This window comes from Streptomyces sp. JH34 (assembly GCF_029428875.1).
In the GTDB taxonomy this organism is placed as follows: domain Bacteria; phylum Actinomycetota; class Actinomycetes; order Streptomycetales; family Streptomycetaceae; genus Streptomyces.
The window spans coordinates 2169164-2226834 of record NZ_JAJSOO010000001.1 but is presented as its reverse complement, the minus strand read 5'-3'; the positions used below and the strand labels follow the sequence as shown (position 1 = coordinate 2226834).

At 71.1% G+C, this 57671-nt stretch carries 50 protein-coding genes and 1 riboswitch; of the genes, 33 read left to right on the top strand and 17 right to left on the bottom strand.

Going from position 1 to position 57671, the window contains the following annotated elements; translation table 11 throughout:
• Positions 1–43 precede the first annotated feature (43 nt).
• Entirely contained in the window at positions 44–1852 is a 1809-nt protein-coding gene (locus LWJ43_RS09565; protein ID WP_277335848.1) for a SpoIIE family protein phosphatase, read from the top strand.
• A 118-nt stretch (positions 1853–1970) separates the two neighbouring features.
• Here LWJ43_RS09565 and LWJ43_RS09560 read toward each other — a convergent pair whose 3' ends face one another.
• The 3 genes from LWJ43_RS09560 to LWJ43_RS09550 form a co-directional block, all read right to left on the bottom strand.
• The gene (locus LWJ43_RS09560) at positions 1971–4013 is read right to left on the bottom strand and encodes a M4 family metallopeptidase (protein ID WP_277331863.1); all 2043 of its coding nucleotides are present in this window, start codon (positions 4011–4013) and stop codon (positions 1971–1973) included.
• Positions 4014–4497: 484 nt separating this feature from the next.
• Complete coding sequence (locus LWJ43_RS09555; protein WP_277331862.1) at positions 4498–6369, bottom strand: ABC transporter ATP-binding protein; 1872 nt, start codon at positions 6367–6369, stop codon at positions 4498–4500.
• Positions 6366–8174: an ABC transporter ATP-binding protein gene (locus LWJ43_RS09550; protein ID WP_277331861.1), complete on the bottom strand. Its 1809-nt coding sequence runs from the start codon at positions 8172–8174 to the stop codon at positions 6366–6368. Before LWJ43_RS09550 ends, LWJ43_RS09555 begins: the two co-directional genes overlap by 4 nt.
• Before the next feature lie 153 nt (positions 8175–8327).
• On the opposite strand from LWJ43_RS09550, the gene LWJ43_RS09545 reads away from it, so the two are divergent.
• From LWJ43_RS09545 to LWJ43_RS09530, 4 genes are read left to right on the top strand one after another with little or no spacing between them, the layout of a single operon-like run.
• Entirely contained in the window at positions 8328–9236 is a 909-nt protein-coding gene (locus tag LWJ43_RS09545; RefSeq protein WP_277331860.1) for an ABC transporter ATP-binding protein, read from the top strand.
• Positions 9233–10006: an ABC transporter permease gene (locus LWJ43_RS09540; protein ID WP_277331859.1), complete on the top strand. Its 774-nt coding sequence runs from the start codon at positions 9233–9235 to the stop codon at positions 10004–10006. Before LWJ43_RS09545 ends, LWJ43_RS09540 begins: the two co-directional genes overlap by 4 nt.
• Before the next feature lie 55 nt (positions 10007–10061).
• Positions 10062–11315 (top strand): sensor histidine kinase, encoded by a 1254-nt coding sequence (locus tag LWJ43_RS09535; protein WP_277331858.1) that lies wholly within the window; start codon positions 10062–10064, stop codon positions 11313–11315.
• A 23-nt stretch (positions 11316–11338) separates the two neighbouring features.
• Complete coding sequence (locus tag LWJ43_RS09530; RefSeq protein ID WP_277331857.1) at positions 11339–11995, top strand: response regulator; 657 nt, start codon at positions 11339–11341, stop codon at positions 11993–11995.
• Between the two features lie 9 nt (positions 11996–12004).
• Here LWJ43_RS09530 and glgX read toward each other — a convergent pair whose 3' ends face one another.
• The gene (gene glgX / locus LWJ43_RS09525) at positions 12005–14125 is read right to left on the bottom strand and encodes a glycogen debranching protein GlgX (RefSeq protein WP_277331856.1); all 2121 of its coding nucleotides are present in this window, start codon (positions 14123–14125) and stop codon (positions 12005–12007) included.
• A gap of 269 nt (positions 14126–14394) precedes the next feature.
• Between glgX and LWJ43_RS09520 the strand changes: the two genes are divergently transcribed.
• From LWJ43_RS09520 to LWJ43_RS09490, 7 genes are all read left to right on the top strand, one after another.
• Positions 14395–15615 (top strand): L,D-transpeptidase, encoded by a 1221-nt coding sequence (locus LWJ43_RS09520; RefSeq protein ID WP_277331855.1) that lies wholly within the window; start codon positions 14395–14397, stop codon positions 15613–15615.
• A gap of 201 nt (positions 15616–15816) precedes the next feature.
• Entirely contained in the window at positions 15817–17067 is a 1251-nt protein-coding gene (locus LWJ43_RS09515; protein WP_277331854.1) for a L,D-transpeptidase, read from the top strand.
• An 88-nt stretch (positions 17068–17155) separates the two neighbouring features.
• Entirely contained in the window at positions 17156–17923 is a 768-nt protein-coding gene (locus LWJ43_RS09510; RefSeq protein ID WP_277331853.1) for an enoyl-CoA hydratase/isomerase family protein, read from the top strand.
• 251 nt (positions 17924–18174) lie between these two features.
• Entirely contained in the window at positions 18175–18690 is a 516-nt protein-coding gene (locus LWJ43_RS09505) for an ATP-binding protein (protein WP_277331852.1), read from the top strand.
• 387 nt (positions 18691–19077) lie between these two features.
• The gene (locus LWJ43_RS09500) at positions 19078–19893 is read left to right on the top strand and encodes a polysaccharide deacetylase family protein (RefSeq protein ID WP_277331851.1); all 816 of its coding nucleotides are present in this window, start codon (positions 19078–19080) and stop codon (positions 19891–19893) included.
• Positions 19893–21065, top strand: a complete 1173-nt coding sequence (locus tag LWJ43_RS09495) for a YVTN family beta-propeller repeat protein (protein ID WP_277331850.1) — start codon at positions 19893–19895, stop codon at positions 21063–21065. The genes LWJ43_RS09500 and LWJ43_RS09495 overlap by 1 nt, the downstream gene beginning before the upstream one ends.
• 103 nt (positions 21066–21168) lie before the next feature.
• Positions 21169–21384, top strand: a complete 216-nt coding sequence (locus LWJ43_RS09490; RefSeq protein ID WP_277331849.1) for an EF-hand domain-containing protein — start codon at positions 21169–21171, stop codon at positions 21382–21384.
• A gap of 47 nt (positions 21385–21431) precedes the next feature.
• Here the strand turns inward: LWJ43_RS09490 and LWJ43_RS09485 are convergent, their stop codons facing one another.
• The 3 genes from LWJ43_RS09485 to LWJ43_RS09475 form a co-directional block, all read right to left on the bottom strand.
• The gene (locus LWJ43_RS09485; RefSeq protein WP_277331848.1) at positions 21432–23735 is read right to left on the bottom strand and encodes an N-acetylmuramoyl-L-alanine amidase; all 2304 of its coding nucleotides are present in this window, start codon (positions 23733–23735) and stop codon (positions 21432–21434) included.
• Between the two features lie 258 nt (positions 23736–23993).
• Entirely contained in the window at positions 23994–25670 is a 1677-nt protein-coding gene (locus LWJ43_RS09480; protein WP_277331847.1) for a PP2C family protein-serine/threonine phosphatase, read from the bottom strand.
• 201 nt (positions 25671–25871) lie between these two features.
• Positions 25872–27080, bottom strand: coding sequence for a PP2C family protein-serine/threonine phosphatase (locus LWJ43_RS09475; RefSeq protein WP_277331846.1), 1209 nt, complete (start codon positions 27078–27080; stop codon positions 25872–25874).
• A gap of 109 nt (positions 27081–27189) precedes the next feature.
• On the opposite strand from LWJ43_RS09475, the gene LWJ43_RS09470 reads away from it, so the two are divergent.
• The gene (locus tag LWJ43_RS09470; RefSeq protein ID WP_277331845.1) at positions 27190–27684 is read left to right on the top strand and encodes a MarR family winged helix-turn-helix transcriptional regulator; all 495 of its coding nucleotides are present in this window, start codon (positions 27190–27192) and stop codon (positions 27682–27684) included.
• 86 nt (positions 27685–27770) lie between these two features.
• Here LWJ43_RS09470 and LWJ43_RS09465 read toward each other — a convergent pair whose 3' ends face one another.
• The 4 genes from LWJ43_RS09465 to gcvT all read right to left on the bottom strand — a co-directional run bounded on the left by LWJ43_RS09465 (position 27771) and on the right by gcvT (position 32187).
• Positions 27771–29156 carry an L-serine ammonia-lyase gene (locus LWJ43_RS09465; RefSeq protein ID WP_277331844.1) on the bottom strand — a complete coding sequence of 462 codons (1386 nt, stop codon included), beginning with the start codon at positions 29154–29156 and terminating at the stop codon, positions 27771–27773.
• 157 nt (positions 29157–29313) lie between these two features.
• Entirely contained in the window at positions 29314–30573 is a 1260-nt protein-coding gene (gene glyA, locus LWJ43_RS09460; protein WP_277331843.1) for a serine hydroxymethyltransferase, read from the bottom strand.
• 18 nt (positions 30574–30591) lie between these two features.
• On the bottom strand, positions 30592–30969 hold the full coding sequence (gene gcvH, locus LWJ43_RS09455) for a glycine cleavage system protein GcvH (RefSeq protein ID WP_277331842.1): 378 nt from the start codon (positions 30967–30969) through the stop codon (positions 30592–30594).
• 102 nt (positions 30970–31071) lie between these two features.
• Positions 31072–32187, bottom strand: a complete 1116-nt coding sequence (gcvT, locus tag LWJ43_RS09450; RefSeq protein ID WP_277331841.1) for a glycine cleavage system aminomethyltransferase GcvT — start codon at positions 32185–32187, stop codon at positions 31072–31074.
• Positions 32188–32354: 167 nt separating this feature from the next.
• Positions 32355–32452: riboswitch (glycine riboswitch) on the bottom strand.
• A gap of 173 nt (positions 32453–32625) precedes the next feature.
• On the opposite strand from gcvT, the gene LWJ43_RS09445 reads away from it, so the two are divergent.
• From LWJ43_RS09445 to LWJ43_RS09395, 11 genes are all read left to right on the top strand, one after another.
• On the top strand, positions 32626–33315 hold the full coding sequence (locus LWJ43_RS09445) for an AAA family ATPase (RefSeq protein WP_277331840.1): 690 nt from the start codon (positions 32626–32628) through the stop codon (positions 33313–33315).
• A 203-nt stretch (positions 33316–33518) separates the two neighbouring features.
• On the top strand, positions 33519–34295 hold the full coding sequence (locus LWJ43_RS09440) for an enhanced serine sensitivity protein SseB (RefSeq protein WP_277331839.1): 777 nt from the start codon (positions 33519–33521) through the stop codon (positions 34293–34295).
• Between the two features lie 168 nt (positions 34296–34463).
• Positions 34464–35318 carry an enhanced serine sensitivity protein SseB C-terminal domain-containing protein gene (locus LWJ43_RS09435; protein WP_277331838.1) on the top strand — a complete coding sequence of 285 codons (855 nt, stop codon included), beginning with the start codon at positions 34464–34466 and terminating at the stop codon, positions 35316–35318.
• Between the two features lie 355 nt (positions 35319–35673).
• Positions 35674–36666, top strand: a complete 993-nt coding sequence (locus LWJ43_RS09430) for an ABC transporter permease (RefSeq protein WP_277331837.1) — start codon at positions 35674–35676, stop codon at positions 36664–36666.
• A 44-nt stretch (positions 36667–36710) separates the two neighbouring features.
• Positions 36711–38471, top strand: a complete 1761-nt coding sequence (locus LWJ43_RS09425; protein ID WP_277331836.1) for an ABC transporter substrate-binding protein — start codon at positions 36711–36713, stop codon at positions 38469–38471.
• Between the two features lie 90 nt (positions 38472–38561).
• Complete coding sequence (locus LWJ43_RS09420) at positions 38562–39551, top strand: ABC transporter permease (protein WP_277331835.1); 990 nt, start codon at positions 38562–38564, stop codon at positions 39549–39551.
• Positions 39548–40636, top strand: coding sequence for an ABC transporter ATP-binding protein (locus LWJ43_RS09415; protein ID WP_277331834.1), 1089 nt, complete (start codon positions 39548–39550; stop codon positions 40634–40636). Before LWJ43_RS09420 ends, LWJ43_RS09415 begins: the two co-directional genes overlap by 4 nt.
• Positions 40633–42156 carry an ABC transporter ATP-binding protein gene (locus tag LWJ43_RS09410; protein ID WP_462100871.1) on the top strand — a complete coding sequence of 508 codons (1524 nt, stop codon included), beginning with the start codon at positions 40633–40635 and terminating at the stop codon, positions 42154–42156. The genes LWJ43_RS09415 and LWJ43_RS09410 overlap by 4 nt, the downstream gene beginning before the upstream one ends.
• 18 nt (positions 42157–42174) lie before the next feature.
• Positions 42175–42846, top strand: coding sequence for a trimeric intracellular cation channel family protein (locus LWJ43_RS09405; protein WP_277331832.1), 672 nt, complete (start codon positions 42175–42177; stop codon positions 42844–42846).
• A 51-nt stretch (positions 42847–42897) separates the two neighbouring features.
• On the top strand, positions 42898–43764 hold the full coding sequence (locus tag LWJ43_RS09400) for a thioesterase family protein (RefSeq protein WP_277331831.1): 867 nt from the start codon (positions 42898–42900) through the stop codon (positions 43762–43764).
• Between the two features lie 20 nt (positions 43765–43784).
• Entirely contained in the window at positions 43785–43976 is a 192-nt protein-coding gene (locus LWJ43_RS09395) for a hypothetical protein (protein WP_462100870.1), read from the top strand.
• Here the strand turns inward: LWJ43_RS09395 and LWJ43_RS09390 are convergent.
• On the bottom strand, positions 43948–44781 hold the full coding sequence (locus tag LWJ43_RS09390; RefSeq protein WP_277331830.1) for an alpha/beta fold hydrolase: 834 nt from the start codon (positions 44779–44781) through the stop codon (positions 43948–43950). The two genes, LWJ43_RS09395 and LWJ43_RS09390, sit on opposite strands and share 29 nt — an antisense overlap.
• A 10-nt stretch (positions 44782–44791) precedes the next feature.
• Positions 44792–45415, bottom strand: coding sequence for a TetR family transcriptional regulator (locus tag LWJ43_RS09385; RefSeq protein WP_277331829.1), 624 nt, complete (start codon positions 45413–45415; stop codon positions 44792–44794).
• A 104-nt stretch (positions 45416–45519) separates the two neighbouring features.
• On the opposite strand from LWJ43_RS09385, the gene LWJ43_RS09380 reads away from it, so the two are divergent.
• Both LWJ43_RS09380 and LWJ43_RS09375 read left to right on the top strand, forming a co-directional pair.
• Positions 45520–45675: a hypothetical protein gene (locus LWJ43_RS09380; protein ID WP_277331828.1), complete on the top strand. Its 156-nt coding sequence runs from the start codon at positions 45520–45522 to the stop codon at positions 45673–45675.
• Positions 45676–45694: 19 nt separating this feature from the next.
• Positions 45695–46024 carry a DUF4190 domain-containing protein gene (locus LWJ43_RS09375; protein WP_277331827.1) on the top strand — a complete coding sequence of 110 codons (330 nt, stop codon included), beginning with the start codon at positions 45695–45697 and terminating at the stop codon, positions 46022–46024.
• A 65-nt stretch (positions 46025–46089) separates the two neighbouring features.
• On the opposite strand, the gene LWJ43_RS09370 is transcribed toward LWJ43_RS09375, so the two are convergent.
• Positions 46090–46683, bottom strand: coding sequence for a TetR/AcrR family transcriptional regulator (locus tag LWJ43_RS09370; protein WP_277331826.1), 594 nt, complete (start codon positions 46681–46683; stop codon positions 46090–46092).
• Between the two features lie 148 nt (positions 46684–46831).
• Between LWJ43_RS09370 and LWJ43_RS09365 the strand changes: the two genes are divergently transcribed.
• On the top strand, positions 46832–48601 hold the full coding sequence (locus tag LWJ43_RS09365; RefSeq protein ID WP_277335847.1) for a serine/threonine-protein kinase: 1770 nt from the start codon (positions 46832–46834) through the stop codon (positions 48599–48601).
• Positions 48602–48718: 117 nt separating this feature from the next.
• The gene (locus LWJ43_RS09360) at positions 48719–49888 is read left to right on the top strand and encodes a cysteine desulfurase family protein (RefSeq protein ID WP_277331825.1); all 1170 of its coding nucleotides are present in this window, start codon (positions 48719–48721) and stop codon (positions 49886–49888) included.
• Here LWJ43_RS09360 and LWJ43_RS09355 read toward each other — a convergent pair.
• On the bottom strand, positions 49881–50570 hold the full coding sequence (locus tag LWJ43_RS09355) for an N-acetylmuramoyl-L-alanine amidase (RefSeq protein ID WP_277331824.1): 690 nt from the start codon (positions 50568–50570) through the stop codon (positions 49881–49883). The genes LWJ43_RS09360 and LWJ43_RS09355 overlap by 8 nt on opposite strands.
• Positions 50571–50631: 61 nt before the next feature.
• On the opposite strand from LWJ43_RS09355, the gene mnmA reads away from it, so the two are divergent.
• On the top strand, positions 50632–51765 hold the full coding sequence (gene mnmA / locus LWJ43_RS09350; RefSeq protein WP_277331823.1) for a tRNA 2-thiouridine(34) synthase MnmA: 1134 nt from the start codon (positions 50632–50634) through the stop codon (positions 51763–51765).
• A 53-nt stretch (positions 51766–51818) separates the two neighbouring features.
• On the opposite strand, the gene LWJ43_RS09345 is transcribed toward mnmA, so the two are convergent.
• On the bottom strand, positions 51819–52619 hold the full coding sequence (locus LWJ43_RS09345) for an alpha/beta fold hydrolase (protein WP_277331822.1): 801 nt from the start codon (positions 52617–52619) through the stop codon (positions 51819–51821).
• Between the two features lie 62 nt (positions 52620–52681).
• Positions 52682–53017, bottom strand: a complete 336-nt coding sequence (locus LWJ43_RS09340) for a DUF427 domain-containing protein (protein WP_277331821.1) — start codon at positions 53015–53017, stop codon at positions 52682–52684.
• 65 nt (positions 53018–53082) lie between these two features.
• Between LWJ43_RS09340 and LWJ43_RS09335 the strand changes: the two genes are divergently transcribed.
• The 4 genes from LWJ43_RS09335 to ligA are packed head-to-tail and all read left to right on the top strand — an operon-like array spanning position 53083 to position 57639.
• Entirely contained in the window at positions 53083–53622 is a 540-nt protein-coding gene (locus tag LWJ43_RS09335; protein WP_277331820.1) for an LOG family protein, read from the top strand.
• Between the two features lie 31 nt (positions 53623–53653).
• Positions 53654–54343 carry an SDR family oxidoreductase gene (locus tag LWJ43_RS09330; RefSeq protein ID WP_205022959.1) on the top strand — a complete coding sequence of 230 codons (690 nt, stop codon included), beginning with the start codon at positions 53654–53656 and terminating at the stop codon, positions 54341–54343.
• Positions 54344–54376: 33 nt separating this feature from the next.
• On the top strand, positions 54377–55402 hold the full coding sequence (locus LWJ43_RS09325; protein WP_277331819.1) for a methionine synthase: 1026 nt from the start codon (positions 54377–54379) through the stop codon (positions 55400–55402).
• Positions 55403–55443: 41 nt separating this feature from the next.
• A complete protein-coding gene (ligA, locus tag LWJ43_RS09320) occupies positions 55444–57639 on the top strand; it encodes an NAD-dependent DNA ligase LigA (RefSeq protein WP_277331818.1) in 2196 nt (731 codons plus the stop codon).
• The last annotated feature ends 32 nt before the right edge of the window (positions 57640–57671 follow it).

Below are 57671 nucleotides of genomic sequence, written 5' to 3'. Positions count from 1 at the left end.
GACGAGCGAGGCGTCCGGCAGGACGCGAGTGGAGGTCAGCACGGTGAACGGCGGCGGAGGCCGAGCGAGACGCCTGACCCGTCGGCTGGCCGTGCGGAGCGGCAGCTCCCGCCGACTGCGCAGCCGCCGGACGGAACCCGCACCGCCCCGGGGTGACCGCTTCACCACAGCGTCCCGGATGCGCTGGCTCAACGAGGCGAGCACCCGTATCGGCACGACGCTGGACCTGGAGCGCACGGCCGAGGAACTGGCGGCGTTCAGCGTCCCGAGGCTGGCCGACGCCGCCGCCGTCGACCTGCTGGAGTCCGTACTCCACGGCGAGGAGGGCGAGCGCGTCACCGGCGCCGCCGTGCCCGTCACCCGTGCCATGGCGGTCCGGGCCATCGACGCCCTCGGAGAGCTCGAACCCGCCCCGGTGGGCGAGGTGGTGAACCGGTCGGAGCGCCGCGAGACGCTGCTGACCACCGAGTGCCTCCGCAACGCCAGGCCCGTACTGGTCGGCCGGATGACACCCGGGGACTACAGACGCGTCGCGCCGACGGACAGCGCGGAAGCGGCGATGCGGCGCCAGGGCGTGCACAGCTACATGGCGGTGCCGCTGATCGCCCGCGGTGTCCTGCTGGGCTCCGCGGACTTCGTACGCGCCGGTGACAGCCCGCCCTTCAACCGTGCCGACCTGGAGCTGGCGGGGCAGCTCGCCTCCATGGCCGCCGTGTTCATGGACAACGCCCGGCTCTACGGACGCGAACGCGAGCATGTCGTCTCGCTCCAGCGCTCGCTGCTCCCGCGCGCCACACCGCACACGCCCGGCCTGCGGGTGCACGCCCACTACGCGCCGGCCGTCGACGCGCACGGGGTGGGCGGTGACTGGTACGACGTCGTGGCGCTCCCCAGCGGGCGTACGGCGCTGGTCGTCGGCGACGTCACCGGTCACGGTCTGCCCGCCGCCGCCACGATGGGCCGGCTGCGGACCGTCGCCCGGACGCTCATGATGCTGGACATCGCCCCCGACCGGCTGCTCGCCCGGCTCGACCTGGCCACCCGCGACCTGGAGGACGACCAGGTCGCCACCTGCCTGTGCGCCGTGTACGACCCGGCGGACTCCAGCTACACGATCGCCAGCGCGGGGCACCCGCCGCCGCTGCTGGTGGACGAGGGCGGGACCGCCCGCTATCTCGACGTGCCGGTCGGGGCGCCGCTGGGCGCCGGGGTGATCCCGTACGACCCGCTGCGGGTGCGCGGCCCGGTGGGCGGGCGGCTCGTGCTCTACACCGACGGCCTGATCAAGACGCGCACCGACGACGTGGACGTGCAGCTGGAAGTCCTGCGCGCGTCCGTGGCCGCGATGGCACCCGAGCAGCTGGACAGCGGCGGCCCGCTCACCTCGCCCAGGCGTGACGACGGCCGGTTCGACGAGGCGGTGCTGCTGGTCGCGGGGGGCCACGAGCTGACCCCCGGCGTGCTGTTGCGGGAGTGGGACCTGCCCACGGAGGGCAACCCCGCCTCCACCGCACGCAAACTGGTCACCGAGCAGCTCGCCCGCTGGGAGCTGGCCGAACTGGCCGACGTGACGGAACTGGTGGTCAGCGAGCTGGTCGGCAACGCCCTGCGCTACGGCGGCGGTCCCGGCCGGCTCCGGCTGCTGCTGGACGAGCGCCTCCAGGTCGAACTGGCCGACACCGGGCCGGACCTGCCCCAGATCCAGCACGCCGACGTCAGTGACGAGGGTGGCCGGGGGCTCCAGCTCATCAACCTGCTGTGCCGCAGGTGGGGTTCGTGCCGTACGGAGAACGGGAAGATCGTCTGGGCCGAGCAGAACGTACCCGGCCGGGCCGGGGGCCTGTCCTCCTGACGGCCTTCCTCCGGACACGGGCGCACGGAACGGCCCCGGGGAGCATGCTCCCCGGGGCCGTCCCGTCGTGCCGGTGCGCGATGCGGGCCGACGCCCGTTCAGCGTTGCCGGAGACCGCTCAGAAGGTGAGCTTGACGCTGTTGAAGGTGCCGGTGTCGCCCGAGTAGACGTCCTGGACCTTCAGGTTCCAGGTGCCGTTGGCCACCTCGGACGAGGCGTTGACCGTGTAGGTCGCCACCACGTTGTCCGCGGAGTCGCTCGACGAGGAGTTCTTCAGCCGGTACGCCGTACCGTCCGGGGCGACCAGGTCGAGGACGAGGTCACCGCGGTAGGTGTGCGTGATGTTCACCGCGACCGACAGGGTGCTGGGCGCGTTGCCGGTGACGCCGCTGACGACGACCGGGAAGTTGCTGGTGCTGTTGTCGGCGATCGCCTTGACGGTCGTGTTCTGGAAGACCTTGCCGCCCGGGTCGGTGCCGCCGCCGGGGCGGGAGCCCACGGCGATGGCTGCCCAGGCGTTGGCGACGCCGGCGTACTCGGCGCTCGACGTGCCGTACAGCTCACCGGCCACGGCCAGGGTGCCGGTGCGGGCCGCGGCGTAGTTCGTGGTGGAGGTGAACTTCGTGGTGAGCGCCTTGAACCAGATCTGCAGCGCCTTGTCCCGGCCGATGCCGGTCACCGGAAGGCCGTCGGACGTCGGGGAGTTGTAGGACACCCCGTTGACGGTCTTGGCCCCGCTGCCCTCCGACAGGAGGTAGAAGAAGTGGTTGGCCGGGCCCGAGGAGTAGTGGACGTCGACCGAGCCGAGGCCCGAGTACCACGAGTCCTTGGACGCGCCGTCCTTGCTCGGCTTGTCCATGTAACGGAGCGGGGTGCCGTCGCCGTTGATGTCGATCTTCTCGCCGACGAGGTAGTCGCCCGGGTCGGTGGTGGTGTTGGAGTAGAACTCCACGCCCGCCGCGAAGATGTCCGAGGTGGCCTCGTTGAGACCGCCCGACTCGCCGCTGTAGTTGAGACCGGCCGTGTTGGAGGTGACGCCGTGCGTCATCTCGTGGGCCGCCACGTCGAGCGAGGTGAGGGGCGCGAGGTTGCCGCTGCCGTCGCCGTACGTCATGCAGAAGCAGCTGTCCGACCAGAAGGCGTTGACGTAGCTGTTGCCGTAGTGGACGCGGGAGTACGCTCCGGCCCCGTCACCCTTGATGCCGGTGCGGCCCATGACGTTCTTGTAGAAGTCCCAGGTCTCCGCGGCGCCGTAGTGGGCGTCGGCCGCGGCGGTCTCGGTGTTCGACGCGCTGCCGTTGCCCCAGACGTCGTCGGTGCCGGAGAACAGGGTTCCGGTGCCGGACGTACCGCGGTTCAGGTTGTACGTCTTGTGGTTGCCGCGCGCGGTGTCGGTCAGGTTGTACGAGCTGCCGGAGCCCGAGGTCCCCAGCGTCACCGTGCCGCTGTACTGGGTGTTGCCGGTGCCGGTCTCGATGGCCTGCCACTCGAAGAGCTTGGCGCCGGAGGAGGCGTCCGTGATGACGTGCAGCTCGTTCGGGGTGCCGTCGTGCTGGAGGCCGCCGACCACGGTCTCGTAGGCGAGCTGCGGGGTCCCGTTCGCCGCCCACACGACCTTGCGCGGTGCCTTGCTCGCCTCGGTGCTCTTCGAGCCGTCCGCCTTCGCCGCGGTGAGCGCCTGCTTCTCGGCCGCGGCCGGCGCGACGTCCGCCTTCGTGCCGACGGCCTTCAGCTGGGCGCCGGTCGCCTTCGACGCCTTGGTGACGCCCTGCGTCGCCCCGGACTTCGAGGCGGCCACGACCAGATCGCCGCCGAGGACGGGGAGACCGTCGAGCGTGCGCTCGTAGCGGGTGTGGGTGGTGCCGTCGACGTCCTTGACGACATCGCGGACCACCAGCTCCTCCGTGGCGCCGAGCCCGAGCTCCTCGGCGGTGGCCGCCTTGGTGGAGTTGGCCTCGCGGAGCAGTTCGGCACGCTGGGCGGGGGAGAGCTTCGCGGGGAGCGCGCCGGGATCGGCGCCCTTCACCGCGGCGGCGGGGGCCGCCGTCGCGCCTTCGGGCGCGGCCGATGCGGCGCCGCCCTGCATTCCGACGGCGAGGAGTGCTGCTGTGGCTATCAGAGCGCCGGTCGCGGTGGCACGACGGCTGTGCGTGAATCTCACGCGGACTCCTTCTGCGAAGGGGGCTACGGCCGACTGGGTGAGTCGGCCGGGCAGAGCAGGCGATGCGTGGAACGGGGGAAGAGTGCCAGCCGGAGCGTGCGCATGTCAGGACCGCGTCAACATATTGGCCGGAAGTCGTCCGTTGCCGGAAATGCCGTGTTCGTTAACCGGACGTTTCGCCGTGTGTCGGCCGGGTGCCGTAGTGGGGGTGCGGAGGGCCTGAAAGGCCTTATGTCCCAGGGTGAGTTGAGATTCCGTTCGAATGCGCGATGTTCGAACGGGAAGGCGGGCCGCGCGTGGTGCCCACGTGCTGAGACGGCGCGGAACTGTGGCCAGTTCCGCGCCGTCCCGTGCGACCCGCCGGCTCCTTCCCGGATCAGGGTGATGTGGAGCCGGCCGACGAGGACGCCGATGACCGGTGGTGGGCGCGCGGCGAGTCCCCCGCCGGTGATCGGGTGGAGGGCTTGTCCGAGGGCCGCCGTCCTCAGGCCAGGCTCTCCCGCCACGCCTTGTGCAGCCCCGCGAACCTGCCCGTACCACCGATGAGGTCGGCCGGGGTGCCGTCCTCCACGATCCGGCCGTGCTCCATCACCAGCACCCGGTCAGCGATCTCCACCGTCGACAGACGGTGCGCGATCACCACCGCCGTCCGGCCGTGCAGCACCGTGTCCATCGCCCGCTGCACCGCCCGCTCGCCGGGCACGTCCAGTGAACTCGTGGCCTCGTCGAGGATCAGCACGGCGGGATCCGCGAGCAAGGCCCGTGCGAACGCCACGAGTTGCCGCTGCCCGGCGGAGATACGGCCACCGCGCTTCCGGACGTCCGTGTCGTACCCGTCGGGCAGGGAGCTGATGAAGTCGTGCGCCCCGATCGCCTTCGCCGCGTGCTCGATCTCCTCGGGCGTCGCCTCCGGACGCCCGATCGCGATGTTCTCGGCGATCGTCCCGGAGAACAGGAACGCCTCCTGGGTCACCATCACCACGCCCCGCCGCAATTCGGCCGTCGCCAGGTCGCGCAGATCGGTGCCGTCCAGCAGGACCCGGCCCTCGGTCGGGTCGTAGAAGCGCGCCAGCAGCTTGGCCAGCGTCGACTTGCCCGCACCCGTCGAACCGACCACGGCCACGGTCTGGCCGGCCGGGATCGTCAGGCCGAAGCGGGGCAGGACCTCGCCCCCCGTGCGGTACGCGAACCGCACTCCGTCGAACGTGACCTCGCGGCCGGGGTGCTCACCGGCGACGGACGGCAGCACCTTCGGCGCCGCGGGCTCGGGGACCGCGGGCTCCTGAGCCAGCAGGCCCGCGATCTTCTCCAGCGAAGCGGCGGCCGACTGGTAGGAGTTGAGGAACATCGCGAGCCGGTCGATCGGGTCGTACAGCCGCCGCAGATACAGCACCGCCGCCGCCAGCACACCGAGCGCCAGCGTGTCCGACGCCACCCGGTAGGCACCCCAGAGGACCATCGCCGCCACCGCCGTGTTCGCGACCAGCCGGGAGCCGACGACGTAGCGGGCCATCTCCAGCAGGGCGTCGCCGTTCCTCCGCTCGTGGTCGTGGTTGGACACGGCGAAGTCCTTCTCGTTGGCCCGTTCCCTGCGGAAGGCCTGCACGGGACGGATCCCGTTCATCGTCTCGGCGAACTTCACGATGACCGCGGCGATCGCCGTCGAGCGTGCCGTGTACGCCTTGGCCGCCCGCTGCCGGTATCCACGCACCAGCAGATACAGGGGGACGAAGGAGGCCACCGCGATGGCCCCGATGCCGAGGTCCAGCCAGAGCAGCATCAGGGAGATCGAGACGAACGACAGGATCACCCCGACGAGTTCCTGGAGCCCCTCGCTCAGCAGTTCGCGCAGGGACTCGACATCGGTGGTCGACCGGGAGATCAGCCGGCCCGAGGTGTAGCGCTCGTGGAAGTCGACGCTCAGCGCCTGCGCGTGGCGGAAGATCCGTCCCCGCAGATCGAGCAGCACGTCCTGGTTGATCCGGGCGGCCGCCCGGATGAAGGCGTACTGGAGCACTCCCGCACCCACCGAGCAGACGGCGTACCCGATGCCCACGGCCGCCAGCGGACCGTAGTCGTGGTCCCGGAACGCGGGCACCCCGCTGTCGATGGCGTACGCGACCAGCAGCGGCCCCGCCTGCACGGCGGCCTGCTGGAGGAGCAGCAGCAGGGACGTCACGACGACCCTGGCGCGCAGCGGCGTCAGCAGGGAGACCAGCAGCTCCCGGGTGGCACCCCGGGGAGCGGGCAGCGTGTCCGCGCCGAACGGGTCGCCTTCCTCCCGGGCCGGACCGGAGCCCTTCCCGGGCAGGTCCTCGTCGGCGACCGCGGGCCCGTCGGCAGTCGTACTGGTCATCGGGAGCTGCCCTCCTCGGGGACGAGGACACCGGTGGCGGTGTCATGGGCGCCGGACATCAGCCAGGCGTACTCGGGGCTGGTGCGCAGGAGTTCCTGATGGGTGCCGACCGCGCTGATCCGCCCGTCGGACAACAGGGCCACCCGGTCCGCCAGCATCACCGTCGACGGCCGGTGGGCGACGACCACGGCCGTCGTCCCCTCCAGCACGCGCCGCAGCGCGGCCTCCACCAGTGCCTCGGTGTGCACGTCCAGGGCGGAGAGCGGGTCGTCGAGCACCAGGAACCGCGGGCCACCGACGACGGCGCGGGCCAGTGCGAGGCGCTGCCGCTGTCCGCCGGAGAGGCTCAGTCCCTGCTCCCCGACCTGGGTGCCGATGCCCTGCGGCAGGTCGTGCACGAAGTCGGCCTGGGCGACGGACAGGGCCTGGCGCAACTCCTGTTCGCCGGCCCCCTCCGCCCCCATCAGCACGTTCTCCCCGACGGTCGCCGAGAAGAGGGTGGGTTCCTCGAAGGCGACGGAGACGAGCTCGCGCAGCCGCGGCCGGGCCATGGTGGCGATGTCCTCGCCGTCCAGCAGGATCCGGCCGGACGTGACGTCGTGCAGCCGGGGCACGAGAGCCGTCAGCGTCGTCTTGCCGGAACCCGTGGCGCCCACCAGCGCCATCGTCTCGCCGGGCCGGATCCGCAGGTCGATCCGGCCGAGGACGGGCGGTGAGCCCGGTTCGGCGTCGGGATACCTGAACTCCACCCCTTCGAAGACGATGCCCCGTTCCGGTGTCCCGGCGGTCACTCCCGGCGCCTCGGGCTCCGGCTCCTCCTCGACGTCCATCACCTCGAAGAAGCGGTCGGCGGCCGTCGCCGCCTCCTGGCTCATCGCGAGCAGGAAGCCGATCGAGTCGACCGGCCAGCGCAACGCCAGCGCCGTCGAGAGGAACGCCACGAGCGTGCCCGCCGACAGGGTGCCGTCCGCGACCTCGATCGTGCCGAGCACCAACGCGGCCCCGATCGCCAGCTCCGGGATGGCGGTGACCAGCGCCCAGATCCCCGCGAGCAGCCGGGCCTTGCCCAGCTCCGTTCCGCGCAGCCGCTGCGCGAGTGCCCGGAAGGCGAGCGCCTGGCTGCGGTTGCGGCCGAATCCCTTGACGACACGGATGCCCAGCACGCTCTCCTCGACGACCGTCGTCAGATCGCCGACCTGGTCCTGGGCCCTGCGCGCCACCAGCGAGTACTTCGTCTCGAAGAGGGAGCACAGGACCATCAGCGGGACGGCGGGTGCGAGCAGCACCAGTCCCAGTGACCACTCCTGCGCGAACAGGATGACGAAGCCGACCAGAATCGTCGTGCCGTTGACCAGCAGGAACGTCAGCGGGAAGGCGAGGAACATCCGCAGCAGCATCAGATCCGTGGTACCGCGAGAGAGCAACTGCCCCGAGGGCCAGCGGTCGTGGAAGGCCACCGGCAGCCGCTGCAGATGGCGGTAGAGGTCGGCGCGCATCGACGCCTCCACACCCGCCAGCGGCCGGGCCACCAGCCATCGGCGCAGGCCGAACAGCCCGGCCTCGGCGATCCCCAGCAACAGCAGCCAGAGCGCACCCAGCCACACCCCGCCCGGATCGCGGTCCGCCACGGGGCCGTCGACCATCCACTTCAGTACCAGCGGGATCACCAGGGCGAGGCTGGACGCGAGAACCGCCACGAGGGCGGCGCTGATCCAGCGCGCACGCACCGGTCTGACATAGGGCCACAGACGCAGGAGGGAGCGCACGGCGGACCGGTCCGTGGGCTCTGCAGGTTTTTCGGGCATCAGGACCGAGCCTATGGTTCACCACTGACATCGCTCATGTGGTTTTCCGGGCACACCCCGTGGGTCGCACAGCCCTGTCAACCGATCGGACGATGCCGGTCCGAGCGGGACGGCGGATACCGGAGCCCGCCCCGGGGCGGAATCCTCGAAGGCATGGCAATCATCGAAGTACGCGGGGTGCGCAAGGCCTACGGCGGCCGCCCCGCGGTCGACGGGGTGAGCTTCACCGTCGACGAGGGGGAGATCTTCGGAATCCTCGGCCCCAACGGAGCCGGCAAGACCACCACCGTCGAATGCGTCGAAGGGCTGCGGATCCCCGACGCCGGCACCGTCCGGGTCGCCGGGCTCGATCCCGCCGCCGACCGCCACCAGGTCACGCAACTCCTGGGTGCCCAGCTCCAGGAGAGCGAGCTCCAGCCCAAGCTGACCGTGCGCGAGGCACTGGAGCTCTACAGCGCCTTCTACCCACACCCCGCCGACCGGTGTGCGCTCGCCGAACGGCTCGGGCTGGACGGTCACCTCGACCGCCGCTTCGCCCAGCTGTCCGGCGGCCAGAAGCAGCGCCTCTTCATCGCGCTCGCGCTGATCGGCAATCCGCGAGTGGTCGTGCTGGACGAACTCACCACCGGTCTCGACCCGCGGGCCCGCCGCGACACCTGGCGGCTCATCGAGGAGATCCGGGACAGCGGGGTGACCGTCCTGCTGGTCACCCACTTCATGGAGGAGGCCCAGCGGCTCTGCGACCGGATCGCGGTGATCGACAAGGGCCGGATCGTCGCACTCGACACCCCCGGCGGACTGATCGGCGGGGCGCCGGGACCGACGGCCATCTCCTTCACCCCCTCCGAGCCGCTCGCGCACGCGGAACTCGGTGCACTGCCCGGCGCGGTCTCCGTCGAGGTGGGCGGACCCGGCGGCCGGGTGGTCATCCAGGGCACCGACGAGACCGCGAACGCCGTGATCACACTCCTCGCCCGCCACCACATCACCGCCCGGCAGCTGCGCGTCACCGAGGCCGGCCTGGACGACGTCTTCCTCGATCTCACGGAGCAGACCTCATGACCACGACCACCACCACGGCCCCGTCCCGGCCGGCTCCGCTCGCCGCCGTCCTCAGGACGGAGACCCGGCTGTTCCTGAGGGAACCCGGCAGCCTGTTCTGGGTCCTCGTCTTCCCGACCGCCCTGATGACGATCCTCGGTCTGATCCCGTCCTTCCGGAAGGCCGACGACGCCCTCGGCGGCCGCAGCGTCATCGACCTGTACGTCCCGGTGGCCGTCCTGCTGGCCATGATCATGGCCGGGCTCCAGGCCATGCCGCCGGTCCTCACCGGGTACCGCGAACGCGGCATCCTGCGCCGGATGTCGGCTACGCCGGTGCGTCCCTCGGCCCTGCTCGCCGCGCAGATCGTGCTGCACGGCGCGGCCTCCCTGGGATCCGCGGTACTCGTCGTCGCGATCGGCAGGGCCGCCTTCGGCGTGCGGCTGCCGGAACAGGCCGCCGGGTACCTGCTGGCCCTCCTCCTCGCCATGGCCTGCGTCCTCGCCCTCGGCGCCACCATCTGCGCCCTGTCCCGGACGTCCAAGGTCGCGACCGCCCTCGGATCGGTGGCGTACCTCCTGATGATGTTCACCGCCGGCGTCTGGGTGCCCGTCCAGACCATGCCCGGCCTGCTCCGCCGTATCGTCGAGTTCACCCCCTTCGGCGCGGCCTCCCAGGCCCTCGACCAGGCGGCCTCGGGCCACTGGCCGGGCGCCGCGCACCTCGCGGTCGTGCTGGTGTGGACCGCCGTGCTGGGGACTGCCTCGACCCGGCTCTTCCGCTGGGAGTGACCCGCGCGCCACGCCGGGGGAGACTGGAGCACGGGCGGAGCGGGGGAGCGGCGGCATGAGCAGCGGTATGACGGTGGAGCAGCGCTGGGCACAGTTCTTCCGGTACGGCCCGTACACGCTGCTCGGCATCGCCGTCCTGATGGCGGCGCTGTCCTCGGGCGTCATCGGGATGTCCCGCGGCGAGACGTACGTGACGGGGCTCCTGGTCCTCGCGGCCCTCGCGCTCCAGCTGTGGTGGGGCCGGAGAGAGCCCGGCGCCCCCGCGGGATCGCGCCCGGCCCAGGGCTACTACGTCCTGCGGACGCTGATCGCCTTCGCCCTCTGCTGGTACAACCCGTTCTTTTCCGTCTACGCCATCGTGGGCTACTTCGACGTCGGACACCTGCTCCCTCGACGACTCGTGCGCCCCGGCCTGCTGTGCACCGCTGTGATCATGGCCGGTTCGCAGAGCGGCAGCGGGATGCCGCCCGCCTCTCCCGCCAACTGGGTGGCCTTCGGAGCGCTGTTCCTCCTGCACGCCTTCCTCACCCTCCTCTTCGGCAGCCTCAGCGCCCGCGAGGAGGAGAGGACGCGACGGCAGACCGAGACCATCTCCGAGCTGGAACTCGCCAACTCCCGTCTGGAACAGGCCCTGGCCGAGAACGCCACCCTGCACGCCCAGCTGCTCCTCCACGCCCGGGAGGCCGGGATCGCCGACGAGCGCCGCCGGCTGGCCGCCGAGATCCACGACACCATCGCCCAGGGCCTGACCGGGATCATCGCCCAGCTCCAGGCCGCCACCTCGACCGCCGACCCGGCGCTGGCCCGTGAGCACCTCGACCGCGCGGCGGGGCTGGCCCGGCACAGTCTGGGCGAGGCGCGCCGGTCGGTGCGCAACCTGGTGCCCGCCGCCCTGGAACACGACGACCTGCCCGGGGCGCTCGGCAAGACGGTCACCGGCTGGGCGGAACGCACCGGCGTACGCGCGGACCTCACCGTGACCGGGACGGTCGAACCGCTCCACGACGAGGTCGGGGCCACGCTGCTCCGGATCGCCGAGGAGTCCCTGTCCAACGCGGCCCGGCACGCCGGCGCGAGCCGGGCGGGCGTCACGCTCTCCTACATGGGCGACGAGATCACCCTGGACGTACGTGACGACGGCTGCGGCTTCGACCCGGCCGGGCTCCCGCCGTACAGCGGCAGGGGCGGCTTCGGACTGGGCGGGATGCGGGCACGCGCGGAACGGATCGCCGGTACGGTCACCGTGGAGACGGGCCCGGGACTGGGCACCGCGGTCTCGGCCCGGGTACCCCTGGTCCGCCTCGGATGACGGACGCTAGCGTGAGGCACGACATGACCCATGCACCGGACGCCGCGCGCGTCATCACCCTCGTCCTCGTCGACGACCATCCCGTCGTACGCGACGGTCTGCGCGGCATGTTCGCCTCGGCGCCCGGCTTCATGGTGCTCGGGGAGGCGGCGGACGGGGTGGCCGCCGTGGAGCTGACGGCCGATCTGGACCCCGACGTCGTCCTGATGGACCTTCGCATGCCCGGCGGCGGGGGCGTGGCCGCGATCGCCGAACTGACCCGGCGCGGCTCCCGCTCCCAGGTGCTGGTCCTCACCACCTACGACACCGACTCCGACACCCTGCCCGCAATCGAGGCGGGCGCGACGGGCTATCTGCTCAAGGACGCGCCGCGCGACGAGCTCTTCACCGCCGTGCGCGCCGCCGCCGACGGACGGACCGTGCTGTCGCCCGCCGTCGCCTCCCGTCTCGTCTCCCGGGTACGCACCCCGGCCGCACCCGGCCACGAGTCGCTGTCCGCCCGCGAGTGCGAGGTGCTCCGGCTCGTCGCCCGCGGCACGTCGAACCGTGAGATCGCCGCCGAGCTGTTCATCAGCGAGGCGACCGTGAAGACGCACCTCACCCATGTCTTCGCCAAGCTGGGTGCGAAGGACCGCGCCGCGGCCGTCGCCGTCGCCTACGAGCGCGGCATCCTCGGCTGAGCCGGTCCCTCACTCCGCCACGCGCAGCAGCAGCACCGCCCTGCCCTCCACGGTCAGTGCCGTGCCGCCCCGGTGGAGGGAGCCGGGAGCCGTCGACTGGTCCTCGCGCGAGGTGTCCAGCACCAGTTCGTAGGACCGGGCCCAGGGCGGGCCCGGGAGCCGGAAGTCGCAGGACCGGTGGTCCGCGTGCAGGACCGCGAGGAAGCTGTCGTCGGTGATCTGCCCGCCCCGCGCGTCCCTGCCGGGGATGTCGCGCCCGGACAGGTAGAGACCGAGCGTCGCCGCCGGCGCGTACCAGTCGCCCTCCGTCATCTCCGTACCCTGCGCGGTGAACCACGCCAGGTCCCGCAGGCCGTCCGGGGCCTGCGGCGTCCCGGCGAAGAAGGCGCGGCGGCGCAGCACCGGGTGACGGTGGCGCAGGGCCAGCACCCGGGCGGTCAGCTCCGTCAGTTCCCGCCACCCGGGATCCTCCAGCAGCGACCAGTCCAGCCAGCTGACCTCGTTGTCCTGGCAGTACGCGTTGTTGTTGCCGCCCTGCGTGCGCCCCATCTCGTCGCCCGCCACCAGCATCGGCACCCCCGTCGACAGGAGCAGGGTGGTCAGCAGGTTGCGCAGCTGCCTGCGGCGCAGGGCGTTGACGTCCGGATCGTCGGTCTCGCCCTCGGCGCCGCCGTTCCAGGCGCGGTTGTCGTTCGTGCCGTCACGGTTGCCCTCACCGTTGGCCTCGTTGTGCTTGTTCTCGTAGCTCACCAGGTCGCGCAGGGTGAAACCGTCGTGCGCGGTGACGAAGTTGACCGACGCGTACGGCCGCCGGCCACCCCAGGCGTACAGGTCGCTCGACCCGGTGAGCCGGTAGCCGATGTCGCGTACGTCGGGCAGGGCGCCGCGCCAGAAGTCGCGTACGGCGTCCCGGTAGCGGTCGTTCCACTCGGTCCACAGCGGCGGGAACGCGCCGACCTGGTAACCGCCGTTGCCGACGTCCCACGGTTCGGCGATCAGCTTCACGCGGCGCAGTACGGGGTCCTGGGCGATCACCGCGAGGAAGGGGGAGAGCATGTCCACGTCGTGCATCGACCGGGCGAGCGCCGCCGCCAGGTCGAAACGGAAGCCGTCGACCCCCATCTCCGTCACCCAGTAGCGCAGGGAGTCCGTGATCAGCCGCAGGACCTGCGGCTGCACCACGTGCAGGGTGTTGCCGCAGCCGGTGTAGTCCGCGTAACGGCGCGCGTCCTGCTGCAGCCGGTAGTACCCCCGGTTGTCGATGCCGCGCAGGGACAGCATCGGGCCGAGCTCGCCGGCCTCCGCCGTGTGGTTGTAGACCACGTCGAGGATGACCTCGATCCCGGCGTCGTGCAGGGCGCGCACCATCTGCTTGAACTCGCCGACCTGCCCGCCGGCCGTGCCGCTCGCCGCGTAGTCCGCGTGCGGGGCGAAGTAACCGATCGAGTTGTAGCCCCAGTAGTTGTGCAGCCCGCGCCGCAGCAGATGGTCCTCGTGGGCGAACTGGTGGACCGGGAGCAGCTCGACGGCGGTCACGCCGAGACGGCGGAGGTGGCCGATCGCGGCGGGGTGGGCGAGTCCGGCGTAGGTGCCGCGCAGCTCGGGCGGGATGTCCGGGTGGAGCTTGGTGAAGCCGCGCACGTGCAGTTCGTAGATGACCGAGTCCGCCCACGGGGTCTTGGGCCTGCGGTCCTCCGCCCAGTCGTCGTCGTCGTGCACGACGACCGCCTTGGGGACGTACGGCGCCGAGTCCCGGTCGTCCCGCACGGTGTCGGCGACGTGCTGCTCGGGCCAGTCCCTCACATGGCCGTACACCTCGGGCGGCAGGGTGAAGGAGCCGTCCACCGCACGGGCGTAGGGGTCGAGGAGCAGCTTCGCGGAGTTCCAGCGGGCGCCGGTCCAGGGGTCCCAGCGGCCGTGCACGCGGTAGCCGTAGCGCTGCCCCGCCCCCACCCCGGGGACGAAGCCGTGCCAGATCTCATGGGTCAGCTCGGTCAGCGGGAGCTGGGTCTCGGCACCCCGCTCGTCGAAGAGGCAGAGCTCGACGGCCTCGGCCCCGCCCGCCCAGAGGGCGAAGTTGGTGCCCGCCACACCGTCCGGTCCGACCCGGAAGCGGGCTCCCAACGGCATCGGGGCACCCGGCCATACGGGTGGTCTGTCCGCTTCGGTCCCGGGGACCGCTCGGACCTTCGCCACCCTCCCCGTCGTGGGCGGCGTTTCCTCCTGCTCGGCTGTGCTCGACACCTCTCAGCCTCCTGCGGCTCGTAGGAGCGGCCACCCGCAGAAGGAGTGCGCGGCGTCCCGGCCGCGCCCTTCCTGGCGGTGTCCTCCCCTCTGTTCTGCCCACCGGCGGCCCCGCACTCACGTTTCCCCCGGGCGGCGGCGTCGTTGGGGGGAGCGTGAACCACGTAGCGAAGAGAGCACGCGCCGGTTCGACCGCCGTGCTGACATGGGCAGGACTGTTCACCGTGCTGGCCGTACTGACGGGCTGCAGCGGCGGGACGCCGTTCTTCGGGGACGACCGCTCGCCCGGGGACGCGATCCGGATCGTTCCCAGGGACGGGGCCGAGGACGTCGGCGCGGACAGCCGGCTCGAGGTGACCGTCCCCGACGGGCGGCTCGAGCGGGTGAAGGTGATCAGGACTCAGGACGCGGAACACCGGGAGGTGCCGGGCCGGATCGCCGAGGACGGCCGTTCGTGGGCACCCCGGGAGGAGGGATACCGGCTCGGGCTGGCCGGCAAGTACACCGTGGACGCCGTCGCGGTCGACGGTGACGGCCACCGCTCCGCACGCAGCACCTCGTTCACCACCCTGGTCCCCGAGGACCGCTTCATCGGCTACTTCAAACCGGAGAACCGGTCCACCGTCGGCACCGGGATGATCGTCTCCTTCGACTTCAACCGGCCCGTCACCCATCGCGCGGCGGTGGAGAAGGCCATCAGGATCACCACGGACCCCGAGGTCGAGGTGGCCGGTCACTGGTTCGGCAAGGACCGGCTCGACTTCCGGCCCGCCTCCTACTGGGAGCCGGGCACCCGGGTCACGGTCGACGTGGGCCTGCGTGACGTGGAGGGCGCGCCGGGGGTGTACGGCAGCCAGCGGAAGAAGGTGACCTTCACGGTCGGCCGCTCCCAGACGTCCGTCGTGGACGCCCGGGAGCACACCATGGAGGTACGCCGCGACGGCGAGGTCGTCAGCACGGTGCCGATCACCGCGGGCGCCGCGAGGACGACCTCCTACAACGGGAAGATGGTGGTGTCCGAGCTGCACGAGGTGACCCGGATGAACGGCGACACGGTCGGATTCGGCGGTGAGTACGACATCAAGGACGTGCCCCACGCCATCCGGCTGACCAAGTCGGGCACCTTCCTGCACGGCAACTACTGGGAGGACCCGGAGATCTTCGGCTCCGAGAACACCAGCCACGGCTGCATCGGGCTGCGCGACGTGAAGGGCGGCAGCTCGGACACCCCGGCCGGCTGGTTCTTCGAGCGGACGCTCGTGGGTGACGTGGTCGAGGTGGTCAACTCCACCGACCGGACCGTCGCCCCCGACAACGGCCTCGGCGGATGGAACCTCGGCTGGCCCCGGTGGAAGGCGGGCTCGGCCCTGCGTTGACCCCCGTGTGACCTGGGAAGGCCCCGGAAGCATGTGCTCCGGGGCCACTCGGCGGGCACGCGGGGCGAGTTGGGACGGAACGGTGACATTCCGGGGAAGTTCTCCCCACGCGCGGTGTGATTGTCTTGCGCCGAGCGTGCATGTACGGCGCGGGGGTGCGGGCCATGGCGGGGCCAGGCCGTGCGAGGGGAGACGACCACTTTGAACGGGCAGCCGATATCGGGGGCATTGGCCGGAGCGGGCGGGGAACGGCGTGGGCGGGGAGCCCATGGCCTCCTCGCACTCGTACTGGGCGCGCTGCTGTTGCTGGTGACCGCCTGCGGCGGTAGCGGAGCCGCCGCCGAGAAGGACGGGAAGCAGGCGGACGCGAAGGCCGACGACACCACCGCCTCGCAGGCGGTGGTGACCATCGCGCCCAAGGACGGCGCCGACGACGTCGCGACCAGCGGGGCGCTGAAGGTCTCGGCGGCCCAGGGCAAGCTGAGCACGGTGAAGGTCGCCGACCCCAAGGGCAAGGAGGTCGAGGGCAAGATAGCCGGGGACGGCCTCAGCTGGGTCCCGGACCGGCACCTGGCCGCCGCGACCAAGTACGCCGTCCACGCGGTCGCCAAGGACGCCGAGGGCCGCGAGTCCGCGAAGGACACCACCTTCACGACGCTGGTCCCGGAGAACACCTTCATCGGCCAGTACACGCCCGAGGACGGTTCGACCGTCGGCGTGGGCATGCCGGTGTCGATCCACTTCACCCGGGGCATCACCGACCCGGGCGCCGTGGAGAAGGCGATCAGCGTGACGGCGGAGCCCGCCGTGCGGATCGAGCCCCACTGGTTCGGCAACGACCGCCTCGACTTCCGCCCCGAGGACTACTGGGCCGCGGGCACGAAGGTGACCCTGCGCCTCGACCTCGACGGTGTCGAGGGGCGGCCCGGGGTCTACGGCAAGCAGGCCAAGACCGTGAAGTTCACCATCGGCCGCAGCCAGGTCTCCACCGTCGACGCGAGCTCCCACCGGATGAAGGTGGTCCGGGACGGCAAGCAGATCAAGGACATACCGATCTCCGCGGGCGCCCCGGCCACGACCACGTACAACGGCAAGATGGTCATCAGCGAGAAGCTCAAGGTGACCCGGATGAACGGCGACACGGTCGGTTTCGGCGGTGAGTACGACATCAAGGACGTGCCGCACGCGATGCGCCTGTCCACCTCGGGCACCTTCATCCACGGCAACTACTGGGGCGGCTCGGGCATCTTCGGCACGACCAACACCAGCCACGGCTGCGTCGGCCTGCGGGACGTGCGCGGCGGCTGGGACGGCAAGACGCCCGCCGCCTGGCTCTTCGACAACTCGCTGATCGGCGACGTCGTCGTCGTGAAGAACTCCAAGGACAAGGTGATCCAGCCGGACAACGGCCTCAACGGCTGGAACATGGACTGGTCGGAGTGGACCGCCTGAGGTCCCCGTCCGCAGGTGTCGCGCGGGCCCGGTGCTGTGACCAACGGCACCGGGCCCGCCCGCGTTAGCGGCGGTTAACCTGCTCCCCATGACCGTAACCCTCGAAGTAAGCGACAACGTCGGCACGATCCGGCTGGACCGCCCGCCGATGAACGCCCTGGACGTCGCGGTCCAGGACCGGCTGCGCGAGCTCGCCGAGGAGGCGGGCCGGCGCGACGACGTGCGGGCGGTGATCCTCTACGGCGGCGAGAAGGTGTTCGCCGCCGGCGCGGACATCAAGGAGATGCAGGCCATGGATCACACGGCGATGGTCGTGCGTTCCAGGGCCCTGCAGGAGTCCTTCACCGCGGTGGCGCGCATCCCCAAGCCCGTGGTCGCCGCCGTCACCGGCTACGCCCTGGGCGGCGGCTGCGAACTGGCGCTCTGCGCCGACTTCAGGATCGCCGCCGACAACGCGAAGCTCGGCCAGCCGGAGATCCTGCTGGGCCTGATCCCCGGCGCCGGCGGCACCCAGCGACTCGCCAGGCTGGTGGGCCCGTCCAGGGCCAAGGACCTGATCTTCACGGGCCGTCAGGTGAAGGCCGAGGAGGCCCTGGCGATCGGACTCGTGGACCGTGTGGTGCCCGCCGCCGAGGTGTACGAGCAGGCACACGCCTGGGCCGCCCGGCTGGCCCGGGGCCCGGCACTGGCGCTGCGGGCCGCCAAGGAGTCGGTGGACGCGGGGCTGGAGACGGACATCGACACCGGGCTCACGATCGAGCGGAACTGGTTCGCGGGCCTGTTCGCCACCGAGGACCGCGAGCGCGGCATGCGCAGCTTCGTGGAGGAGGGCCCCGGAAAGGCCGAATTCCTCTGACCGAGGGTGAGTTGCGTACACAGACACGCGTGTTCATCCGTGCGGGCGGATCCGCCGGACCTTAAGAGAACCTTAAGGTCCGGCGTCCGCCATGCCCGTGCAATTACCCGGACCTTCCACGTCGCCGCAGGTGGGCATGGCTGAAGGACCCTCCGTTCTGCCTCTGGCATATGCCGGAGAACCGGCGCGGAATGACTGGTTCCGGGGGAGGGATTCTGCTGGAACGGTCACGGAGCGCGTTCTGTGCGGCCATGATGGGGGGCATGGCGGGCCTGGAGGGTGTGGAACAGCCGCGACCGCGCAGCACTGCTGCCGCGGCACGCTTGGCGTCTGTCGTGGAAGACGAACAGGCGTACAAGGCGCTGGAGTTGTTCGGGAACCCGACGGAGGGGGAGGTCCGGCTGCCCTCCCGTCCGGAGTCCGCCGCCACGGCCCGGCGCATCACCTCGTGCGTGATGCTGCGGCAGTGGCAACTGCCCCCGCAGACCGCCGAATACGGAGTGCTCCTGGTCTCCGAACTCGTGGGCAACGCGGTGCGGCACACCGGGGCGCGGATATTCGGTCTGCGGATGCTGCGCCGCCGTGGCTGGGTCCGTGTCGAGGTGCGTGATCCCTCGCGCGGGCTGCCGTGTCTGATGCCTGTCCGTGAGACGGACGTCAGCGGGCGCGGTCTGTTTCTGGTCGACAAGCTCTCCGACCGGTGGGGCGTGGACCTCTTGCCCCGCGGCAAGACCACCTGGTTCGAGATGCGCACCACCGACCGCTGACACGCAGAAGCCCCCGGTCGGCCTGGGTGTGGCGCGTCGGGGGCTTCTGAGGGGGCCGTGGAATGGGGGGTGTGTCCACGGCCGCACGGGGGACCTGGCTCGGGTCGGAGGAGGTCGTGCCACCGACTATGGCAGACGGGCGACCTCGGAGCCAAAGCCGCAAAATGGATATGTAACGCAAAAGCGTGCATATGGCTTATGGATCGCAGGTGTGTTGGGTCACTCGCCTGGCATTCTTTGCGCATTCTTCAGATTCACCGGGTGATTCATCGATCGCCTGTCGGAAGCGGCCATGCCCGGCAACGCCCGGATTTCCGCTCCTCCCGCCTTACTGTGTCTCGGGTCTCGGGGAAACAGCACCCGAATCGACCCGCGAGGTGGACGGCCATGGACGGTCGCAGGACACCGGTGCCCCGCCGCGGCGCCCTGCGCACGGCGGCCGGAGCACTCCTGGCCGGCGCTTCGACCGCGGGCTGCGCACGGGACGCGCCCCCGCAGGCGCCCCGGAGGGCGAAGGACGCCGAGCGCTCGCCGGACGGCCCGCGTGCCCAGAAGGCCCACGGGGCGGTGGCCCCGGCAGCCGTCGCCCGCCGCTTCCCCGGGCAGCCGGTGCAGATCGAGCACGGCCCCCGCGGCCGTCCCCGCGTCGCCCTCACCTTCCACGGCCAGGGCGACCCCACCCTCGCCCGCGCCGTCCTCGGCGAGGCCGAGCGGGCCGGCGCCCGGCTCACCGTGCTGGCCGTCGGCAGCTGGCTCGACCAGCACCCCGGCATGGCCCGCCGGATCCTGGACGGCGGCCACGACCTCGGCAACCACACCCAGAGCCACCTCGACATCAACGCGATGGACGAGGAGCGGGCCTACGCGGAGATCACCGGCTGCGCCCGGCGCCTGCGCCGGCTCACCGGTTCCATCGGCACCTGGTTCAGGCCCTCACGCGCCCGGTCCGCCACCCCACTCGTCCAGGACCTCGCCCGCCGGGCCGGGTATCCGCACGTCCTGTCCTACGACGTGGACTCCCTCGACTTCACCTCGCCCGGCGTCGCCGCCGTCACCCGGAAGGTCGCCGGCGAGCTCCGCAACGGCTCGGTGGTCAGCCTGCACTTCGGCTACCGGGACACCATCGCCGCGCTGCCCCTCCTCCTCACCGAAATCGACCGGCGCCGACTGCGCGCGGTGACCACCACGGAGCTGTTCACCTGATGCCTCCCTCCCCGCGCGCCCTGACCGCCGCCGCCCTGCTCGTCGCCGCGCTCGCCGCCTGCGCCGCTCCCGCGGACCACGCGCGGCCCGAGCCCTCCCGCACCGAGGCCGCCGCCCCGCCCGACCGGCAGGCGTCCCCGCCCGGGCTGCCCGGGATGCCTCCCGTGCTCGACCCGGAGGACGTCTACGCGGCGGACCGGCCCGGCAAACTGGCCCCGGCCGTCAAGGACTTCCCGTCCCGCGTCTACGTCCCCAACACCAACTCCAACACGGTGTCGGTGATCGACCCGGCGACGTACAAGGTCATCGAGACCATTCCCGTCGGCAACCAGCCGCAGCACGTCGTGCCCTCCTGGGACCTGAAGACGCTCTGGGTCAACAACGACCTCGGCGACAGCCTCACCGCGATCGACCCGGCCACGGGGAAGGCGGGCCGGACGGTCGACGTGTCCGACCCCTACAACCTCTACTTCACCCCGAACGGCAGGTACGCCGTCGTCATGGCCTCGATGGACCGCGAGCTGGTCTTCCGCGACCCGCGGACCATGAAGGTCGCGAAGACGCTGCCCGTGGACTGCGCCGGCGTCAACCACGCCGACTTCTCGGCGGACGGCCGGTACTTCATCGTCTCCTGCGAGTTCTCCGGCGAACTCCTCAAGGTCGACACGGAGAAGATGAGGATCGTGGGACAGCAGAGGCTGCCGAAACAGGGAGCGATGCCCCAGGACGTCAAGCTCTCGCCGGACGGGAGCACCTTCTACATCGCCGACATGATGGCGCACGGGATGTGGGTGCTCGACGGCGAGAAGTTCACGACACCCGAACTGCTGCCCACGGGCAAGGGCGCCCACGGCCTCTACGTCAGCCGGGACTCGAAGCAGATGTACGTCACCAACCGGGGCGAGGGATCCGTCTCCGTCTTCGACTTCGCCAGGAACCGGCTCACCGCGAAGTGGCACCTCCCCGACGGCGGGAGCCCGGACATGGGCGGTGTCTCCGCCGACGGCAAGGTGCTCTGGCTCTCCGGGAGGTACGACGCCGAGGTCTACGCGATCGACACCGCCACCGGCAAGCAGCTCGCCAGGATCCCCGTCGGCAGCGGTCCGCACGGACTGGCCGTCTATCCGCAGCCCGGCCGCTACTCCCTCGGCCACACCGGCGTCTTCCGCTGACGGGCGCGGAGGCCCCGCCGCACCCCGTCGCCCGCCGGTTCCGCCGCCCGGACCGCCGGATAATCTGACCTCCGTCAACAACGCTTAACGAAGGGGCGGAACAGTGGCGGACATCGAGTCGGCACGCACGGCATTCGAGCGCTTCGACCAGAACGGCGACGGTCGCATCACGGCCACCGAGTACAAGAGCGCCATGGCGCAGCTCGGTGACCCCTACGTCACCGAGACGGTCGCCCAGGCCGTCATCAACGCCCACGACGGCAACGGCGACGGCGAGCTCACGTTCGACGAGTTCTGGGCCTCGCAGAACAAGGCCTGAACCGCACCGGGCCGGCAGGTGCCGGCCCGGCGCGGCGGGCGGCCCGGCTACTTGAGGTGGACGAGGCCGTCGGTGGTGAGGGTGGGCCGGCCCTTGGTGCCCACCACCACGACCTTGACGGTGTGCTTCGCGGAGGCCGACCACGACTTCGTCCAGACCGCCTGGCGGTAGGCGGTGGTGGAGGACTTGAGGTCCACCGTCGCGGCCTTGACGCCGTCCACGTAGACGTACGCCTGTCCGGACGTCGAGGCCCGGGACACCACCCAGGCGACCGAGCGGCCGGTGAACGTCCACGTCAGGGAGGCGTTCTTGGTGCCGCTGGTGTACGACTTGCCGCCGAGGTAGCTGGAGGACGACTTCGTCGTCCAGGTGCCGCTCCTCGTCGCCGAGGACTCCTGGAGGATCACCGGCGTACCGGCGACCGAGGCGGCCCCGATGTTGCCCGCGCGGTCGTACGCCGTCATCTTCCAGCTCGTCGCCACGCCGGACTTCGCCGTGTGCGACGCACTGGTGGTCGTCGGGCCGTAGGTCCTGGCCACCGGCGCGGTCAGGCGCACGTCCGCGAGCAGTACCGCGTCGGACGCCTTCCACTTGAGGGTGAGCGGAACCGCTGCCGCGTTCACCGTGCCGCCGCGCAGAGACAGGGCGGGCTTCGTGGAGAAGACCGGGGCGGTCCGGTCGGCGACCACGGTCGCCGCGGCCGACACGGAGGTCTTCCCCGACAGGTGCGTGGCACGCACCTGGACCGTGTGACTGCCGACCGCCAGGGTGGCCCTGGCCGACGAGGCGCTGCCGGCCGTGGAGGCCACGGACTTCCCGTCCACCAGCAGCTCGTACTTGTTGACGAACACGGCGGGAGTGGTCGCGGACCAGCCGACGGTGATGTCGGCCTTCGTGTAGTACCTGGTGCCCGACAGCGCGGCACCGGCCACCGACTTGACGGTCACCCCCGCGACGGGGCCGGCCGCGTAACCGCGGATCGTGGGCAGCTGGTTGTACAGCCCGGTGCCGGGGCACTGGGTGTTGAAGCCGTCACGGTGCCCGGAGACCGTGTCGAACGAGTACGCGGTCCCGGCGGTGAACGTCTTGCCCGCGTAGTTGTTGCCTGTCGCGCCCGCGGTCAGCATGGTCGTCGCCGAGGGGCTGACGCCGTACTGGCCGAGCTTCCACGCGGCGATCCTGGCCACCGCGGTCGTCGCCGCGGTCGCGGCGGACGTGTCGGTGTACATGCCGATCACGGCGATGCCCGCCGTCTCCCGGTTGAAACCGTAGGTGTGCGCGCCCATCACGGCGCGGTCCACACCGCCCTTGCGGCCCTCGAAGATCGTGCCGCACTTGTCGACGATGAAGTTGTAGCCGAGGTCCTTCCAGCCGTTCGACTGCACGTGGTAGGCGTGCAGCCCCCGTACGATCGCCGCGGAGTCGGCGCAGGAGTACGCGTTCGTCTGCGCCGTGTGGTGCACGAAGACGGCCTTCACCGTGTCCATGTAGTCGGGCGACTCGTCGTTGAGGGACTCGTCCGCGTTCCAGTCCGCCCGTGTGACGATCGGCGGTCTCGGTGCCGTGGAGGGCAGCGGCGGCGGCAGGGTCGCGGTCGGGTCGGCGGTGGGTGACGGGGACTCGGACGGGACCGGCGGCGAGGTGCTGGCGCCGGGCTCCGTGGTCGGGGACGGGTCGTCCGTCGGGCCTGTCGTGGGCTCCGCGGTCGCCGGTTCGCTCGTCTCGCCGGTGGCCGGGCCCGTGGGCTCCTCGGACGGGGTGACCGTCGGGCCGGTCGGGCCGTCCGTGGGGTCGCCCGACGGCTCGTCGGTGGCGTCGATCGCGTACGCGGCCGGTTCCGCGGCGGAGCCCGACACCTTGCCGGGGTCCACCGTGTCGAGCCGCAGCCCGGCGGGGAGTCCGGCGGACGCGCCCTTCCCGGCGGACACCCGGACCTCGACGCCGTCGGAGGGGCCCACCCAGCGGGGCTCGGTGGTGCCGCGGGCCCCGGGCCGGTCTGCCTCCGTACGCCCGTCGACCTCGGTGTCGACGGGCAGCCACGCCGACCAGCCGCCGGTCGCGACGGACCGCGTACGTGCCTCGACGGTGCCCCGCACCTCGGCCGACGGGTCGGTCCAGGTGACACCGAGCATGCTGAACGGCTCGGTGCTGTCGCGGCGCAGGGACGCCGTCGCCCCGTCGCCCGACACCTTCAGGGCGTCGTGGTGCACCTCGGTCCGCGCCGGACCGGACGTGGCGCCGATGCCGTCGGGCACGTCCGAGGTACCGGTCACCCCCTCGAACACCAGGACACCCGCCACGGCTGTCGTCGCGACGGCAGCCGTGGCCCATATTCTTCGTTTCACTCGCACGTGGGCCCCCGAGGATGAATGACTGCCGTGGCGGCAGTGAGGATGTGACCGGCCGTCGGCCGGTTCTCCGGATGATCCTCGCGCATTCCTGACACCCTGTCGCCGCGCCCAGGGATCGACCTGGTCACGATCGGACCCGCCGCGCGGCCCGGGCGCTCAGGTCTCCGGGGCGGCCGGGTCGTCGGCGGGCACGGACGTCGGGCACGAGCGGCGCGGGACGAGGACCGTGGGCGCTCCCGGCGCCCGGCGCACCCGCCGTCACGCGGTGAAACGGCCCCTGGTGCGGCCGTCCACGGCGCTCAGGTGGTTGGTGTGGGGAGCGCTGATCGCGATGATCGCCATGTCGTCGTGGGGGCCGCCTCTCAGCCACTGCGAGGCGAGCATCTGGATCCGCTCGACGACGGCTTCCGCGGGCATTCCGGCGCACTCCGACAGTGCCTGTGCCAGGCGCTCCTCGCCGAACTGTTCATCGCCGAAGGGCCCGCCGCGCGCCTCGGTGAAGCCGTCGGTGTAGAGCAGGCAGGTCTCGCCCGGTTGCAGGACCGCCTCGACGGAGTCGACCGCGATCGTCTCCAGGACCCCTATCAGGGTGCCCCGGGTGGCGATCTCCTCGACCGTGCCGTCACCGCGGACCACGAGGGGGGAGGGGTGGCCGGCCGAGGTGAGGCGCAGCCGGACCAGGTTGCCGGTCCGCTTGACCGAGGCCATCACCAGGGTCGCGAAGCGCGTGTGGTGGGAGGTCAGAAGCGCGCCGTTGAGGAGCCGCAGCATCCGCCCGTGATCGTCCGCCATCGGCATCAGGGCCTGCAGGGTGTTGCGGATCTTGCCGGTCAGGACCGCCGCCTCGAGTCCCTTTCCGCAGACATCCCCCAGCACCACCAACGACGCGTCCTCCTCCGTGCTGCCGGGGTGGACGTCGTAGAAGTCGCCGCCCACCCGGTCGCCGGTCTCCGCGGGCCGGTAGCCCCCGGCGATCTCCACCCCGTCGAGGCGCCGCAGCCGAGGAGGGAGCAGATCACGCATCAGCGTCCGGGTGATGGCGCTCTGCTCGCTGTAGAGGCGGGCCGCGGACAGGGAGGCCCCCGCCCGTGCGGCGAAGAGCCGGGCGAAGACCTCCTCGCTCTCGTCGAAGCGCGCGTGCGCCGTGCTGCGGAACAGGATCAGGGCTCCGGCGGGTACGCCGTGGCCGGGCAGCGGGGTCACGACGACGGAGCCGATCGTCCCGTCGAAACCCTGCGGAACGATCCACGCCGGCAGGGTCGCCGGATCGATCCATCGCGAGGCCACCGGCGGGTAGCCCTGCAGCGCCTCGCCGAGGCCCGGCAAACCGGAAGGATCGACCGCGACGAGATCGAGTTCGGTCGCCCGGCCCGTGACGGCGCGTGCGACGGGCAGCCTGCCACCGGACGGCGGGGTGACGACGACCGCCGCGTCGGCGAGGTACTCGGCGGCCAGCCGGGCGGTGGTGGCCATGCACCTTTCGGTGTTCAGCGAGGCCAGCAGGGCGTTGGACGCTTCCGTGAGGAACTCGGTGTGTGCCCGCTCCGTGGCGAGCGCCTCCTCGGCGAGCCGCCGGCCGGTCTCGTCGGCCAGCCACCACACCAGGCTCCCGTCCCGGCCGCGGGTGGGGTGCGCCTCGAAGCTGTGCGCCGCGATCCGCCCCGACACCGGAGCGAGCGCCCCGTCGTCCTGGTCCGGAAGCGCTGAGCGGACGACCGCCGCCTCATGGGCCTCCGCCAGCCAGCCCGGCAGCGCGTCGCGCACGCTCACCCCCGGTGCTGCCCCCGCCATGAGGAGGAGGGCCGCCGGGTTCACCTCCAGGACGGTGCCGGCCTCGTCGGCCCTGATCACGGGACAGGGGGCCGGAGCCCACGGATCGGGACCCGACCGGCACTGCTCGGGTCCCACGACGGATACGCCTTCGGTAGAGGCCATGAAAAGGCCCGCCTCAGGCGAACCGCACCACCCTTCCCCACTCGACGAAAAACACTTAACCGACGGCAAGTGTTGTCCACGGTGTCCCGATTGGCAACCTGCCCCCGCGCGTCGCCGATCGAGGGGGGCGCGTCAGGCGGTTCCTTCACGAAAAGGGTGCAGGACCTGCACATGCGAGCCCGTGCGGCCGGGCTCGCGGTGTCATCCGGACGGGGCGTCCCCGTGCGTTCGGTCCGCGGCGGGCCTGCCGTGCCAGTCCAGGCACATCACCAGGGAATCGTCCGCGGCGGGGCCGGAGCCGCGATGGCCCAGCAGCTCCTGCAGCATCGCCCGGGGCACCTGCGGTGCGGGCAGCAGACGTGTGCTGGTGATCGATCCGGCCAGCGCGCGAAGGCTGTACTTCTCGCCGCCGGGTGACAGTGCGTCGTAGACGCCGTCGCTGATGAAGAGCAGGCGGTCCCCGGGTTCCACGGTGAAGTGCTGGGGGACGTAGTTGGTGTCCTCGAACATGCCCAGAGGCATCTGCGCCTCCAGTTCGATCGGCTCGACCACCCCCGCCCGCACCCTCCACACGCGGGGTGAACCGGCGTCGATGATCTCCACGTCACCGGTCGGGAGGTGGAACCGGAGCAGCAGGGTCGACGTGTAGCGGTCCCCGCCGTACTGCCCGTAGATCGCCTGGTCGGCGAGGTACGCCTGATCGCTGAGGCTGAGGCCGGCGCGCCGGGCGTTGCGCAGGGCGTTGATCGCGAGATTGGTCAGCAGGGCTGCGTCGATGCCCTCGCCCATGCCGTTGCTGACGGTCAGGAACAGGTCGTCGGCCGAGCCCGACCAGTCGAAGCTGTCCCCGAAGATGGCGTACGCGGGTTCCAGCTGGGCGCCGAGGCTGTACTCGGGCCGGGAGCAGGAGCGTCCCGGGAGCAGCTGCCACTGCATCTCGGCGGCCAGGGTCAGCCGCTCGGCCCGGCGCGCCTGCAGGAAGAGATCGGTGTCCCGTTCCGCGACGACCACTTCGTGCGCCAGACCGTCGGCGCACTGCTGGAGCTCCTCGACGACGTTCTTCGCCAGTCCGTCCTCGCCGGCCTCCAGGGTGACGCTCAGGACCCCGAGCCGGTCTCCCCGGACGCTGAGCGGCACGTGCACCGTCACCTCGGACGCCGCGTCGTCGTAGACGCAGTGGGGCTCCTGGGAGCCGAACGCACGGCCCGGAGCGCTCTCGTGCACCGATACCGGTGGGCGGGTGTGCGGCAGCGTGCCGACGGGCTGCAGTTTCGTCATGGCGTAGTCGACCATCAGCAACTCCACCGCCCTGGCGTGATGGCGCCGCTCGATCTGGGAACGGATCACGTCGAAAATCTCATGAGGCGCGGCCTCCCGCAGAGAACGTTCCATCGCTCCGGGTCTCTCCATCGGTAACGATCCCTCTCCCCTTCACATATCTTCATCTGAGCCACTACTCACCACGACTACTCGTCACGACCAGCCGGAACGGGCGCGAAGGCCCCCTCGGGAGTGTCACATGCACAAGGTCCCCACCACCGCTCATCAGCACGTCTCCCCCGTCGTGCCCGAGATCGGAGAGGTCCTGGAACTCCTGGAAATTGCCTGGGAACGCGGCCGGGACGCCCTCGGCACCGCGCCGCTCTCCGCCGCCCAGACCCGTGTGATGTACATCATCGAACGCGAACCCGGCATCAACCTGAGCGCGCTGGGCCGCCGCCTCTCCGCGGCCGCGCCGTCCGTGACCCGCCTCTGCGACCGCCTGCAGGCCGCCGGCTTCCTCCGCCGGTTCCCGCACCCCCACAACCGCCGCGAGGTCCAGGTGGAACTCACCGACGCCGGCGTGACGCACCTGCGCGCCATCAGGCACCGCCGGGAGGAAGCGCTCCGCCAGGCGATGAGCCGCATGCCCCTCGATACCCAGCTGGCACTCGCCACCGGCCTCCGGGCACTGTGCGACGTGGCCGGCGAACCCGAACCCGTCGGGACCCGTCTTCGCCGGGAGACCGCCTGAGCCGCATGACTCCGCCGTGCGGCCGGGGCGAAGCCCCCCACCGCACGGCGGAGTCATGAACACCCGGGGGGCCCGGGTGCGTCACCTCAGCACTCGATGATGTTCACCGCGAGCCCGCCGCGGGCGGTCTCCTTGTACTTCACGCTCATGTCGGCGCCCGTGTCCTTCATGGTCTTGATGACCTTGTCGAGGGAGACCTTGTGGCTGCCGTCGCCGCGCAGCGCCATCCGGGCCGCCGTGACGGCCTTGACCGCCGCCATCCCGTTGCGCTCGATGCAGGGGATCTGGACGAGGCCGCCGACCGGGTCGCAGGTCAGGCCCAGGTTGTGCTCCATGCCGATCTCGGCTGCGTTCTCCACCTGCTCGGGGGAGCCGCCCAGGACCTCGGCGAGGGCGCCCGCGGCCATCGAGCAGGCGGAGCCGACCTCGCCCTGGCAGCCGACCTCGGCGCCGGAGATGGAGGCGTTCTCCTTGAACAGCATGCCGATGGCGCCGGCGGCCAGCAGGAAGCGCACGACGCCGTCCTCCTTCTCGGCCGCGGTGCAGCCGCCCGCCGCGAAGTTCATCCAGTAGTGCAGGACGGCGGGGATGATGCCCGCCGCGCCGTTCGTGGGGGCGGTGACGACGCGGCCTCCGGCGGCGTTCTCCTCGTTGACGGCCATCGCGTAGAGGGTGATCCACTCCATCGCGTGCGTCTGGGGGGCGCCCTCGGCGCGCAGCTGCCTGGCCGAGTTCGCGGCGCGGCGGCGGACCTTCAGGCCGCCGGGCAGGATGCCCTCCCGGGACATGCCGCGTGAGATGCAGGCCTGCATGACGCGCCAGATCTCCAGCAGGCCGGCCCGGATCTCGTCCTCGGTCCGCCAGGCCTTCTCGTTCTCCAGCATGAGGGAGGAGATGGACAGACCGGTCTCCCGGGCGAGCCGCAGCAGCTCGTCGCCGGTGCGGAAGGGATGCTTCAGGACCGTGTCGTCCGGGACGATCGGGTTCTCGCCGGCCACGGCGTCCTCGTCCACGACGAAGCCGCCGCCCACCGAGTAGTAGGTCTTCTCCAGCAGCGGGGCGCCGTCACGGTCGTACGCGCCGACGGTCATCCCGTTGGCGTGGTACGGCAGCGCCTTGCGCCGGTGCAGGACCAGCTGCTCGTCGGCGTCGAACGGTATGTCGTGCACGCCCAGGAGGCTGATGCGGCCCGAGGCGCGGATCTCCTCGACACGGGCGTCGGCGCCCTCGACGTCGACCGTTCGGGGCGACTCGCCCTCCAGACCGAGCAGGACGGCCTTGGGCGTGCCGTGTCCGTGGCCCGTCGCGCCGAGCGAGCCGTACAGCTCGGCGCGGACCGACGCGGTGTGGACCAGCAGGCCCTCGTTCTTGAGCCGGCGGGCGAACATGCGGGCCGCGCGCATCGGGCCGACCGTGTGGGAACTGGACGGGCCGATGCCGACCGAGAAGAGGTCGAAGACCGAGAGGGCCACGGGGGTACTCCTAAGGCGTTGGTGGACGTCGTTGTCCGCCCGGGTGGTGCGGGCCGGGCCGGGTGGGCCCGGGAGCGCGGGGCAAAGGGGTGGGGGCACCGCGCTCACTGTGTTCAGTGTGCGCGGTGCCCCCACCCTGTGTGCAAACTGCGGGTGACTACTTGAGGCCGGGGTACAGCGGGAACTTCTCCGCAAGCGCGGTCACACGGGCCTTGAGGGCGTCCGCGTCGTACGCGGGCTTCAGCGCGGCCGCGATGATCTCGGCGACCTCGGCGAAGTCCTCGGCCTGGAAGCCGCGGGTGGCCAGCGCCGGCGTGCCGATGCGCAGGCCGGAGGTGACCATCGGGGGCCGCGGGTCGTTCGGGACGGCGTTCCGGTTGACCGTGATGCCCAGCTCGTGGAGCCGGTCCTCGGCCTGCTGGCCGTCCAGCTCGGAGTTGCGCAGGTCGACCAGGACCAGGTGGACGTCCGTACCGCCGGAGAGCACGGAGACGCCCACCTCGGTGACGTCCGGCTGCACCAGGCGCTCGGCCAGGATGCGGGCACCGTCCAGGGTGCGCTGCTGGCGCTCCTTGAACTCCTCGCCCGCCGCGACCTTGAAGGAGACCGCCTTGGCCGCGATCACGTGCTCCAGCGGGCCGCCCTGCTGACCGGGGAAGACCGCCGAGTTGATCTTCTTGGCGAGCTCCTGCGTCGACAGGATCACGCCACCGCGCGGACCGCCCAGCGTCTTGTGCGTGGTGGTCGTGACGACGTGGGCGTGCGGCACCGGGTTGGGGTGCAGACCGGCGGCGACCAGGCCCGCGAAGTGCGCCATGTCGACCATCAGGTACGCGCCGACCTCGTCCGCGATGCGGCGGAAGGCGGCGAAGTCCAGCTGGCGCGGGTAGGCGGACCAGCCGGCCACGATGAGCTTCGGCTTCGACTCCTTGGCGAGGCGCTCGACCTCGGCCATGTCCACGACGCCGGTGTCGTCGACGTGGTACGGGACCACGTCGTAGAGCTTGCCGGAGAAGTTGATCTTCATGCCGTGGGTCAGGTGACCGCCGTGGGCCAGGTTGAGACCCATGATCGTGTCGCCCGGCTTCAGCAGCGCGAACATCGCGGCGGCGTTGGCCTGCGCACCCGAGTGCGGCTGGACGTTCGCGGCCTCGGCGCCGAAGAGCGCCTTGATGCGGTCGATCGCGATCTGCTCGACCACGTCGACGTGCTCGCAGCCACCGTAGTAGCGGCGGCCGGGGTAGCCCTCGGCGTACTTGTTCGTGAGGACGGAGCCCTGCGCCTCCATGACCGCGACCGGAGCGAAGTTCTCCGAGGCGATCATCTCGAGGGTGGACTGCTGGCGGTGGAGCTCGGCGTCGACGGCTGCGGCGACGTCCGGGTCCAGCTCGTGGAGGGAGGAGTTGAGAAGCGACATCAGTGGGTCCCTAAGGTCTCAGTTGCCGGAGAACGCGGTGTACTCGTCGGCGGAGAGAAGGTCGTTCGGCTCCTCCGCGACGCGCACCTTGAACAGCCAGCCGCCCTCGAAGGGAGCGGAGTTCACCAGCGACGGGTCGTCCACGACGTCCTGGTTGGCCGCGGTCACCTCGCCGGTCACCGGCGAGTACAGGTCGCTGACCGACTTGGTCGACTCCAGCTCACCGCAGGTCTCGCCCGCGGTCACCGTGTCGCCGACCTCCGGGAGCTGGGCGAAGACGACGTCACCGAGCGCGTTGGCCGCGAACTCGGTGATACCGACCGTGGCCACACCGTCCTCGAGGGCCGACAGCCACTCGTGCTCCTTGCTGTACCGCAGCTGCTGGGGGTTGCTCATGACCTGAATTCTCCTGTACGCGGGGGAGTGCTGATGAACGGTGGTCTTACGGTGTGAGACACGAATGCGTCACGTGCGCGGCGCGCCGTGTCACGTACGGCGTCACTTACGGCGCTTGTAGAAGGGCAGCGCCACGACCTCGTACGGCTCGTGCGTGCCCCGGATGTCGACGCCGACACCCTCGGTGCCGGGCGCGGCGTGCGCCGCGTCCACGTAGGCCATGGCGATCGGCTTGCCCAGGGTGGGCGACGGGGCACCCGAGGTGACCTCGCCGACGACCTTCCCGTCGGCCACGACGGGGTAACCGGCGCGCGGCACCCGGCGGCCCTCGGCGATCAGGCCGACGAGCTTGCGCGGCGGGGCGGCCTCCGCGCGGTCCGCGGCGGCGGACAGCGCCTCGCGGCCGACGAAGTCGCCCTCCTTCTCGAACTTCACGACTCGCCCCAGACCCGCGTCGAAGGGCGTCAGCGCGGTGGTCAGCTCGTGCCCGTAGAGCGGCATGCCCGCCTCCAGGCGGAGCGTGTCACGGCAGGAGAGCCCGCACGGGATCAGGCCGTACGGCGCGCCGGCCTCCGTCAGGGCCTTCCACAGCTGCTCGGCGTGCTCGGGGGCCACGAAGAGCTCGAAGCCGTCCTCACCCGTGTAGCCGGTCCGGGCGATGAGCGCGGGGACGCCGGCGACCGTCCCGGGGAGCCCGGCGTAGTACTTCAGTCCGTCCAGGTCGGCGTCCGTGACCGCCTTGAGCACGGCGGGCGAGTCCGGGCCCTGGACGGCGAGCAGCGCGTACGCGTCGCGGTCGTCCCGCACCTCGGCGTCGAAGCCCTCGGCGCGTGCGGTCAGGGTGTCCAGGACCAGCTGGGCGTTGCCCGCGTTGGCGACGACCATGAACTCGGTGCCGGCCAGGCGGTAGACGATCAGGTCGTCCAGGATCCCGCCGTCCTCCGCGACGATCATCGTGTAGCGGGCCCTGCCCTCGCCGACGGTGGCGATGTTGCCGACCAGCGCGTAGTTGAGGAAGGCGGCCGCCTGCGGGCCGGTGACGGCGATCTCGCCCATGTGCGACAGGTCGAACAGTCCGGCCCGGGTACGCACGGCGTTGTGCTCGTCGCGCTCGCTGGCGTACCGCAGCGGCATGTCCCAGCCGGCGAAGTCGGTCATGGTCGCGCCCAGGGACCGATGCAGGGCATCCAGGGCGGTGAGACGGGGGGCAGTGCTCATGGACATGGCTCCAGGGCATGACGACAGGGGGTTGTTCCCTCCCCATCTGTCATCGGAACCTGAGAGGTTCGCCGAGAGCCCCTGAAAGGGTCCTGACGGATTCGTCCCCGTCAGGGTCGGCTTGCACCTTGGGTGGGACCGCGCAGCGGCCCGCTTTTCAGATCTGCCTCATCCACGCGGTACGGGGCCTGAGAGATTCAAGGGAGGAACTTGCTCCTTCGGCGCCCGGCGCACACGGTGACCGGGACTCTCCCGCGCGGATTCAAACGGCCGGTATGCAGTTGGCGGGGTCATCATCGCACGCATTGCGGGAGAGTGGGGCGTTCCGGTCCGCACGGGTACCGATCCCGACACGTGCGGCCGGAAGCGGTTGTGCCGCATTACCTTTTCTTTACACTTCTTGGGCAGGTCAGTGGGTGACTCGGCAGGGGGAAGGCGATGACGTTGCAGCGCTACGCGACCACCGCGGGGGCGGCGAGCGGTGCGATGCCCCAGCAGTCCGGCGTGCCCGCGCGGGAGCTGTCGGACGGGCAGGCGCCGGTGGTGCGTGATCTGCGGGGCGTGGGCGGTCCGGGACCGCGCGGCCTGGACTTCGCGCCGGGGGACGTGGTGGTGGTCTCCGGGCTGCCCGGCAGCGGGAAGTCCACGCTGATCCGGCGCACGGCCCGGGAGCACGCGATCGACTCCCAGGACACCAGGGACCGCTGGGAGGCGGCCCTGCCCGCCTTACTCCCGTACGCCCTCTACCGTCCCCTGGTGCGCGCCGCGCACTACGCGGGGCTGTTGCGCACCCTGCGCTCGGGCGGACCGGTCGTCGTGCACGACTGCGGCACGCAGGCCTGGGTGCGGCGCTGGCTGGCGCGTGAGGCCCGGCGCAGGGGCAGTGCCCTCCACCTCGTGCTGCTCGACGTCACCCCCCAGGTCGCAAGACAGGGGCAGCGGGAGCGTGGCCGTGGGGTGTCCGGCTACGCCTTCGCCCGGCACCGGCGGGCGGTCGGCCGGCTGCTGCGCGACACCGAGAGCGGGCTGCTGCCACCGGGATGCGCCTCGGCGGTGCTGCTCGACCGGGAGACGGCGGCGGCGATCGTCCTGATCTCGTTCGCGGAGCCGCCGGCCCCTCCGGCCTAGACCTGGCCCGGAGGGGGTGCCGGACGCGTGGCCACTGGTGTCACCGTTCGCACACGCACAGTTCGCGCCCCTCCGGTGGGCCGTCCGGAATCTGGACGGCCCCTCGGGTCCCGTCACGGCTCCCGCCTGCGGCACCGCACCAGCGGCGCGAGCCGGTCTAAGGTTTCAGCCGCACAGCATGGCGAGAAAGGGACACAGACACCGTGGACATTCCGGCTCAGGGCCAGACCCCGTCGTATCCGTCGCAGGGGTGGCCCGCCAACGAGTTCGAGGAGACGCTCAGCGCCTCGCTCGGCGTGCCCGGGGCAGGCGGGCGGCTGGTCGAGGTCCTCGGCCGCAGCCACGTCTGGGTACCCCTGCCGAACGGCGGCGGGCCCGACAGCACCGGCCTCGACCTTCCGACGGTCGACATCGAGGGCGGCGCCTACGTCCCCGTGTTCAGCTCCGAGGCGCAGTTCCTCCAGTGCGTCGGCTCCCACCTCTCCTTCACCGTCGCGCCCGCGCGAGAGTTCGCCCGCGGGCTGCCCCCGCAGCTCGGCATAGCGGTCAATCCGGGCGGCGCCGTCGGGGTACCCCTGCCGCCCTCCGCCGTCGCCGAGCTCTGCCGGGCCGGGCGCACCCCGCTGGACGGCCCCGCGAGCGGCGGCCGTGTCCGGCTGTACGAGCCGGACTGGAAAGAGGATCCAGTCGACTTCCTCTCCGCGGTGTCCGCGGAGTTCCAGGCGACCGGAGTGGTGAGCACCGCGCGCCGGGTCCTGGCCAGCGTCGAGGGCGACAGCCCCGCCCTGTTCGTCGGTGTCGAGTTCGCCGTGCGCGAGGCCGCGGAGCAGAGCGTTCCGCTGGACGCCCTGGGGCGCGCGCTGGGCCGGGCCGAGGTGCCCTGGCCGGTCAACCTGGTCCTGCTCGACGTGGCGCAGGACCCGGTCGGGGACTGGATGCTGGAGAAGGTCCGCCCGTTCTACCGGCGCGACGGGCACTGAGAGCCGGGGCCCGGGCCGCCACGTGGCGTCGAGCCGGTGTCGGGGGCGGCGCATAAGCTGGTTGGATGACGAGGCCGCCCCGTGGGCCCGGGAGTGGCGCCACAGCACCGTGAAGCGTGCGGAACAGCGGATCGAAGAGGGGCGGGACCCAGAGTGAGTGCGTCAGGCATGGGGGCGGCCGATGGGGTATCCCCTGCTCATGGGGGTCCCCCCGCTCAAGCGCAGCCGAGAGCGGGGGAGGGGCCGAGAGCTCCGGGAGCGGTCGAGCACACACTTCGTCAAGTGACCCCCGGGCGCCTCGACACGTACGAGGCACTGCTGGGGTCCCTGGCGGAGGGCCAGGTCTGGATGCTGCTCTGGCACGGAACGGCGGGCTCCCCCGACGCCCAGTACGGCAACATGGAGGTCGCCGGCCTGGGCTACGCCCCCTGCGTGACCTCCGCCCAGGAGCTCTCGGCCAGCGGCTGGAACAGGGCCCACGAGGTGACCACCGGCCGTGACATCGCCCGCTCCCTCTTCCCCGACCGCTGGGGCATCTGGCTCAACCCGCACGCCCCCGGCGGCGGCGTCGGCATCCCCTGGCTGGACCTGCGCCGCATCGCCACAGGCCTCGACCGGATGCCCGCGGGGCCGCTGCGGCTGAGCGAACCCGCCGTCGAGATCCCGCAGTTCTACGCCCTGCTGTCGCAGAACGCCCACCGCACCCCCGCCGTCCGCGCCCTGCGCCGCGCCTGGGTGCAGCCCGCGCTCGGCGCCCCGTACCTCGCGATCGGGCTCGACCTCTACGACAGCGGACGGCCGTCCGTCGACGCGGTCCGCGCGATGATGCAGCAGTCGATCGGCGTCGTTCCCGACGGACTGCCCGTCTCCACCGTCTCGCTGTCCGACGAGTACGACCCCGTCGCGATGTGGCTGAAGGCCAACTCCCGGCCGTTCTACGACCGTGAGGCGCACGCCCAGGCACCCCCCGCACCCGGTTACGGCTATCCGCCGGCCACCGGCACCGCGCCGCACGTCTACTGAGGACGCGTCAGCGGTCTGGGCCGCCGAGGGTAGTTGATGACTGGTTCGGGGCAGTTGGCCGCCTTGTCCGTTATCGCGGATTAGTGACCGAGAGGTCCGCTCACCAAGCACGGCTGTCCGGATAACGGAAGCCCCTTGGCAGCATCACGTTTATGCAAACATTCCCCGTCAGGTCTGGCGGGTGATCGCAAAGTGGTTGAAGACTCCTGGCAGCAGGTGGTCCATGCCCGGAGCAGCCCTCGTTCAAACAGGGTTACTTCGGCCGCACATCACCACTTGTGTCACATTTCGTAAGAGCCGCTACAGCGGCGGTTCACAGGCCGGCCACCGTCGGCCGAGAGGGGTCTCCAACGCAATGACGGCACCGATCGAGACCACCCGGGCGGACGCACAGCCCGAGACGGTGCTGGAAGGCGCCGGACGTAAGGAGATCGAAGGCCGTTCGCTCGGCCGCATCGCCTGGACGCGCTTCAAGCGGGACAAGGCCGCGATGGCCGGTGGCATCGTTGTCGTGCTGCTGATCCTCACCGCGATGCTGTCCAAGCCGCTGCAGTCGCTCCTCGGACTCGACCCCAACGCGTTCAACCAGAGCCTGGTCGACCCCGTCATGCTGGCCCCCAAGGGTGCCCTCGGCGGTATCAGCTGGGACCACCCCCTCGGAGTCGAACCGCAGACCGGGCGCGACATCCTGGCGCGCATCCTCGAAGGCTCCTGGGTCTCCCTCGTGGTGGCCGTCGGCTCCACGCTGCTCTCCGTCGTCATCGGCGTCGTCATGGGCGTCGTGGCCGGGTTCTACGGCGGCTGGGTGGACAGCTTCATCAGCCGGCTGATGGACACGTTCCTCGCCTTCCCGCTGCTCCTCTTCGCGATCTCCATCTCCGCCTCCCTGCAGGGCAACGCCTTCGGGCTGGAAGGGCTGACGCTGCGGATCGCGGTCCTGATCTTCGTGATCGGCTTCTTCAGCTGGCCCTACATCGGCCGCATCGTCCGCGCGCAGACCCTGTCGCTGCGCGAGCGCGAGTTCGTCGAGGCCGCCAGGTCACTGGGCGCACGCGGCCCGTTCATCCTCTTCCGCGAGCTGCTGCCGAACCTGATCGCGCCGATCCTCGTGTACGCGACGCTGCTGATCCCCACGAACATCCTCTTCGAGGCATCCCTTTCCTTCCTCGGCGTCGGCATCGCACCGCCGCAGGCGTCCTGGGGCGGCATGCTCACGCAGGCGGTCGACCTCTACGAGGTGGACCCGATGTTCATGGTCATCCCCGGCATGGCGATCTTCATCACCGTGCTGGCCTTCAATCTGCTGGGGGACGGGCTGCGTGACGCACTCGACCCTCGTGGCAAGTAATCGCGGCAGTGCCGCACCGGACTAGCGAGGGGGCTTTCCTCAGCATGCAGAACAGAAAGACAGCAGCGGCCATAGCCGTGGCCGTAGCGGTTTCGCTCGGCGCATCGGCCTGCAGCGGCAGCGACTCGGACGGTGACGGCAACGGCGGTGGGGGCAACGTCAAGGCCGACGCGGGTCTGACGAGCATCGTCAACGCGACCGACAAGAAGGGGGGAACGGTCACCCTGGAGCACGCGAGTGGCCCGGACTCCCTCGACCCCGGCAACACGTACTACGGCTGGGTGCAGAACTTCTCCCGCCTGTACGGCCGTTCGCTGGTGACCTTCAAGCCGGCCGCCGGCAAGGAGAGCCTGCAGGTCGTCCCCGACCTCGCCACCGGCCTCGGCAAGGCCAGCGACGACGCCAAGACCTGGACTTACACGCTCCGCAAGGGCGTGAAGTACGAGGACGGCACCGAGGTCACCTCGAAGGACGTCAAGTACGCCGTCGAGCGCTCCAACTTCGCGCCGGAGGCCCTGTCCAACGGCCCGACGTACTTCAAGGCGTACCTCGAGGGCGGCGACAAGTACAAGGGTCCGTACAAGGACAAGTCGGGCGAGGGCCTCAAGTCCATCGAGACGCCGGACGACTACACGATCGTCTTCAAGCTCAACAAGCCGTTCGCGGACATGGACTACCTCGCCGCCTTCTCGCAGACCGCTCCGGTCCCGCAGAAGGCCGACACGGGCGCCAGCTACGTCCAGAAGATGGTCTCCTCGGGCCCGTACAAGTTCTCGGCGTACGACGAGAGCAAGGGCGCGACGCTGGTCCGCAACCCGGAGTGGGACCCGAAGACGGACCCGATCCGCAAGGCGCTGGCCGACAAGGTCGAGCTCAAGTTCAACGTCAACGCCACGACGATCGACGACCACCTGCTCAACGACGCCATCACCGTGGGCGCCGAGGGCACGGGTCTGCAGTCCAAGACCCAGCCCAAGGTCCTGGTCAAGGCCTCGGAGAAGGCGAAGACGGACAACCCGTACGCCGGCGCCCTGCAGTACCTGGCGCTGAACGTCAACGTGAAGCCGTTCGACAACGTCGAGTGCCGCAAGGCCGTCCAGTACGCGGTCGACAAGCAGAGCATGGTCGACTCGATCGGCGGCTCGGTCAAGGGCGACCCGGCCACCACGGTCATCCCGCCGACCGTCGCCGGGTACAAGAAGTTCGACCTGTACCCGTCCGAGGGCAACAAGGGTGACGTCGCCAAGGCGAAGGAGCACCTGACCAAGTGCGGTCAGCCCAAGGGCTTCAAGACCACGCTGACGGCGCGCTCCGACCGTCCTGACGAGATCACCGCCGCGACGCAGCTCCAGGGCAGCCTGAAGGCGATCGGCGTCACCGCCGAGATCAAGCAGTTCCCGGCGGACAAGTACTTCACGGACTTCGCGGGTGTCCCGGACTGGGTCCACAAGAACAACGCGGGCATGATGATGATGGCCTGGGGCGCCGACTGGCCGACCGGCTTCGGCTTCCTCGACCAGATCGTGAACGGATCGGCCATCAAGCCGTCCGGTGGCACGAACCTGATGGAGCTCAACGACAAGGCGATCAACGACCTCCTCGTCAAGGGCATCGGGACCGTCGACACCACGGCGCGCAACGCGACGTGGGGCGAGGTCGACCAGAAGGTCATGGAGAACGCCTCGGTCGTTCCGCTCTTCTACCGCAAGAACCTGCTCTACCGCCCGGATTCCGCGGCGAACGTCACGGTCACGGACGCGTACCTCGGCATGTACGACTACGTGCTGATGACGTCCGCCAAGTAACACCTGTTCATCGACAGCATCCCCTGAAAGGCAGGTGAAGGCGCCGGGCCGGCGGGCGTACCCCGTCCGCCCGCCCGGCGCCGCACGGCTGTGGCTGCGTACATCATTCGACGCGTATTCGCCGCGGTGTTGCTGCTGCTGGTGGTCAGCGCAGTCACATTCGCGATCTTCTTCCTGGTGCCCCGTCTCGGCGGTCAGACCCTCGACTCGATGGCCGCCCAGTACGTCGGGAAGAGCCCCGACCCCGACGTCATCGCCGCGGTCAAGAAGAACCTGGGGCTCGACCAGCCCCTCTACCTGCAGTACTGGAACTTCGTCAAGGGCATCGTCGTCGGCGCCGACTACCAGTTCGGTCCCGACCCGGTCACCTGCAACGCCCCGTGCTTCGGCTACTCCTTCAAGACCCACACCGAGATCTGGCCCCAGATCGTCGACCGTGTCCCGGTCACGCTGTCGCTGGCCGTCGGTGCCGCGGTCATCTGGGTCGTCTCCGGTGTCGCGATCGGTGTCGTCTCCGCGCTCAAGCGGGGATCGGTCTTCGACCGCATGTCCATGGGCGTCGCCCTCGCCGGTGTCTCGCTGCCGATGTTCTTCACCGGTCTCGTCGTGCTGGCGCTGTTCGGCAACGGGGAGTACGTACCCTTCGCCGACAGTCCCGTCGAGTGGGCCGGCAGTCTGGTCCTGCCCTGGTGCACACTCGCCCTCCTCTACTCCGCGCTCTACGCCCGGCTCACCCGGGCGGGGATGCTGGAGACGATGGGCGAGGACTACATCAGAACCGCGCGGGCCAAGGGCCTCAAGGAACGCAAGGTGGTCGTCAAGCACGGCCTGCGCTCCGCGCTCACGCCGCTCGTCACCATCTTCGGCATGGACTTCGCGCTGCTGCTCGGTGGTGCGGTCATCACCGAGCGGGTCTTCTCCTTCCAGGGGCTGGGTGCCTTCGCCATCCAGGGCGTCACCACCGCCGACCTGCCCAAGGTGATGGGCGTGACCCTGGTCGCCGCCTTCTTCATCGTCATCTGCAACCTGCTGGTGGACCTCGTGTACGCCGCGATCGACCCCCGGGTGAGGCTCTCATGAGCGACGCAATCAAGAAGGACTCCCCGGCGGCGGACACCGTTCCGGCGCAGAGGGCCGGCGACGACAAGGAATTCCTGTCCGTACGCAACCTCAGCGTGCACTTCGACACCGACGACGGTCTGGTCAAGTCCGTCGACGGCGTCAGCTTCGACCTGAAGGCCGGTCAGACCCTCGGCATCGTCGGTGAGTCCGGCTCCGGCAAGTCTGTGACCTCCCTCGGGATCATGGGGCTCCACACCTCGGAGCGTGCCCGGATCGGCGGCGAGATCTGGCTCGACGGCGAGGAGCTCATCGGCGCCGGGCCCGAGCGTGTGCGCAGGCTCCGCGGCCAGAAGATGGCCATGATCTTCCAGGACCCGCTGTCCGCCCTGCACCCGTACTACAGCATCGGCGCGCAGATCGTGGAGGCCCACCGGGTCCACAACAAGGTCGACAAGAAGGCCGCGAAGAAGCGCGCCATCGAAATGCTCGACCGCGTGGGCATCCCCGAGCCGCACCGGCGGTACGAGGACTACCCGCACCAGTTCTCCGGCGGTATGCGCCAGCGCGCGATGATCGCGATGGCCCTGGTCAACAACCCGCAGCTGCTCATCGCCGACGAGCCGACGACCGCCCTCGACGTCACCGTCCAGGCGCAGATCCTCGACCTGATCCGCGACCTGCAGAAGGAGTTCGGCTCCGCGGTCGTCATGATCACCCACGACCTCGGCGTCGTCGCCGAGATCGCGGACAACCTGCTCGTGATGTACGCGGGACGCTGCATCGAGCGCGGCAGCTCCGAGAAGGTGTTCTACGAGCCCCAGCACCCCTACACGTGGGGCCTGCTCGGCTCGATGCCGCGCATCGACCGCGAGCAGACCGAGCGGCTGATCCCGGTCAAGGGCTCGCCGCCCAGCCTCATCAACGTCCCGTCGGGCTGCGCCTTCCACCCGCGCTGCCCGTACGCCGACGTCCCGCCGGACAACATCACCCGCACCGAGCGTCCGGAGCTGCAGCAGGTCAGCGACGGGCACTACTCCGCGTGCCACATGTCGCGTGAGCAGCGCGACCGTATCTGGACCGAAGAGATTGCGCCGAAGCTGTGACTGATCCGAACAAGAAGACTCCCGTGTCTTCCGAGGCCAGGCCCGACGGGTCCGAGCCGCTCCTCAAGGTCGACGGCCTCGTCAAGCACTTCCCGATCACCAAGGGCGTGCTGAAGCGCAAGGTCGGCGCGGTCCAGGCCGTGGACGGGCTCACCTTCGACGTACGCCCGGGCGAGACCCTGGGTGTCGTCGGCGAGTCGGGCTGCGGCAAGTCGACCATGGGCCGGCTGGTGACCCGTCTGCTGGAGCCGACCGGTGGCAAGGTCGAGTTCCAGGGCCGCGACATCACCCACATGTCGGCCGGGAAGCTGCGCCCGATGCGCCGCGACATCCAGATGATCTTCCAGGACCCGTACGGCTCGCTGAACCCGCGCCACACGGTCGGCGGCATCGTCGGCACCCCCTTCCGGCTCCAGGGCGTCAAGCCCGAGGGCGGCGTGAAGGCGGAGGTCCAGCGGCTCCTGGAGCTGGTGGGGCTCAACCCCGAGCACTACAACCGCTACCCGCACGAGTTCTCGGGCGGCCAGCGCCAGCGCATCGGCATCGCGCGGGCGCTCGCCCTGAAGCCGAAGCTGGTCGTCGCGGACGAGCCGGTCTCGGCGCTGGACGTGTCGATCCAGGCGCAGGTCGTGAACCTGCTGGACGACCTCCAGGACGAGCTCGGGCTCACGTACATGATCATCGCGCACGACCTGTCGGTCATCCGCCACGTCTCGGACCGGATCGCGGTCATGTACCTCGGCAAGATCGTGGAGCTCGCGGACCGTACGTCGCTGTACGAGGCGCCGATGCACCCGTACACCACGGCGCTCATGTCGGCGGTCCCGGTCCCGGACCCGCGCAGGCGCGGAGCCAAGAGCGACCGCATCCTGCTCAAGGGCGACGTGCCGTCGCCGATCTCACCGCCGTCCGGCTGCCGCTTCCACACCCGGTGCTGGAAGGCCACGCAGGTCTGCAAGACGACCGAGCCGCCGCTGCTCCAGCTGAAGACCGGGCACCAGGTGGCGTGCCACCACCCGGAGAACGGCGAGGACCAGGCACCGGGGGACGCGCCGCTCGTCGCGGACGTCATCACCGTGAAGCCGGCGGTCGCGGCGGAGCCGGCCGTGGCGGAAGAGCCGGCCGTGGTGGCGGAGGCGGAAGAGCCCGAGGCGGAAACGCCTCTGGCGGAGACGGACGAGTCGGAGAAGGCGGAGTCAAAGAAGGCGGAGGCGAGCGCACCGGCCGAGGCCGAGGCCGAGGACGCATCGTCCGTCGAGCCCGACGCACCGTCGGTCGAGCCCGACGCACCGTCGGTCGAGCCCGACGCACCGTCGGTCGAGCCCGACGCACCGTCGGTCGAGCCCGCCGCGTCGGTCGAGCCCGCCGCGTCGGACGAGCCCGCCGCGTCGGAGGTACCCGCGAATCCCGAGAAGCCCGCCGAGCCCGCCGCGTCGAAGGGCCCGGAGAAGTCCGCCGAGCCTGACGCCGAGCCCGACGCCGCTCCGTCCACCGATGCGGAGGACGACCCGAAGAAGTAGTGCGGGCACAATTGCCCGGTGCTCAACGAACTCTTCACCCCCTCCGTCCAGCATGCGCTCGACATCGTCGGAATCTTCGTCTTCGCGATCTCGGGAGCCCTGCTCGCCGTACGCAAGAACTTCGATGTCTTCGGCATCGCGGTCCTCGCCGAGGTGACAGCGCTGGGCGGAGGGATCTTCCGTGACGTGATGATCGGTGCCATCCCCCCGGCTGCCTTCACGGACCTCGGCTACTTCCTGACTCCGCTGATCGCCGCCGGTCTGGTGTTCTTCCTGCATCCGCACGTCGAACGCATCCAGGTCGGCGTCAACGTCTTCGACGCGGCGGGACTGGGGCTCTTCTGCGTGGCCGGCACGGTCAAGGCGTACGAGTACGGACTCGGTCTCACCTCGTCCGCCGCCCTCGGACTGGCCACCGCGGTCGGCGGCGGTGTGCTGCGTGACGTCCTGGCCAACGAGGTGCCCTCGCTGCTGCGCTGGGACCGCGACCTGTACGCCGTCCCCGCGATCGTCGGCGCGGTCATGGTGGTCCTCTGCATCCGGTTCGAGACGCTCAACGCGTACACCAGCGGTGCCGCCGCGCTCGCCGCGTTCGTCCTGCGGCTGCTCGCCATGCGCTACCACTGGAGGGCGCCGCGCGCCTGGAACCGGCGCTCGGCCAGTGCCGAGGAGAACCCGGCCGTCATTTGACGGCAACAAAAAGCTACCGCTCAGTAATACGATCGGTGTACCGTGCATGCCATGGCACAGGCAGCAGCGCAGGAGTCGCGCCCGGTACAGGCGACCATCGGTGACAGCGAGTTCGACCGCGACACCGCCGTCACGCTCCGGGAGGAGGGCGTCTACGACGCCGAGCTCTCCGCGGGCTGGACGATCATCCACGCGGTCAACGGTGGCTACCTGCTCGCCATGCTGGGCCGCGCGCTCGGCGAGGCACTGCCGCACCCCGACCCGTTCTCGGTCTCCGCGCACTACCTCACCGCCTCGGTCCCCGGCCCAGCCGTGATCCGTACGCAGGTGGTCCGCACCGGCCGCACGCTCTCCACCGGCGAGGCCTCGCTCTTCCAGTTCGCGGAGGACGGCACGGAGATCGAGCGCATCCGGGTGCTGGCCACCTACGGCGACCTGGACGGCCTCAGCGAGGAGATCCGCACGTCGGCCGAGCCCCCGGCGATCCCACCCCTGGAACAGTGCCTCGGAACGAGCGACGGCGCGTCGGTGATCCCCGGCAGCTCCGCCATCACCGAACGGCTGGACATCAAGCTCGACCCGGCGACCGTCGGCTGGGCCGTCGGCGCACCGTCGGGCAAGGGTGAGATGCGGGGCTGGTTCGGTCTGGCGGACGGCCGCGACGCCGATCCGCTCTCGCTGCTCCTCACCGTGGACGCCCTGCCTCCCACCTCCTTCGAACTCGGGCTGAAGGGCTGGACGCCCACCGTCGAGCTCACCGCCCACATCCGCTGCCGGCCGGCCCCGGGGCCGCTCCGTGTCTCCATCACCACCCGCAATCTCGCGGGCGGCTTCCTGGAGGAGGACGCGGACGTGTGGGACAGCGCCGGCCGCCTCGTCGCACAGTCCCGCCAGCTGGCCCGCGCACCCCGCGGCTGACCCCGCGCCACGACGGTGCGGTGAGGTCCGACCGGCTGCGGGAATCGGCGGGGGAGCGGCCGCCGGCCGAACTCGCCGTGCCGGAGCTCACGCGGGCGCGGTCCCTGCTCTCCTTCGGCCCGAACCCCGAGGTGCTGTCGCCGCCGGAAGCGCGACGCGTGCTCGCCGAGGCCGCGGCGGCCGTCACACGGCTGTACGCAGGAAACGGGTGAGGGCGGCGGTGAGCTCGGCGGGCGCGTCCTCCTGGACGAGGTGCCCCGCCCCCTCGATCAGCCGGAGGCCGGCGCCTGGGACGAGTCCGGCCAGCTCATGGCCGCGGGCGACCGGGATCCAGGTGTCCTCCGTGCCCCAGCAGATCAGTACGGGCAGATCCAGCTCGCCGTAGCGGTGCTGGATCTCGTCGGTGAAGCGCTGGTCGTTCTGGGTGATCTGCCGGTAGAACGCGGGTTGCCCGGCCTCGGTGCACCAGGGGGCGACGAGCCTGTCCAGCACCGTGGGGTGCAGCCCCTGATGGCTCGCCGAGCTCACGTACTCGGTCACCAGCGCCCGGTGCAGCTCCGGGGACAGCGCGCCGAAGACCTCGGCCCGTCCGCCGAGCAGCCGGTAGGCGGGCGAGCCCCACGGGGCCAGAGCCACCGGGTCGACCAGGGCCAGACGCCCGTAGCGGGCCCCGTGCAGGAGATGGGCGCGCAGGGAGACGCAGCCGCCGAAGTCATGGGCGACCACCGACGGTCCTTCGAGCCCCCAGTGGTCGAGGAGTTCGGTGAGCACCCGGGCCTGGGCGCCCAGCGACACGTCCTGCCCGGCGTACTGCGCGGAGGCACCGTATCCCGGCAGGTCCCACACGTGGACGCGGTGGTCCTGGGCGAGCCCCCGCGCGATGCCCCGCCAGACGTACGAGGAGAAGGGCGTGCCGTGGACGAGGACGACGGGAGGGGCCTGTCCGGGACCGAGGGCGGTCCAGCGCACCTCGCCCGAGGAGCTGGTGAAGGTCCGGTCGAGTGTCCAGTCGCTCATGAAGCCGACCCTACGGCGTGTCCAGCCAGTGGACCCGGCCCAGCGTGACCAGGCGGAGCCGGCGCCGCGCCACCCGGACGACCTCCCGCTCGCCCTCCGGTCCGGCGTCCAGCAGTGCCGACGCCGTGAGCACCATGTGGTCGACGTACAGCCCGCCCAGCATCAGCAGGTCCTCCCGGTCCCAGCCCGCCGACTCGGTCTCCGCACCCAGGACTTCGGCGACCTCGTCGGCGAAACCGCGCAGCTGGGCGGCGATGGCTTCGCGCACCCGCCCGACGCCGCCGTGCTGCTCGCGGGCGATGAAGCGGAAGTGGGCCGGCTGTGCCGTGACATGACGGGCTATCAGTTCGACGCTGCGGTCGAGCCGTTCCTCGCTGTCCCCGGTGTCGGCGAGGATCGCGCCGATCATGCCGTGCAGGCTCCCCAGGGTCTCCTCGACCAGGGCGACGCCCAACGCCGCCGTGTCGTCGAAGTGGCGGTAGAAGGCGGTCGGGGTCACGCCGACGGCCCGCGTCACCTCGCGCAGGCCCAGGCTGCTCAGGCTCTGGTGCTCCAGCAGCTCCAACGACGCGTCGAGCAGTGCCTGACGTGTCTTCAGCTTCTGGGCCTGGCGGATGCCGATGGTGTGACTCATGCCATTCAGTAAACAACCGTTCTCCGAGTCCTGGAAGGGCGGGAGGGTCTAGACTTCTAATTCAGTGAACAGTCGTACTCTCAAAGCTCGCAGAAAGGCCGGACATGATCGTCCTCGTCGCCGCCCTGCTCCTGCTGGGGGTTGTCCTCGGAGCGGTCGCGCACCTTCCGCTCCCCGTGGCACTGACCGCCGCGGCCGTGATCGGTCTCTGGCTGGCGGTCTTCGGCGTCCGTGAACGCCTCGCCCGCCGCACCCGCTGACGCGAAGGAGCCCCACCCCATGGCACTCACCACCGCACGCACCGCGCCGCGCGCCACCCGTCCCGCCGACGCGCCCTCCGCCGACAGCCGTCCGGCCGGGACCCGTCCCGCCGGTCGCGAGGCCGACGGGCTCGCCGTCGCCTCGTTCGTCCTCGGGCTGCTCGGTCTCCTGGTGATGAACATCCTGCTCGGGCCGGTCGCCGTCGTGATGGCGGTCATCGCGCTCGCCCGCTCCACCACCCGCCGTGGCCGTGCCCTGCTCGGACTGGCACTCGGCGTCGCCGACCTGGTGGTCCTCGCCGTCCTGGTCACGGTCAACGGCACCGTCTCCTGGGGCCTCGCCGGCTGATCGCCCGCCCCCGGAGCGGCACCCCACGCGGCCCCGCCGGCTGATCCCGCCGCCCCGGCGTGCTTCTACGCCCGGACCGACCGCCAGATCCGCTCCGGCAGGAGGCGTGCGGCCTCGTCGAGATCGACGTCGTCGATGCCCGACAGCGACCGACGGGCGACGGCGACGACAGGGCCCATGATCAAGGACTCGATCAGCGGCAGGGGGAGCGGGGCCAGTTCCCCGGAATCCACGCCCTGCCGGACCCAGAGAGCCACTTCGGAGACCCTTGCCTCCTGGGCGTCGCGGAACTCCCTGCCCCGCGCCATGCTCTTGCGGTCGGCGAGCGGGGAATGCAGGAGCAGGGCGGGCCCCTGGTGTTCCCGTACGAAGGCCAGGTAGGCCTCCACGGCACCGGCGATGCCCGCACGCACGGTGCCGGCCTCCCGCAGGGCCGTGGTCAGTTCGCCCAGCAGCCGGTCGAGCCAGCGGTGACTGAGGGTGCCTATCAGGCCGTCGAGGCTGCCGAAGTGGTGGTAGAGGCTGCCCAGGCTGACACCGCTGGTCCGTACGACCGCGCTGACCGTGAGGCCCTGCTCGCCCGACTCGACGAACACGCGCAGCGCCGCGTCCAGGAGCAGATCGGAAGTGACTTCGCCGCGGTGCTGCTTGGGGCTCATCGGGTGGCCGTTCCTGTGGTTCGTGAGGCGGGTCTCTTCCGCGGTGAATTTCTGGAGTGTTTTTCTAGAAAATGCCTCCACTCCCAGTATCCACTGGTCAGACTTCCTCCGGTACGGAAAAGGTGTGTCACGGGGAGTCGGTGTGGGCGTGTTGGACCTGACGGGCAGTGGAGCCAAGCCGCTGGGAGCCGACGATCCACGGCAGATCGGCGGGATCCCGCTCGCGGGCCGGCTCGGCTCCGGCGGCATGGGGCGCGTGTACCTCGGCGTCCACGAAGGCCGGTACGTCGCCGTCAAGCAGGTGCTGCCCTCGATCGCGGGTGAGGACCAGGACTTCGTCCGCCGGTTCGGACACGAGCTGGACAACCTCGCCAAGCTGCCCGCGGAGGCCACCGCCCCGCTGATCGCCAGCGACCGTGACGCGCGGCCCCCCTGGCTCGCGACCGCGTACGTCCCCGGGCTCACGCTCAGCGAGGCCCTCGCGCTGCACAAGGGCCCGCTGCCCGCGGAGACCGTGTGGCTCCTGCTGCGGGAGGCCGCCCAGGGCCTGGTCCCGGTGCACGACCTCGGCATGGTGCACCGCGACCTCAAGCCGTCCAACGTCATGCTGACGGTCGAGGGCGCCACGGTCATCGACTTCGGTGTGGCCCGCGCCACCGAGCAGAGCCGGCTGACCAGGAGCGGCATGGTGGTCGGCACCCCGGCGTACATGGCTCCCGAACAGGCCACGACGCAGCGCGACCTGACCGGTGCCGCGGATGTCTTCGCGCTGGGTTCGGTCATCGCCTACGCGGCCTGCGGCAGCCCGCCCTTCGGTGAGGAGTCCGGCCCGGCGGTGCTCTACCGCATCGTGCACGAGAAGCCCGGCCTCGAAGCGGTGAGGTCGCTCGACCCCGCACTCGCCGAGGTCGTCGTCGCCTGCCTCGACAAGGACACCGGGGCCCGTCCCACAGCGTCCGAGCTGGTACGGATCGCCACGGAGCACGGGCCGTCCGCCGCTCCGCTGTGGCCGGAATCCATCAGCGGGAACCTCGCGGAGAAGGCGGCCTTCGCGGCACACGTCCAGGAGATCGAACTGCCGCCGCCCGTCTCCGTGGAGACCCTGGGGCTGGGGCAGAAGGCCCGCCCGGAGCGTGAGCGCCGGCGGCGCACACGCGTGTTCTTCGCCGTCGTGCCGGTGGTCGTGGCCGCGGGCGGCGCGACACTCGCCGTCCAGCTCCTTCCCTTCGTCTCGGCGCCGGACGACCGGAAGGCCGCCGGGCCGTCCGTCTCCGCCACGGCCCCGGCCGTGCCCGGGGCCTCCTCCGCGTCCGCGAGCCCTTCGGGCTCGGCGTCACCGGGGAAGCCGCCGAAGGACAAGGAGAAGGACGGGGGAGGCGAGAAGGGGGATGAGACAGTGGACGGGAGTTCTGCCCCCGCCCCGGCAGGCGGAGACGCGGGCGGCGGTGCCCAGGACGGCTCCGGGGGATCCGGCGCGTCGGGTGGCTCCAGCACCTCGGGTGGCTCCAGCACCTCCGGTGGGTCCAGTGCGTCAGAGGGGTCCAGCTCCGGCGAACCCGTGTCCTCCGGGAACCGCCGCTATCGCAACGCCGAGAACGGCAAGTGTCTCTACGTCGCGTTCAACGGCTACCCGGGCACCGGCGAATGCGGCGGGTCGGGTGCCGTCTGGGGTGTCCGGGCGGCGTCCGGCGGATCCTTCCAGCTCGTTCCCGAGTCGGGCAGGACATGCCTCACCGCGGGCCCCGGGGGGATCCTGCTGCTCTCGTGCAACGAGGACGCGTCACGCCGCTGGCGCGCGGGGGCGGGAGGCGCCCTCGTGAACGTCGGCACGGGGACCTGTCTCAGCATCATGGGCAACGGCGCCCTCAAGCCCAGCAGCTGCTCGGGAGCGGCGTCCCAGCGCTGGACGGCCCTCTGAGGAGCGCTGCCGGCGCTTCGAGGGCGCCCGAGCCGGCCCGTCACGAGCCGGGGCCGGGGGCGCCGGGCGCCGCCCTCGGCACGCCGCGCGCCACGGACTCGTAGAATCGTCACCACCATGGCTTACCTCGACCACGCCGCGACCACCCCGATGCTGCCGGAGGCGATCGCGGCGATGACCGCGCAGCTCGCCGTCACCGGTAACGCGTCCTCCCTGCACGCCGCCGGGCGCCGGGCCCGCCGTACCGTCGAGGAGTCCAGAGAGACCCTCGCCGAATCGCTCGGCGCCCGCCCCAGTGAGGTGGTCCTCACCTCCGGCGGCACCGAGGCCGACAACCTCGCCGTTAAGGGCCTCTACTGGTCCCGGCGCGACGCCGACCCCCGGCGCACCCGGGTCCTGGCCAGCCCCGTCGAGCACCATGCCGTCCTGGACGCCGTGGACTGGCTCGCGGAGCACGAGGGCGCCACCGTCGAATACCTCCCGGTCGACGCCTACGGGCGCGTGCATCCGGAGGCGCTGCGCGAGGCGCTCGTCCGCGACCCGGACGATGTCGCGCTCATTACCGTGATGTGGGCCAACAACGAGATCGGCACCATCATGCCGATACGTGAACTCGCCGATGTCGCGGACGAGTTCGGGGTCCCCATGCACGCCGACGCGGTGCAGGCGTTCGGGCAGCTGGAGGTCGACTTCGCCCGTTCCGGGCTGGCCGCGATGACGGTCAGCGCACACAAGATCGGCGGCCCGGTCGGCATCGGCGCGCTGCTGCTCGGGCGCGACCAGACACCCGTACCCGTCCTGCACGGCGGCGGGCAGGAGCGGCATGTGCGCTCCGGCACGCTCGACGTACCCGCCGTGGCCGCGTTCGCCGTCGCCGGACGGCACGCCGCCGACGGACGCGAGGACTTCGCACGTGAGGTCGGCGCACTCCGGGACGAGCTGGCCGCGGCCGTACTGAAGACCGTCCCCGACGCCCTCCTCGGCGGCGACCCCGCCCCCGGCGGCCGGCTTCCCGCCAACGCCCACTTCACCTTCCCCGGCTGCGAGGGCGACTCCCTCCTGCTGCTGCTCGACGCCCAGGGCATCGCCTGCTCCACGGGATCCGCGTGCACCGCGGGCATCGCCCAGCCCAGCCATGTCCTGCTGGCCACCGGCACCGATCCGGCGCTGGCGCGCGGCACACTGCGCTTCTCGCTCGGTCACACCTCGACCGCGCAGGACGTGGAGGACCTCGCGCGGGCGATCGGGCCCGCCGTCGAGCGGGCGAGGACGGCAGGGCTCAGCTAGCCCGCGCCCCGCCCGTGGAGGCCGCGCGCACCAGCTTCATGTAGCGGGGCCAGTCCCAGTGCGGCCCGGGATCGGTGTGGTCCGTGCCGGGGACCTCGACGTGCCCGATGATGTGCTCACGGTCGACAGGGATCGCGTACCGCTCGCATATCGCCGCCGTCAGCTTCGCGGAGGACGCGTACATCTCCGCCGTGAAGTCCTGCGGGCGGTCCACGAAGCCCTCGTGCTCGATACCGACGCTCCGCTCGTTGAACGAGCGGTTGCCCGCGTGGTACGCGACGTCCAGCTCGCGGATCATCTGGGTCACGCGGCCGTTCTGCCCGACGATGTAGTGCGTCGCCGCCTGGTGTGCCGGGTCCTGGAAGACCTTGACCGCGCTGGCGTAGCTGCCCTGCGTGACATGGACGATCACGCGGTCCACGCCGTAGTCGTCGGGGCGGTCGGCCCGACGCCAGTTCGCTTCGGAGGCCGCGATCCAGCGCGCGGGGGTGTAGTCCAGCTCACCCTCCTTGCGCGGCTTCTCGACACCCGGCACCCGCCACCAGACGCGCCGGATCTCCTCCGCGGCCAGTGCGGCCGTGCCGGCTGCCGCGACGGCCCCTCCGCCGATCAGCAGTGTGCGCCGGCTGATGCCCTGACCGGGGCTTTTGCCCGCTGATCCGGCACTCCCGTTGTTCCCCATGTGCTCCACAACGCTTATCCGAGAGGATTCGGTTCCCGGGGCCCCGTACTCTGGACGGGCTATGACTGAGACCTCCCAGCGCCCCCTCCGTGTGCTCGCCGCCATGTCGGGCGGAGTCGACTCCGCCGTCGCGGCGGCCCGAGCCGCCGAGGCAGGCCACGACGTGACCGGTGTGCACCTCGCCCTCTCCGCGAACCCGCAGTCCTTCCGTACGGGCGCGCGCGGCTGTTGCACCATCGAGGACTCCCGGGACGCCCGCCGCGCCGCGGACGTCATCGGTATCCCGTTCTACGTCTGGGATCTGGCGGAACGCTTCCGTGAGGACGTCGTGGACGACTTCGTCGCGGAGTACGAGGCGGGGCGCACGCCCAACCCCTGCCTGCGCTGCAACGAGAAGATCAAGTTCGCCGCGCTGCTCGACAAGGCCCTGGCCCTCGGCTTCGACGCGGTGTGCACCGGCCACTACGCCACGGTCGTGGTGAAGGACGACGGCACCCGCGAGATGCACCGCGCCTCGGACATGGCCAAGGACCAGAGCTACGTCCTCGGCGTCCTGGACGAGAAGCAGCTCGCCCACGCGATGTTCCCGCTCGGTGACACCCTCACCACCAAGGACGAGATCCGCGCCGAGGCCGAGCGCCGCGGCCTGGCGGTCGCCAAGAAGCCCGACAGCCACGACATCTGCTTCATCGCGGACGGCGACACCCAGGGCTTCCTGGCCGGCCGTCTCGGCGGCCCGGCGGAGGGCGACATCCTCGACGAGTCCGGCGCGAAGGTGGGCACCCACGAGGGCGCCTTCGGCTTCACCATCGGTCAGCGCAAGGGCCTGCGCATCGGCCACCCGGCCCCCGACGGCAAGCCCCGCTACGTCCTGGACATCTCCCCGGTGAACAACACGGTGACGGTCGGCCCGGCCGAGGCCCTGGACGTCACGGCACTGACGGCGATCAAGCCCCGCTGGTGCGGCACGGCCCCCTCCGGCCCGGGCACGTACACCGCCCAGCTCCGCGCCCACGGCGGCGAGACCGAGGTGACGGCGGAGCTCGTCGACGGCACCCTGTCGGTCACCTTCACCGAGCCGGTCCGGGGTGTCGCACCGGGCCAGGCTGTCGTGCTCTACGACGGGACGCGGGTCGTCGGCTCGGCGACGATCGCGACGACGGTGCGGCGTGAGAAGGCGGCGGCGGCCGGCTGACGGCCGCGCGGGTCACGTCCGACCCCTGTACGGACGTGACCCGCACGACGACGTCACGACACCCGGCCGGCGAACACCTCCCGGGCGAAGAACTCCGCCAGCACCGGCGCGATCGCATGCGGTGCCAGCTCGCGCGTCTGGCCGGTCAGAGTGCGCTGCCTGGCGCGCGGGACCGCCGCCGCGAGGGCCAGGCTCGTCCGCCGCGCCCCCTCGGTGCTGAAGCCGCCCGTCAGGACGAGGGTGCGCGCGGTGACCGAGCCGAACCTCTCGACGGGCACCGAGCCGTCGCCCAGCAGGGCGTCGTCGTACGCGAGGGTGTGGGCCACCGCTTCGAGACCGGACCACAGCGGGGTGCGGCGCATGCGGGCGACCGTCTCCTCCGGGATCCCGGTCCGGGACAGGTACAGCTCGACGGCCCCGGCCCGGTCGCCCTTCGCCAGCAGCCGGTGCAGCAGCGCCGTGCAGCGGGACTTGTACAGCAGGCCGGAGGGGCCCGGGGTGTACGGCGGCTGGTAGACCGCGAGCAGGTCCACGGGCAGCCCCGCAGCCTGCGCCTCCAGGGCCAGCGCCCCGCCCGACAGCATGCCGAACAGCGAGACGCGCCCGCCCGCCGCGGCCGCGACCGCCGCCAGGTCCTCGATCTCGCGGCGGAGCGCGTACGGGCCGCCGTCCCCGCTCGCCCCGCGCCCCCGCCGGTCGTACGTGACAACCGTGAGGCGTGGGGCCAGCAGGGCGGCCAGCGGCGCCTCGTCGGCCGCGGTGCTCAACGCCCCGCCGACCAGGATCACCGGTGGCCCGTCACCGCGGCGGCGGAACGCGATCGACGTGCCGTCACGGGAGAGAGTCTTGTCCATGTGAGGGTGGACCGCCGGGGCGCGCGGAACTCATCGCCCGTGCGGAAAATATCTTGTGACGGTCAGTCGGGCACCACGTCCGTGGCGTAGAAGCAGTAGTGGTCCCTGATCGCGGCGACGTCCCCCTTGGGCTCCGGATAGGCCCAGACGAGGTCCGCGGCACCGGGCAGCGACCAGTACGACGCGTCCCCCTTGAACGGACAGTGCGTACGGGTGTCCGAGGGTGACAACAACTCCGTACGGACGTCCTCGGGCGGCAGGTAGTAACGGTCCGGACAGCCCGTCTCGCGCAGCACCAGCGGGCGGCGGCTCTCGGCGAGCACCTGCCCGTCGTGCACGGCGCGCACGTGCGTGGCGGAGGGTTCGACGGTGATGGTGTGTCCTGTGATGGAGGCCATACCGGGTTCAGCCCCGTGGAACGCGGGTTTCTTCCCGCACCGGGGGGCGGTCGTACGGTGTTCGCATGAACATCTGTGTCTTCCTCTCCGCAGCCGACCTCGACGACCGCTACACCGTGCCCGCCCGCGAGTTCGCGGAACTGCTGGGCAGGGGTGGACACACCCTGGTCTGGGGCGGGTCGGAGAGCGGGCTGATGAAGGTCGTCGCCGACGGGGTCCAGGAGTCCGGCGGCCGGCTCGTCGGGGTGTCGGTGGACTTCCTGGCGGCCAAGGCGCGGACGGACGCCGACGAGATGGTGATCGCCAAGGACCTGGCCGAGCGCAAGGCGCTGCTCCTGGAGAAGTCCGACGCCATCGTGATCATGGTCGGCGGCACGGGGACCCTCGACGAGGCCACGGAGATCCTGGAACTGAAGAAGCACGGCAAGCACACCAAGCCCGTCGTCCTGCTGAACACCGCCGGGTTCTACGACGGCCTGCGCCAGCAGTTCCAGCGCATGGAGGACGAGGGCTTCCTGCCGCTGCCCCTCACCGAGCTGGTCTTCTTCGCCAAGGACGGCGTCGGCGCGCTGGCCTACCTGGAGGAGTCGGCAGGCTTGCTCTGATGCGGGCACGCCCTGGTGCGAGCATGGGGGCATGCCTACTCATCTCATCACCGGCGCCGGTTCCGGCATCGGCGCCGCAGTCGCCCGACGTCTCCTGGAACGCGGCGACGAACTCGTGCTGCTGGCCCGGGACGCCGGACGCGCCAAGGAACTCGCCGCCCTCCACCCCGGGGCCCGCACGCTCGTCGGCGACCTCGGCAATCCCGACCGTCTCTCCTGGGCGTTCGGCCACCAGCCGATGCCCGAGCGCCTCGACTCGCTGCTGCACGTCGCGGGCGTCGTCGAGCTCGGCAAGATCGGCGATCTGACCCCCAAGGCCTGGCACCACCAGCTCAACACCAACCTGGTCTCCCCGGCCGAGCTGACGCGTCTGATGCTGCCGCAGCTCCGCGTCGCTCAGGGCCACGTCGTCCTCGTGAACTCCGGGGCGGGACTCGCGGCCCACGCCGAGTGGGGCGCGTACGCGGCGAGCAAGCACGGGCTCAAGGCGCTCGCCGACTCGCTGCGCCACGAGGAGCACGGCAACGGCGTGAGGGTCACCTCCGTCTACCCGGGCCGCACCGCCAGCCCCATGCAGGCCAAGGTCCACCAGCAGGAGGGCAAGGAGTACGACGCCTCGCGCTGGATCGACCCGGAGTCCGTGGCCACCACGATCCTGCTGGCCCTCGATCTTCCGCGCGACGCCGAGATCAACGACCTGACGGTCCGCCCCGGCCGCTGAGAGGCCGTGCCTCCGGGCCCGTAGGCTTTCCGCGTGAGCGAGAAGAGCGGGTTCAGCGCGAGTGCAGCCACCGGGATCGGGTCCATGCCGGGGGGAGACGCCAGGGAAGCGGCCAAGACCGTCACCGGGTCCTTCGCCGACGGCCAGGGCATGCCCTACCTGGCGGAGCTGCCCGCACGGGGCCCCGGTGCGGACATGACCGGGCGGACCGTCGGTCTGCTCGTCGAGATGTACGGCCACGTCGAGCCCAGCGGCTGGCGGATCAGCGACCGCCCCGGCCGCGACACCCGTCGGGCCCGCTCCTGGCTGGGCGAGGACCTCGACGCGCTGGAGGAGTTCACCCAGGGCTACGAGGGGCCGCTGAAGGTCCAGGCCGTCGGCCCCTGGACCCTCGCAGCCGGGCTGGAACTGCGGGGCGGCGAGGCCATGCTGGGTGACCCGGGGGCCTGCCGTGACCTGGCGGGTTCGCTGGCCGAGGGCCTGCGCTCCCACCTGGCCGAGGTACGGCGCAGGGTCCCCGGCGCCGAGGTCGTGCTCCAGCTCGACGAACCCTCCCTGACCGCGGTTCTGCGGGGCCGGATCAGGTCGGCGAGCGGCTACCGCACCTACCGTGCCGTGGACCGCCAGGTCGTCGAGGCGACGCTGCGCGACGTGCTCGCGGTGAACGGCGAGGGACTCACCGCGGTCCACTCCTGCGCGCCGGAGGTGCCGTTCGCGCTGCTCCGCCGGGCGGGGGCGGACGCCGTGTCCTTCGACTTCTCCCTGCTCACCGAGCGTGAGGAGGAAGCGATCGGGGAGGCCGTCGAAGGCGGTACCCAGCTTTTCCTCGGCGTGGTTCCCGGCGTGGACGCCGCCTCGACCGCATTGTCGGACCCGGGCGGTAGCGTCAAGGAGGTCAGGACGTTGTGGAGCAGGCTGGGTCTGAATCCGGGGACTCTCAGCGAGTCCGTCGTGATCACCCCGTCCTGCGGTCTGGCGGGGGCGTCGCCCGCGTACGCGCGCGCCGCGCTCGCCCACTGCGCCCGGGCCGCGAGGTCGCTCGCGGACAACCCTGAGTAACGCGGGTCGTGGAGTCAACGGGGCAACGGGAGGAACAGGCGATGGCCGGCGAACAGCAGGCGGGGCAGCTGACCGGTGTGCCGGCGGAGGTGCGCGAACAGCACGCACTTCTGGCCGAGCAGATCGAGGAGCACCGCTTCCGGTACTACGTGAAGGACCAGCCGGTCGTCGACGACGCCGAGTTCGACCGGCAGATGCGCGCGCTGGAGGCCATCGAGGACGAACATCCCGAGCTGCGCACACCGGACTCGCCGACCCAGAAGGTCGCGGGTCCCTACACCACGGACTTCACCTCCGTCGAACACCGTGAGCGTCTGCTCTCCCTGGACAACGCCTTCGACGACGGGGAGCTCGCCGCCTGGGCCGAGCGCGTGGCCAAGGACGTGGGCAGGGGCGGATACCACTTCCTGTGCGAGCTCAAGGTGGACGGCCTCGCCGTCAACCTCACCTACGAGCACGGCAGGCTGACCCGCGCGGCGACCCGCGGCGACGGGCGGACGGGGGAGGACATCACCCCCAACGTCCGCACGATCGCGGAGATCCCGCTCCGCCTCGAGGGCGACGACATCCCCGCGCTCGTCGAGATCCGCGGCGAGGTCTTCTTCCCGATGGAGGCCTTCGAAGGGCTCAACGCCCGGCTGGTCGAGGCCGGCGACAAGCCCTTCGCCAACCCGCGCAACGCGGCGGCCGGATCACTGCGGCAGAAGGACCCGAAGGTCACCGCCACCCGCCCGCTGCACATGGTGGTCCACGGCATCGGCGCCCGCGAGGGCCTCGACATCGACCGGCTCTCCCAGGCGTACGACCTGCTCAGGGAGTGGGGTCTGCCGACCGCCAGGCACAACAAGGTCGTGGAGTCCCTCGACGAGGTCCGGGAGTTCATCGCCTGGTTCGGTGAGAACCGTCAGTCCGTCGAGCACGAGATCGACGGCGTGGTCGTCAAGCTCGACGAGATCCCGCTGCAGGGCAGGCTGGGCTCCACCTCGCGCGCGCCGCGCTGGGCGATCGCCTGGAAGTACGCCCCGCAGGAGGTCAACACCAAGCTGGTCAACATCCGCGTCGGCGTCGGACGCACCGGACGGGTCACGCCGTACGCCCAGGTCGAGCCGGTCGAGGTGGCGGGATCGGAGGTCGAGTTCGCCACCCTGCACAACCAGAACGTGGTGAAGGCCAAGGGTGTCCTCATCGGGGACACGGTGGTGCTCCGCAAGGCGGGCGACGTCATCCCGGAGATCCTCGGACCGGTCGTCGACCTGCGGGACGGCAGCGAGCGTGAGTTCGTCATGCCGTCCGAGTGCCCGGAGTGCGGGACGCCGCTGCGCCCGATGAAGGAGGCAGACATCGACCTCCGCTGCCCCAACGCACGATCCTGTCCCGCCCAGTTGAGGGAGCGCCTGGCCTATCTCGCGGGTCGCAAGTGCCTGGACATCGACCACTTCGGCTATGTGGCCGCCGCGGCCCTGACCAAGCCGCTGGAGCCCGAGGAGCCGCCCCTGCTGGACGAGGGGGACCTCTTCGGTCTGACGGTGGACCAGCTGCTGCCCATCCGGGCGTACGTCCTGGACCCGGACAGCGGACTGCCCAAGCGCGACCCGAAGACGGGCGAGGAGAAGATCGCCACGGTCTTCGCCAACCAGCAGGGCGAGCCGAAGAAGAACGCCCTCGGCATGCTGGAGGGCATCGCGGCGGCCAGGCAGGCCCCGCTCGCCCGGATCCTCACCGGGCTCTCGATCCGGCACGTGGGGCCGGTGGCCGCCGTCGAACTCGCCCGGCAGTTCCGGTCCGTCGACCGGATCGACGAGGCGTCGGAGGAGGAACTCGCCGCGGCGGACGGGGTGGGGCCCATCATCGCCGCCTCGGTCAAACAGTGGTTCGCCGAGGACTGGCACCGCGAGATCCTGCGCAAGTGGCGCGAGGCCGGGGTCCGGATGGAGGACGAGGGCGCGGGCGAGGACGAGGGGCCGCGCCCCCTGGAGGGCCTCACCGTCGTGGTCACCGGCACGCTGACCACGCACACCAGGGACGGCGCCAAGGACGCGCTCCAGGCCCTGGGGGCGAAGGTCACCGGTTCCGTCTCGAAGAAGACCTCCTTCGTGGTGGTCGGCGACAACCCCGGGTCGAAGTACGACAAGGCGATGCAGCTGAAGGTGCCCGTCCTCGACGAGGAGGGCTTCGCCGTGCTCCTCGAACAGGGGCCGGACGCGGCCCGGGAGGCCGCCGTACCCGCCGAGGCGTGATCGAGGCGCGATCGAGACACGTCGGATCGCGT

Excerpts from the sequence above, each read along its gene's own strand:
- LWJ43_RS09555 (WP_277331862.1), bottom strand. The coding sequence starts at position 6,369 with ATGACCAGTACGACTGCCGACGGGCCCGCGGTCGCCGACGAGGACCTG.
- LWJ43_RS09550 (WP_277331861.1), bottom strand. The coding sequence starts at position 8,174 with ATGCCCGAAAAACCTGCAGAGCCCACGGACCGGTCCGCCGTGCGCTCC.
- LWJ43_RS09545 (WP_277331860.1), top strand. The coding sequence starts at position 8,328 with ATGGCAATCATCGAAGTACGCGGGGTGCGCAAGGCCTACGGCGGCCGC.
- LWJ43_RS09540 (WP_277331859.1), top strand. The coding sequence starts at position 9,233 with ATGACCACGACCACCACCACGGCCCCGTCCCGGCCGGCTCCGCTCGCC.
- LWJ43_RS09535 (WP_277331858.1), top strand. The coding sequence starts at position 10,062 with ATGAGCAGCGGTATGACGGTGGAGCAGCGCTGGGCACAGTTCTTCCGG.
- LWJ43_RS09530 (WP_277331857.1), top strand. The coding sequence starts at position 11,339 with ATGACCCATGCACCGGACGCCGCGCGCGTCATCACCCTCGTCCTCGTC.
- glgX (WP_277331856.1), bottom strand. The coding sequence starts at position 14,125 with ATGCCGTTGGGAGCCCGCTTCCGGGTCGGACCGGACGGTGTGGCGGGC.
- LWJ43_RS09510 (WP_277331853.1), top strand. The coding sequence starts at position 17,156 with ATGACCGTAACCCTCGAAGTAAGCGACAACGTCGGCACGATCCGGCTG.
- LWJ43_RS09505 (WP_277331852.1), top strand. The coding sequence starts at position 18,175 with ATGATGGGGGGCATGGCGGGCCTGGAGGGTGTGGAACAGCCGCGACCG.
- LWJ43_RS09500 (WP_277331851.1), top strand. The coding sequence starts at position 19,078 with ATGGACGGTCGCAGGACACCGGTGCCCCGCCGCGGCGCCCTGCGCACG.
- LWJ43_RS09495 (WP_277331850.1), top strand. The coding sequence starts at position 19,893 with ATGCCTCCCTCCCCGCGCGCCCTGACCGCCGCCGCCCTGCTCGTCGCC.
- LWJ43_RS09480 (WP_277331847.1), bottom strand. The coding sequence starts at position 25,670 with ATGGCCTCTACCGAAGGCGTATCCGTCGTGGGACCCGAGCAGTGCCGG.
- LWJ43_RS09475 (WP_277331846.1), bottom strand. The coding sequence starts at position 27,080 with ATGGAGAGACCCGGAGCGATGGAACGTTCTCTGCGGGAGGCCGCGCCT.
- LWJ43_RS09470 (WP_277331845.1), top strand. The coding sequence starts at position 27,190 with ATGCACAAGGTCCCCACCACCGCTCATCAGCACGTCTCCCCCGTCGTG.
- glyA (WP_277331843.1), bottom strand. The coding sequence starts at position 30,573 with ATGTCGCTTCTCAACTCCTCCCTCCACGAGCTGGACCCGGACGTCGCC.
- gcvH (WP_277331842.1), bottom strand. The coding sequence starts at position 30,969 with ATGAGCAACCCCCAGCAGCTGCGGTACAGCAAGGAGCACGAGTGGCTG.
- gcvT (WP_277331841.1), bottom strand. The coding sequence starts at position 32,187 with ATGAGCACTGCCCCCCGTCTCACCGCCCTGGATGCCCTGCATCGGTCC.
- LWJ43_RS09445 (WP_277331840.1), top strand. The coding sequence starts at position 32,626 with ATGACGTTGCAGCGCTACGCGACCACCGCGGGGGCGGCGAGCGGTGCG.
- LWJ43_RS09435 (WP_277331838.1), top strand. The coding sequence starts at position 34,464 with ATGGGGGCGGCCGATGGGGTATCCCCTGCTCATGGGGGTCCCCCCGCT.
- LWJ43_RS09430 (WP_277331837.1), top strand. The coding sequence starts at position 35,674 with ATGACGGCACCGATCGAGACCACCCGGGCGGACGCACAGCCCGAGACG.
- LWJ43_RS09425 (WP_277331836.1), top strand. The coding sequence starts at position 36,711 with ATGCAGAACAGAAAGACAGCAGCGGCCATAGCCGTGGCCGTAGCGGTT.
- LWJ43_RS09415 (WP_277331834.1), top strand. The coding sequence starts at position 39,548 with ATGAGCGACGCAATCAAGAAGGACTCCCCGGCGGCGGACACCGTTCCG.
- LWJ43_RS09400 (WP_277331831.1), top strand. The coding sequence starts at position 42,898 with ATGGCACAGGCAGCAGCGCAGGAGTCGCGCCCGGTACAGGCGACCATC.
- LWJ43_RS09390 (WP_277331830.1), bottom strand. The coding sequence starts at position 44,781 with ATGAGCGACTGGACACTCGACCGGACCTTCACCAGCTCCTCGGGCGAG.
- LWJ43_RS09385 (WP_277331829.1), bottom strand. The coding sequence starts at position 45,415 with ATGAGTCACACCATCGGCATCCGCCAGGCCCAGAAGCTGAAGACACGT.
- LWJ43_RS09380 (WP_277331828.1), top strand. The coding sequence starts at position 45,520 with ATGATCGTCCTCGTCGCCGCCCTGCTCCTGCTGGGGGTTGTCCTCGGA.
- LWJ43_RS09375 (WP_277331827.1), top strand. The coding sequence starts at position 45,695 with ATGGCACTCACCACCGCACGCACCGCGCCGCGCGCCACCCGTCCCGCC.
- LWJ43_RS09370 (WP_277331826.1), bottom strand. The coding sequence starts at position 46,683 with ATGAGCCCCAAGCAGCACCGCGGCGAAGTCACTTCCGATCTGCTCCTG.
- LWJ43_RS09360 (WP_277331825.1), top strand. The coding sequence starts at position 48,719 with ATGGCTTACCTCGACCACGCCGCGACCACCCCGATGCTGCCGGAGGCG.
- LWJ43_RS09355 (WP_277331824.1), bottom strand. The coding sequence starts at position 50,570 with ATGGGGAACAACGGGAGTGCCGGATCAGCGGGCAAAAGCCCCGGTCAG.
- mnmA (WP_277331823.1), top strand. The coding sequence starts at position 50,632 with ATGACTGAGACCTCCCAGCGCCCCCTCCGTGTGCTCGCCGCCATGTCG.
- LWJ43_RS09345 (WP_277331822.1), bottom strand. The coding sequence starts at position 52,619 with ATGGACAAGACTCTCTCCCGTGACGGCACGTCGATCGCGTTCCGCCGC.
- LWJ43_RS09340 (WP_277331821.1), bottom strand. The coding sequence starts at position 53,017 with ATGGCCTCCATCACAGGACACACCATCACCGTCGAACCCTCCGCCACG.
- LWJ43_RS09335 (WP_277331820.1), top strand. The coding sequence starts at position 53,083 with ATGAACATCTGTGTCTTCCTCTCCGCAGCCGACCTCGACGACCGCTAC.
- LWJ43_RS09330 (WP_205022959.1), top strand. The coding sequence starts at position 53,654 with ATGCCTACTCATCTCATCACCGGCGCCGGTTCCGGCATCGGCGCCGCA.
- ligA (WP_277331818.1), top strand. The coding sequence starts at position 55,444 with ATGGCCGGCGAACAGCAGGCGGGGCAGCTGACCGGTGTGCCGGCGGAG.